This window comes from Neisseria sp. HMSC065C04 (genome assembly GCF_001815375.1).
In the GTDB taxonomy this organism is placed as follows: domain Bacteria; phylum Pseudomonadota; class Gammaproteobacteria; order Burkholderiales; family Neisseriaceae; genus Neisseria; species Neisseria flavescens_D.
Genome location: NZ_KV820422.1, coordinates 421,190 through 461,925 on the forward strand (window position 1 = coordinate 421,190; position 40,736 = coordinate 461,925).

Consider the following 40,736-nt stretch of genomic DNA (forward strand, 5'->3'; position numbering starts at 1 on the left):
AGGCCGTCTGAAATTTTTCAGACGGCCTTTTTTGATGTCCCAATCTTTATCGTTTCAAAGCCAAAGTCAATACGCCTGCCGTTACCAAGCCTAAGCCTATCCACTCCTGCGTGCTTGGGCGTTCATCTAAGAAAACGACGGCCATCAGGGCGACCAAGACCAGGCTGAATTTGTCGACGGGGGCGACTTGCGAGGCGTTGCCCAATTGCAGGGCTTTGAAGTAGGCCAGCCAAGATGCGCCGGTAGCGAGGCCGGATAGGATGAGGAATGTCCAGTTGCGGCCGGTAAAGCCGTTTACGCCCTGCCATTTGCCGGTGTAGGTTAAAAACAATACCAAAGCGGCGAGGATGACCAAGGTGCGGATAAAGGTGGCAAAATCGGAATCTATTCCTTGTAAACCCATTTTGGCGAAGATGGCGGTCAATGAGGCGAAGCCTGCCGATGCCAATGCCCAAAACAGCCATGCGTTGCTGCCCATGTTTTTTCCTTTTGTTTTGAATTGTTGACAATATGAATCCGCTTGTTGATGAAATATCGAAATTTTCACTGCGGTTTATTCTTGGAAAACGTTATAATAGAATGAATATTCTTTTTCTTCCAGCCGTCTCTTGAGATTGTTTCAGACGGCCTTCCCTCACTCAATAAAGGAAAATCATGAGCTTCAAAACCGATGCTGAAATTGCCCAGTCTTCCACCATGCGCCCGATTGGTGAAATTGCCGCCAAGCTGGGTTTGAACGTTGACAACATCGAGCCCTATGGCCATTACAAAGCCAAAATCAATCCTGCCGAAGCATTCAAGCTGCCGCAAAAACAAGGCCGTCTGATTTTGGTTACCGCCATTAATCCGACTCCTGCGGGTGAGGGTAAAACCACCGTAACCATCGGTTTGGCGGATGCATTGCGCCATATCGGCAAAGATTCTGTTATCGCCCTGCGCGAGCCTTCTTTGGGTCCGGTGTTCGGCGTCAAAGGCGGCGCGGCAGGGGGCGGCTATGCCCAAGTTTTGCCGATGGAAGACATCAACCTGCACTTTACCGGCGACTTCCACGCCATCGGCGCGGCGAATAACTTGCTCGCCGCCATGCTCGACAACCATATCTACCAAGGCAACGAGTTGAACATCGATCCGAAACGCGTGCTGTGGCGTCGTGTGGTCGATATGAACGACCGTCAGTTGCGCAACATCATCGACGGCATGGGCAAACCTGTTGACGGCGTGATGCGTCCCGACGGTTTTGACATTACCGTTGCGTCCGAAGTGATGGCGGTATTCTGTCTTGCCAAAGACATCAGCGATTTGAAAGAGCGCTTGGGCAACATCCTTGTCGCCTATGCCAAAGACGGCAGCCCCGTTTACGCCAAAGATTTGAAAGCGAATGGCGCGATGGCGGCATTGCTCAAAGATGCGATTAAGCCTAACTTGGTGCAAACCATCGAAGGTACGCCTGCCTTTGTACACGGCGGCCCGTTTGCCAACATCGCCCACGGCTGCAACTCTGTAACGGCTACCCGTTTGGCGAAACACCTTGCCGATTATGCCGTAACCGAAGCAGGCTTCGGCGCGGATTTGGGTGCGGAAAAATTCTGCGACATCAAATGCCGTCTGGCTGATTTGAAACCTGATGCGGCTGTCGTCGTCGCCACTGTCCGCGCGTTGAAATACAACGGCGGCGTAGAACGTGCCAACCTCGGCGAAGAAAACCTCGACGCTTTGTCAAAAGGCCTGCCTAATCTCTTGAAACACATTTCCAACCTGAAAAACGTATTCGGCCTGCCTGTGGTGGTTGCCATCAACCGCTTCGTGTCCGACTCCGATGCCGAGTTGGCCATGATTGAAAAAGCCTGTGCGGAACAAGGCGTCGAAGTTTCCCTGACCGAAGTATGGGGCAAAGGCGGCGCGGGCGGCGCGGATTTGGCGCACAAAGTCGTCAACGCCATCGAAAATCAACCGAATAACTTCGGCTTCGCCTACGATGTCGAATTGAGCATCAAAGACAAAATCCGTGCGATTGCCCAAAAAGTGTACGGCGCGGAAGATGTTGATTTCAGCGCAGAGGCTTCTGCCGAAATCGCTTCACTGGAAAAACTGGGCTTGGACAAAATGCCGATCTGCATGGCGAAAACCCAATACTCTTTGAGCGACAACGCCAAACTGTTGGGCTGCCCCGAAGGTTTCCGCATTACCGTACGCGGTATCACTGTTTCCGCCGGCGCAGGCTTTATTGTTGCGTTGTGCGGCAATATGATGAAAATGCCGGGTCTGCCGAAAGTTCCGGCTGCTGAGAAAATCGATGTGGACGCAGACGGCGTGATTCACGGCTTGTTCTGATTTGGATTGATCTTGAAATAGACAAAGGCCGTCTGAAACTTAGGTTTCAGACGGCCTTTTATGATTTAAGTGAATTTTAACTGACTTTTTAAGAAATTGAAGAAATTGTCTATCATGTCGAACATGGTATTGCGGTCTTCGCCAAACAATGAAATGCTGCGGTCTTTGCTGATTCTGTCATAGGCGGCAAAAATGGTTTTCAGCTCTTCAGTGGTCAAGCGCAGTTGCTTTTCGTACAAGATGCGGCTTAAGAGCGTTACTTCCGTCGCGTTCAAATCAGGGAAGAGATGACTGATCCACAACTCCATGGTGTATTGGACGGATCTGTTGATTTTGTCTCTTTTTTTGCTTTCTTGAGCTTGATGTATCCTGTAAAACAACAAAGGTTCGGGCAGATTGGCAAAGGTTTTGCCATGTAGGGCGCATTGCACCCACATATGGAAATCGGGCGCGGTTTCCGTCGCGGTGTAGTTTATCCCGAGGTTTTTAATGCTGTCGTGCCGCCACATGGTGGTGGGGTTGAACATATTTTGAGCGGCCCTGGAGAAAAAGGCTTTAATGTCTTTGTCGAGCAGGGGCAGATCGCTTAAAACGGGTTCTCTTCCGGTTTGGTCGTCGAAAAAGAGGGTGGCTTGGCTGCCGACAATATCGATTTCGGGATGGCTGTCTAAAAACTGAATTTGTTTTTCAAAACGATCCAGGGTGCAAATATCGTCCGCGTCCATCCGTGCCACATATTCGACCTCTACGTCTTTGAGCATATCCATGGCAAATTGGCAGGCAAACGGCTCGCCCTTGTTTTCCGGAAGGTGGAAAACCTGCAAACGTGAATCTTTAGCTGCGTAAGCCTCGAGGATTTCGCCGGTTTTGTCTGTTGAAGCATCGTTGATGGCGATGACGAAAAAGTCACGGAATGTTTGATTCAATACCGAATCCAAACATTCGGACAAATAAGCCTCGGCACAATAGGCCGGCAAAATAACGGCGAGTTTCATGTTTGCTTTCGATGTGTTTTGATGTGTAGTCGGTGGAAGATTTTACTATAAATTTTCCAAAAGCTAAGGCCGTCTGAAACCTTATTGCCAAGTTTTCAGACGACCTTAGTGTGAATCCGATCTACGGATTATTTAACGATTTGGTTCAATTCGCCTTTGGCGTATTTGGTTGCCATTTTTTCCAAAGAAATCGGTTTGATTTTGTCGGCTTGGCCTTCGCAACCGAATGCGAGGTAGCGGTCAAGACAGATTTGTTTCATGGCTTCGACGGTTTTGCTCAAGTATTTGCGCGGGTCGAATTCGGACGGGTTTTCTGCCATGAAGCGGCGGATGGCACCGGTAGAGGCGAGGCGCAAGTCGGTATCGATGTTGACTTTGCGCACGCCGTGTTTGATGCCTTCAACGATTTCTTCAACCGGTACGCCGTAGGTTTCACCGATTTTGCCGCCGTGTTCGTTGATGACTTTCAGCCATTCTTGCGGAACGGAGCTGGAGCCGTGCATCACGATGTGGGTGTTGGGCAGGGCCTGGTGGATTTCTTTGATGCGGTCGATACGCAATACGTCGCCTGTGGGCGGACGGGTAAATTTGTACGCACCGTGGCTGGTACCGACGGCAATAGCCAATGCATCCACGCCGGTATCTTTAACGAAACGTACGGCATCTTCAACGCTGGTCAGCATTTGGTCGTGGGAAAGTTTGCCCACTGCGCCTACGCCGTCCTCTTCGCCGGCTTCGCCGGTTTCGAGGTTGCCCAATACGCCGATTTCACCTTCAACAGACACGCCGCAAGCGTGGGAGAAGTTGACAACGGTACGGGTGGCGTTGACGTTGTATTCGTAAGAAGAAGGGGTTTTGCCGTCTTCCATCAGCGAGCCGTCCATCATCACGGAGGAGAAGCCCAGTTGGATGGAGCGTTGGCACACATCAGGAGATGCGCCGTGGTCTTGGTGCATCACGACAGGGATGTGCGGGAATTCTTCGACTGCGGCCAAAATCAGATGGCGCAGGAATGGGGCACCTGCGTATTTGCGTGCGCCTGCGGATGCTTGAACGATAACGGGGGCGTTGACTTGGTCGGCCGCCTCCATGATGGCGCGCATCTGTTCGAGGTTATTAACGTTGAATGCGGGCAGACCGTAGCTGTTTTCGGCAGCATGGTCCAATAATTGGCGCATGGATACGAGTGCCATGAGAAGCTCCTGAAGTAGTGAAGGGTAAATTTATCCGATAAATTATAATGTTTTTTGCTATGAAAAACTACAAGCTGCTACATTGTTTTTATATATTAACGAACAGGGTCTCGGTTTATAATGGCGTAGTATTGAAAACGGGTGTGTAAAATGGATAGGATTTCGGTGGCTGAGTGTGATAAGCCTTTGTTTCAGACGGCCTTGACGGTGCAGGTGGGCGATGTGAACTATGGTGGCCATCTGGCGAACGATGCGGTGTTGCGTTTGTGCCATGAAGTGCGGATGCGTTGGCTGGCGAAGCTGGGTTGGAGTGAAATGGATGCTGGAGGGGCAGGCCTGATTATGGCGGATGCGGCGGTGCAGTATTTGGCGCAAGGTCATCATGGCGATGAGCTGTCGGTAGAAATGGGGGCGGCAGGCGTGGCCGGAGTGGACTTTTCTTTGCTGTACCGTATCCGCAGGATTTCAGACGGCCTTGTGCTGGCGAAAGTGCAGACAGGCATGGTGTGTTTCGATTATGGTAAGCAGCGTGTCTGTCGTTTGCCTTCGGCATTGAAAACGGTATTGGAGGCCGTCTGAAATGGCGGAATCAAACCATTTTGCGCTTCATCTTGAACGCTATCTGAAAACTTTGCTGCAACAAGGCAAGTCGGAGCATACCGTTTCCGCTTATCGGCGCGATTTGAGTGAGTTGATGCGCCTGTTGCCCGATAATCTTGAAAACAGCCTACCGACGCGCCGTGATTTTGTGGCGGTATTGAAAAAGCTGTCGCAAAAGGGCTTAAGCGAAAGTAGCTTGGCGCGGAAATTGTCGGTGTGGCGGCAGTATTGCAGTTGGCTGGTGCAGATAGAAGTCATGGAAAGCGACCCGACATTTAATATGAAAGCGCCGCGCCTGCCCGAACGCCTGCCCAAAGCACTGCCGCAAGAGCCTTTAAACCATATTCTTGACCATGCGCCGGTTGATGACGAGTTGGACGTACGCGATAAGGCCATGTTTGAATTGATGTATGGCAGCGGTTTGCGCCTGAGCGAGATACAAGGGTTGAATCTGGACGGTATCGTCTTGGACGAAGGCTGGGTCAGTGTGAATGGTAAAGGCGGCAAGCAGCGGCAAGTGCCTTTGGTGGCTAAAAGCATTGCGGCATTGCGCGATTATTTGGTGGTGCGTATTGCCAAAGAGGGTGAACAGGCCTTGTTCACCAATAAGAACGGCGGCAGGCTGGGGCAACGTCAAATCCAAAAACGCCTGCAGGCGTGGGCAGTGCGCGTGGGCAGTGCCAGCCATATCTCGCCGCACATGATGCGCCACAGCTATGCAACCCATCTTTTGCAGGCATCGGGCAATATCCGCGCCGTGCAGGAATTGTTGGGACACAGCAACCTTTCCGCTACGCAAGTTTATACCAAGCTGGACTTTGACCATTTGGCGCGCGTTTATGATGAGGCGCACCCAAGGGCGAAACGGAAAAAATGATTTTGTTTGAATCAGGCCGTCTGAAAGAATGTTTTCAGACGGCCTAATGTTTTATGGATAAAAAATACAGATGATTTGAAACCATTTGAATTTTTATCGGTCTGATGAGGTTTCGATATTGGTTTAATGTGCGGATAGCATAAACGCCGGAAGAATAGGCTGTTTTGTCTTACCGCTTATCTTTTAAAACGACCTTTTGTTTGATAATATTAGTAATGAGAGCTAATATCATATTATGATATGCAGCCTTTAAAACAGCAGGTCTATAAACTTTCTCTATAAGCATTAATGCTTATTTTGACTGTAAAACGACTTGCAAACGGGAATTGTTGCTATTAACATAACGGAATTATGGATAAAAAACGAATTTTAACTCCAGCCGTCGTGACTTCCGTTGCGTTGATTCACGTCGGCTTGGTTGCACTTTTATGGCACGCGCACAAACCGCCTCCTGTCGAAATGGCGAATATTGAATTTGTCGATTTAGGCGATTTCGGCGGTGGCGACGGTAGTCCTGAGGGCGAAGGCGCACCTGCCGCCCCCGAGCCTACCCCAGAACAACCGAAACCTAAGCCGAAACCGAAACCTAAGCCTGTCGAGCCGCCCAAACCTGTTATCAAACCTGTGGTAACGAAAAAAGAAAAAGCGGATATCGTACAGCAAAAGGAAAAACCGAAACCTATCGAGAAACCTAAGCCCGAGCCTAAGCCGGAACCCAAACCTGAGCCGAAGCCCGAGCCAAAACCTGAACCAAAACCAGAGCCAAAACCTGAACCAAAACCAGAGCCGAAGGCAGAACCTAAACCGTCTCCTAAAGCATCTGAATACTCAGGCAGTAAAACCGGGCCGAATACTGCTGAAAACGGTAAAGGCAACGGCGAAGGCAAAGCCTTGAACGGAGAAGGTAAAGGTAACGGCGGCGGTACGAAAGGTACTGGCAGCGGTCGTGGTGAAGGCAGCGGATCCGGCAGCGGCGGTGCGAAAGGCGAACATGGTTCCGGCACCGGCGGTAGCGGAGGTGGCAGCGGTACAGGTGCCGGCAGCAGTAAAGGCAATCCTGCAAAAGGAACCTGCCATATTCCGAGACCTCCGTATCCTTCACTGTCCACTGAAAATGGTGAAGAGGGCTTGGTTGTTTTGAAAGTCTTGGTTGGTCCCGGCGGTAAAGTGGATTCAATTAGTGTGAATAAATCAAGTGGTTATAGTCGTCTGGATAATGCAGCGCGTAAAGCCGTTAAAGATGGTAGCTGTCATGCAAGTGTTTGGACTGAATTTAAAGTACCTGTCAAATTCACGCTTGAATAAGTATCTAGGACTAAGCCGATTGATTGGAAAATATATGCTGTTGGGAAATATTTTTAAATGACCCGATAGAAATTTTAATTTTATTTTTAACTTGGAAAAATTATGGATTTAAGTTTAGTTTTTAAATCAGGTGATGTGGTACTGATTGGTGTATTTGTCCTGATGTTGTTGATGAGTGTGGTGACTTGGAGTGTCATTGTGATTCGCTGCATCAAATACCGCAAAGCGAAAAAAGGCAATGCTCAGGTAAAAGAGTTGATGTTGAATGCGTTTACGCTGGCCGATGCTGTACAGAAAGCCAAAGCGGTAGAAGCACCAATGAGCAATGTTGCCGATGAGTCTCTGCGCGCATACCAAAACTACCGTCAAACGACAAGCAAATCGCTGATTGACGAATTGCCTTTGAACGAATACTTGGTTGTTCACATCCGCAACAGCATGTCCCAAACCATGCGCCAGTTTGACTATGGTATGACTGCTTTGGCCTCTATCGGCGCAACTGCTCCGTTTATCGGCCTGCTGGGTACTGTTTGGGGTATTTACCATGCCCTGATCGGCATCAGCGAAAGCGGTCAAATGAGCATTGCCGCGGTAGCCGGTCCGATTGGCGAGGCTTTGGTATCGACTGCCGTCGGTCTGTTTGTAGCGATTCCGGCCGTATTGGCGTACAACTTCCTCAACCGCGGTACAAAAACCATCGCGCAAGATATGGACGCATTTGCACATGACCTGCATGTCCGCCTGCTGAACCAAAAGGATTAAACCATGGCTTTCGGATCAATGAATTCCGGCGATGATGCGCCGATGTCGGATATCAACGTTACGCCTTTGGTGGACGTGATGCTGGTGTTGCTGATTGTATTTATGATTACCATGCCGGTGCTGACCCACTCGATTCCTTTGGAGTTGCCGACTGCTTCGGAAAAAGCGGCAAAAGAGGATAAGCAGCAGCCTAAAGATCCTTTGCGTTTGAGCATTGATGCCAGTGGTGCTTATGTCGTTGGCGGCGATTCGGATAACAAAGTGGATTTGGCAACGGTAACTGCCAAGCTGAAAGAAGCCAAAGCGAAAAACGAAGATGTGATTGTGGCGATTGCGGCGGATAAAGCGGTTGAATACGATTATGTCAACCAAGCTTTGCAAGCGGCGCGCGAAGCCGGTATCAGCAAAATCGGTTTTGTAACGGAAACCAAAGCGCAGTAATCTTTTGAACACAGTCAAGGCCGTCTGAAATTTGAGTAAAGTTTCAGACGGCCTTTTGTTGTATTTGGTAACTATATGTCCAGGCTGTATAATTAGCGGATTAAATTGAATAATGACAATACAGGAACCACTATGACAGAAACCATCGAACGCGACAGTATGCAATACGATGTCGTGATTGTCGGCGCAGGCCCGTCGGGTTTGTCTGCCGCCATCAAACTCAAGCAGCTTGCCGAAAAGAATGGACGCGCGATCAGCGTTTGCGTGGTGGAGAAGGGTTCGGAGACCGGTGCGCACTCGCTTGCAGGCGCCATCATTGATCCGATTTCTTTGAATGAACTGATTCCTGATTGGAAAGAAAAAGGCGCGCCGCTGAAACGTACAGTGACGAAGGACAGGGTTTTGTTCCTGACCGAGAAAAAAGCCTTCAACCTGCCGGTTACCCCGAATTTCGACAACCATGCGAACTATATTGCCAGCTTGGGCGAAGTCGTGCGCTGGCTGGCGGAGCAGGCGGAAAATTTGGGCGTGGAAATCTATCCGGGCTTTGCCGCCGCCGAAGTGTTGTATCACGAAGACGGTTCGGTCAAAGGCATTGCGACCGGTAATATGGGTGTGGGCAAAGACGGCGAGCCGACCGATTCATTCCAGCCCGGCATGGAGCTTTGGGCACAGCAAACCCTGTTTGCCGAGGGCTGCCGCGGTTCGCTTTCCAAGCAAATCATCGAACGTTTCCAACTCGACCAAAACAGCGAGCCTCAAACTTACGGCTTAGGCATTAAAGAAATTTGGGAAGTGCCGTCTGAAAAACATCAGCCCGGTTTGGTCATGCACAGCGCAGGCTGGCCACTAGACAGCAAAACCTACGGTGGCTCGTTTATTTATCACTTTGACGAAAACAAAGTCGCTGTCGGCTTTGTGGTCGGTTTGGATTATCAAAACCCTTATCTGTCGCCGTTTGAAGAGTTTCAACGTTTCAAAACCCATCCTGAAATCCGCAAAACCTTTGAAGGCGGCCGCCGTATCGCGTATGGCGCGCGTTCGCTGATTGAAGGTGGTTTGCAAAGCCTGCCGAAGCTATCGTTTAAAGGCGGCGTTTTAATCGGCGATGCCGCAGGTTTCCTGAATATGCCGCGCATCAAAGGCATCCATACGGCCATGAAATCCGCCATGCTCGCCGCAGAAGCCGTGTTCCCCTTGTTGGAAAACCTCGAAGAAGTGGAAAGCTTCGACAGCGGCAAAGAAGCGGCGGATTATCAGCAACGCTTTGAACAAAGCTGGCTGTATCAAGAGCTTTACGCCGCGCGCAATGTCCGTCCGTCATTTAAATGGGGCGTTTACCTCGGCTCAATCTATACCGGCATCGACCAAATGATTTTCAGAGGCAAAGCCCCGTGGACTTTGAAACATCACGGCAAAGACAACGAGCAGCTCAAAAAAGCCGCCGAATGCAAGCCGATTGATTATCCGAAGCCCGACGGTGTGTTGACCTTCGACCGTTTGAGCAGCGTTTTCCTTGCCAACCTTGCGCACGAAGAAAACCAGCCCGACCATTTGGTGCTGAAAAATCCGCAGGTCATGATAGACGTAAACTACAAAGAATACGCCTCGCCCGAAACCCGCTATTGTCCGGCCGGCGTATATGAAATCGTCGAAGAAAACGGCAGTCCGCGCCTGCAAATCAACGCCGCCAACTGCGTACACTGCAAAACGTGCGACATCAAAGACCCGACGCAAAACATCACTTGGATTTGTCCCGAAGGCGCAAGCGGGCCGAATTACGGCGGAATGTAATTGACTGTTTGAAGTCAAAACCTAAAGACCGTCTGAAAAATTTCAGACGGCCTCTATCCTATTATTTCATCAATGGACGCATTATGAACACACGCATTTGGCAGGCAGGCCGATTTGAAATCGCCTTGGACAAACCGAAAATCATGGGCATCGTCAATCTGACCCCCGATTCATTATCCGATGGCGGCACCTATTCGCAAAATGTCTCAACAGCATTGGCACATGCCGAGCAGCTGCTGAAAGACGGCGCGGATATTCTCGATATCGGCGGCGAATCTACCCGCCCGGGTGCGGATGATGTTTCTCTCGAAGAAGAATGGGCCAGAGTGCAGCCGGTTTTGGCGGAAGTGGCCAAGTGGAATGTTCCCGTCAGCTTGGACACGCGCCACACGGCAATCATGGAAAAAGCCTTGGCGCAAGGCGGCGTCGATATTATCAACGATGTTGCCGCATTGAGTGATGAAGGCGCAGTCGCATTATTGGCTCAACAGCCGACGACAGGCGTGTGTCTCATGCACATGCAGGGTTTGCCCAAAACCATGCAGCTTAATCCGCAATATCAAGATGTCGTCGAAGAAATCGCGCGTTATTTAAAAGCACGCGCGGCAGAATGCGTTCAAGCAGGCATTGACCCTGAACGCATCACGCTCGACCCCGGCTTCGGTTTCGGCAAAAACCTGCAACACAACATTACCCTGATACAACATTTGCCTGAGTTGATGGAAGCAACCGGATTCCCCCTTCTGATCGGCATATCGCGCAAAAGCATGATTGGCGAGCTGACAGGCGAACAAGATGCCGCCAAACGCGTACACGGCAGCGTGGCAGCCGCTTTGGCCACAGTCGCCCGAGGCGCGCAAATCATCCGTGTTCACGATGTCAAAGCAACATTGGACGCTTTGAAAGTTTGGGAAGCATTGGGCGTATCGGCATAATGCCCGAATAGAAAATCAACAGGCCGTCTGAAACATTTGCTCGGCATCTTGAACAAGCAACAAGTTATGCTATAATCCGCTTCTACTCTTGACGGGTCTGTAGCTCAGGGGTTAGAGCAGGGGACTCATAATCCCTTGGTCGTGGGTTCGAAACCCACCGGACCCACCAAATATTAAAAATGCCCGAAGCTTTTGGCTTCGGGCATTTTTGTATTTATTGGTTTGCGAAAGATTGGAATATAATGTCGGCAATAGCAATTGGTCATGTCGTCCAATATGTTTTTTAGGGAAAATTCTTTTTTAAAAAGAAGGAGTAGTTTGGTGGAGTTATTGCCTTATTTTCTGTTTTGTTTAGTATTTTTGTATTTTATTGCAATTATCATTAATCTAGTAATGCTATATAAAATATTAAAATCAGAAGGGATGGATATAGGGTTTTTTGAATATCTATTTACTCATAGAAGTATGGAATTAAAATTTTACAAGATACTGTTTGGAATACAAAAAATATCCAATAAATTTTATCTGAAAATATTAAGAATAAATTTTACGGTTGCTATGATTATTCTTATTTTATGTTTTTCTATTGTCTTATGTTCAACATATTTAGCATAAAAATTAACCTATCGAATGAAAGTCAGCTATTTAAGCTGTAGAGTGTTTTATAAAAAAATGCCGTCTGCAAATCTTTATTTCAGACGGCATTTTTTATTTTTTAAGTAATACCATTTCAGTATGGCTGGATTGTTTTCAGACGGCCTGAAGATTTAGTCGGCCGTTCCGCGTATTTCGTTGATCGGGATGCGTGGTGTATAAAGTATGTCGTAAGTCGGCTTGTCCAGCAGATCTTGCAGTGAGTATTGATCTAGGTGGTTGAAGAAGGCTTTGATGGCGCCGGTAATGATACCGGTCAATCGGCAGGAAGGGGTGATGAGGCATTCGTTGTTGTCGCCCATGCATTCGACAACCTGCATCGGCTCAAGATGGCGCACTACTGCACCGATATTGATGTTTTCAGGATTGTCTGCCAAGCGCAAACCGCCGCCTTTGCCGCGCACGCTAACCAGAAAACCGCCTTTGACTAATGAGGTAACCACTTTCATCAAATGGCTTTTGGAAATATTGTAAGTCTCGGCAATGGTGCCGATATTGACGAGGGTGTCATCGTTGATGGCGGTATAAACCAATACGCGCAATCCGTAATCGGTATGTTGGGTCAGATACATGGCTGGCTCTTTAGATATTTTTATTATATGTCAAAAGCGTAGTGCTTGAAGAGGGGCTGTTTGACTTTATGTGGGATTGGGTTTCATAATATCTGAAACATTTGAATTAATCCAGTTTGACAAACTGTTACCATTATAACGAACTTATGAAGCCCTTGAAACGCCATCCTGCCTTAATAGAACTTTCCCGCGAACATCATGGCTCGCTGTCGTTGTGCGTCCGTCTCCTGCGTACGCCCGATCAAAGCCATCAGGCGGAGCTGGAGCCTCATTTTATTGAGCTGGAGCCACATTTTTTGGAAGAGGAAACCATGTTTGCGCCGTATTGGGATAAAATTGACCCTGCGTTGCGGCAGCGTTTTGAAGGCGATCATGCCAAATTGCGCGCGATGATGGCGCATCCTGAATATATGAATGAATCATGGAATAAGGAGTTTGCTGTTACTTTGCGCGATCATGCGCGCTTTGAGGAGCGCGAGCTTTTCCCTACGATTGAACCTTTTTTGCCTTTGCCTGAAAATGTGTAACAGGGAAAGGAGTCGATGGCCGTCTGAAAAGTTTCAGACGGCCTCTGTTGCTGTTTTATGATGATATAAAAATTGAAGGAACCACCATGACCGATTTGTTCAAACACCCGGTTTGGGCAATGGCCTTCCGCCCGTTTTATTCGTTGGCGGCTTTGTATGGCGCATTGTCTATACTGCTTTGGGGCTTCGGCTTTCAGGGTACGCCTGAGTTGTCGGGTTTTTATTGGCATGCCCATGAAATGATTTGGGGCTATGCCGGATTGGTTGTCATTGCATTCTTATTGACGGCCGTGGCGACTTGGACAGGCCAGCCGCCGACACGCGGTAAGGCGTTGGCCGGTTTGACCGCATTTTGGCTGCTTGCGCGTTTGTGTGCGTTTATTCCCGGCTGGGGTGCGACGGCAAGCGGTATATTCGGTACGATCTTTTTCTGGTATGGCGCGGTGTGTATGGCTTTGCCGGTAATCCGTTCTCAAAACAAGCGCAACTATGTTGCCGTGTTCGCTATTTTTGTTTTGGGCGGCACCCATTTCGCCTTCCATCTGAAAGTGCAGCCGTTTGATGCCATTGCGCTGATGACCGGTTTGCAATCCGGTTTGATTATGGTGGCCGGATTTATCGGTTTGATCGGTATGCGGATTATCTCGTTCTTTACGTCCAAACGCCTGAACGTGCCGCAAATCCCCAGCCCTCAATGGGTGGCGCACGCTTCACTTTGGCTGCCTATGCTGACCGCCATGCTGATGGCGCATAACATTTTGCCGGGACTGGCCGCGTTGTTTGCTCTGGCTGCCGGTGTGATTTTTACCGTGCAGGTGTACCGCTGGTGGTATAAAGCCGTGCTGAAAGAGCCTATGCTTTGGATTTTGTTTGCCGGCTATCTGTTTACAGGCTTGGGCTTGATTGCGGTCGGTCTTTCCTATTGGATTTCAAGTTTCCTGAATTTGGGCGTACACCTTATCGGCGTTGGCGGTATCGGCGTGCTGACTTTGGGCATGATGGCGCGAACCGCGCTTGGACATACCGGCAACTCCATTTATCCGCCGCCTAAAGTGGTTCCTGTTGCCTTTTGGTTGATGATAGCCGCAACGGTTGTCCGTGTTTTGGCAACCTTTGTGAGCGGTACAGCATATACGCACAGTATCCGTTGCTCCGCCGCTTTGTTTGCCGCTTCTTTGTTGTTGTACGCATGGAAATATATTCCTTGGTTGATCCGTCCGCGTTCGGATGGTCGTCCGGGTTAACGGTTTGGCGAAATGAGAAGGCCGTCTGAAAAGTTTCAGACGGCCTTTATTATTGATAATAAAAAAAGCCTTTCAGAATATGAAAGGCTTTTATTGAAACTGTGGCCTCGCCAACAGGAATCGAACCTGTATTTTACGCTTAGGAGGCATACGTTCTATCCGTTGAACTATGGCGAGGCGGTAAAGGAGGGGATTTTAAACCTTTCCGGCAAAAAAAGACAATAAGCCGGCGGCAATCAAAGGGCCGACCGGAATGCCGCCGACAAAGGCAACGCCGATGACCGTGCCGATTAATAATCCGGTTACCAAAACAGGCTGTTCGCTCATCAATGGAACGCCGCGTCCGGCAAGCCAGGCAACCAAAATGCCGATAAGGACGGCGGCAATCATTTTGAAATTGATAAACTCGGAAACCGGCGGAATCTGGATTTTACCGGAAACCAGCGGGCTCAATACACCGATGGTCAGCAGGATGATGCCCAGATGCAAACCGTGTTTTTCCACCAAGGGAAGATATTGCGACAAGGCCGTCTGCTGCATGAGCAGCAATACAGCTGCCGAAATCGTAATCGAGTTGTTGTTGCTGACAACGCCCAAAAAAATCAGCGTAACCAGAAACAAAGGGACAAAGCTGAAATTCATCGGATTAAGATACTCTGGCCAAGGATTCTTTTGCCAGTTGGATCATGGCTTCTTTGACTTCGCTGTCAGGCAACACGTTCAATGAAGCGATGGCTTTGTCGACAGCTTTTTTCGCTTCGGAAATCGAATATGGCAAAGCGTCGGAATTAACGACATAGTCGTGGATTTTTTCAAAATAGCTGCGGTCAGCATTTTCCAAAGCATGGCGCACATCGTTTGCAGCCTGCTCGGAGCCGTTTCGCATCAGGTAAATCAATGGCAGGGTAGGTTTGCCTTCTGCCAAATCGTCGCCGACGTTTTTGCCGATTTCTTCGGTTTCGCCAGAATAGTCCAATACATCGTCAATGATTTGGAAAGCCGTGCCGACGTACATGCCGTAGTCTTTTAAGGCCTGTTCGTGTTCAGGGGAAGCCTTGCCTAAAATTGCGCCGACTTGTGCGGCCGCTTCAAACAGTTTTGCTGTTTTGTATTGGATAACTTGGACGTATTGCTCTTCGGTAATATCCGTATTGCCGATGTTCATCAGCTGCATGACTTCGCCTTCGGCGATGATGTTGGTCGCATCTGCCATCACTTCCAAGATACGCATGCTGCCAGAACCAACCATCAGTTGGAAGGCGCGTGTATAGAGGAAGTCGCCGACCAAAACAGCAGCCGCGTTGCCGAAGAGGTTGTTTGCGGTTTTACGGCCGCGGCGCAAATCGCTTTCATCGACGACATCGTCGTGCAGGAGGGTGGAGGTGTGGATGAATTCCACCATCGCTGCCAGCGAATACAGTTTTTCATCGTCATGCCCGACTGCTTTGCCTGCCAAAATGGTAATAATCGGACGCAGGCGCTTACCGCCCGCGCTGATGATGTATGTGCCGATTTGCGAAATCAGCGCGACATCGGATTGAACAGCTTGATTGATGACCGCATTAACTTTGGCAAGGTCATCGGGCAGGTGGCGTTGGAAGTAAGGCAGGTTTTCGAGCATAAAACATTCTCTGTTGATAAAACGGAGCGGTGGCTCCAATGAATCTGTTTAAACCCGTACATTCGGTCGGGGTAATAATGTTGCATAAAGATATCAGCAATCCAGCGCGTGATTATATCAGTTAAAAAGCATGCAACATATCTTTCAGACGGCCTTTTCACTTGTAAATAAAATAAATTTTGACAAAACAGGCAAATAGAAATAGAATAGCTCGTTTCGCACATGGTGTGCGGAATGTTAACCTAATTCTCATGGAGTTGAGTATGTACGCGGTCGTAAAAACCGGCGGTAAACAATACAAAGTTTCCGTTGGCGAAAAATTGAAAGTAGAACAGATACCAGCCGAACTCGACAGCCAAATCGAACTGACTGAAGTTTTGATGATTGCTGACGGCGAATCTGTAAAAGTAGGCGCACCTTTTATCGAAGGCGCGAAAGTAACAGCTAAAGTCGTTGCTCATGGTCGTGGCGAGAAAGTACGCATTTTCAAAATGCGTCGTCGCAAACACTACCAAAAACGCCAAGGCCATCGCCAAAATTTCACCCAAATCGAAATCGTGGCAATCGCCTAATTTCAAGTAAGTTCAGGAGTATTACAAATGGCAAGTAAAAAAGCAGGCGGTAGCACCCGCAACGGTCGCGATTCAGAAGCCAAACGCTTGGGCGTTAAAGCCTACGGCAACGAGCTGATTCCGGCAGGCTCTATCATCGTTCGTCAACGTGGTACTAAATTCCACGCAGGTGACAACGTAGGCATGGGCAAAGACCACACTTTGTTTGCTAAAGTCGACGGTTACGTTGAATTCAAAACTAAAGGCGCGCTGAACCGTAAAACCGTCAGCATCCGTCCTTACACCGGTTCTGAAGAATAATCGTTTTACGATTGAAAGCCGCATTCCTTTTCGGAATGCGGTTTTTGTTTATTTGACTGTTTGTCCGTTTGATAAAATCCGTATGTCTTGAAGCTTGATTTATATTAAGGCCAAAGTAAAAACGCGCTTACAATCGATGGCCTTTGTTTTATTCTATCGACTATTTCTATATAATCTATCAAATGCCTTTGATTTACCCTCATGTAGCTAAACACAGTAAACTTAAGGCCGTCTGAAAAAATCCGTATCAGTTGAATACAAGGAATTCCTCCCATGAGCTTACACAGTGATATTCTCGTCGTCGGCGCAGGCCCTGCCGGATTAAGTTTTGCCGCAGAGTTGGCCGGAAGCGGTTTGAACATAACCCTGATTGAAAGAAGTCCTTTAGAAGTGTTGCAAAATCCGCCGTATGATGGCCGTGAAATCGCATTGACGCACTTGTCGCGTGAAATCATGCAGCGATTGGGTATGTGGGATTTGATTCCAAAAGACGAAATTTATCCTTTGCGCGATGCCAAAGTGTTGAACGGCCATTCCGATTACCAGCTCCACTTCCCGCAACCGACTCAGGCGCGCGGCGAGCCTGCGGACTGCTTGGGCTATTTGATTTCCAATCATAACATCCGCAAAGCCGCTTATGAAGTTGTGTCCAAATTGGACAACGTCAAAATTCTGACCGGAACCAATGTTAAAGAAGTCAAAACTTTTGACGATGAGGCGCAAGTTATTTTGGAAAGCGGCGAAGTATTGACCGGCCGTCTGTTGTTGGCCGCCGATAGCCGCTTCTCGCAAACGCGCCGTCAATTAGGCATTTCTTCCGATATGCACGATTACAGCCGCACCATGTTTGTGTGCCGCATGAAGCATACTCTATCCAACCTGCATACCGCATATGAATGCTTCCACTACGGTCGCACCATTGCGTTGCTGCCTTTGGAAGAGCATTTGACCAATACAGTGATTACGGTGGACAGCGATAAGGCCGAAACGATTAAAAACATGTCACCGGAAGAATTGGCGGCCAGCGTGAAAGAGCAACTCAAAGGCCGTTTGGGCGATATGGAATTGGTCAGCACCATTCACAATTATCCTTTGGTCGGTATGATTGCCCAACGTTTCTATGGCAAACGCAGTGCGTTGATCGGCGATGCCGCAGTCGGTATGCATCCGGTTACTGCGCACGGTTTCAACTTGGGTTTGGCAAGTGCCGATCTTTTGGCTAAATTGGTTCTCGAAGCCGAGCAACGCGGTCAGGATATTGGTGCGAAGAGCCTACTGGAAAAATACAGCACTAAGCATATGCTCCACGCCCATCCGATTTACCACGGCACCAATATGCTGCTGAAACTCTTTACCAATGAAACTGCTCCGGCGAAACTGCTGCGCGGTTTGGTATTGCGTGCAAGTAATAACTTCCCGCCGCTGAAAAAACTGATTACCAAACAATTGACCGGTTAATCATTTGAAAACATAAAAGGCCGTCTGAACGATTAAAGTTTCAGACGGCCTTGTTTTTTTATCTATTGTTTATTTGGCTAAAACCGATTCGGGCATTTCTTGACGGACATTTAAGGAAGTCAGTTTTTTGGTCAAGATGCTCAATACGATGCCGTAGGCAGGCAGGAAGAAGAGGGTGCAAATGGCGAGTTTGAACAGATAATCGACAAATGCGATGCCCTGCCAGTTTGCCGCCATAAATTCATCGTTGCTCGCATAAAAGGCAACGGCGAAAAACACCAGCGTGTCCAAAGCATTGCCGACAACGGTGGAAGCGGTGGGGGCAATCCACCATGATTTCAGACGGCGTAATCTGTTGAACACGAAAATATCGAGGATTTGCCCGAGCGCATAGGCGGAAAAGCTGGCCAATGCGATACGGCCGACGAAGGTGTTAAATTCGGCCAAAGATGCCCAGCCTGTCCAGTTGCCGTCATGAAAGAGGACGGAGAAGACGTAAGAGAGCAGCAGGGCGGGGAACATTACCCAAAAAATAATCCGTCTCGCCAACGGCGCACCAAAAATGCGCACGGTCAGGTCGGTAGCGAGGAAGATAAAGGGAAAGGAAAATGCGCCCCAAGTGGTAAAGATACCGAAAATTTGAAAGGGGAACTGCACCAGATAGTTGCTGGCGGCAATAATAAAAATATGGAAAAGCACCAGCCAGAAGAGCGCTTTCTTCTGCTGTGCGGCGGTAAATTCGTACATGGAAATCTTTCGGAAGTTTTTCAGACGGCATGAAGCCTTGCGAGACTGTGCAATAGAGAAATTCTTGCCATGAAAAGGGCGTTAGGCCGTCTGAACAGGGTTATTGTGCATCGTGCTCAAACAAGCGTTTGCGTGCCAAAGCTTCAAACTCTGTGCCTGCTTTGCCGTAGTTGGCAAACGGATGAATGGCGATGCCGCCGCGGGGTGTGAATTCGCCGAATACTTCGATGTATTTCGGATCCATCAGGGCGATAAGGTCTTTCATGATGATGTTGACGCAGTCTTCATGGAAGTCGCCGTGGTTGCGGAAGCTGAAGAGATAGAGTTTCAGGGATTTGCTTTCCACCATTTTGATATGGGGGATGTAGCGGATGTAGATGGTGGCAAAGTCGGGCTGGCCGGTCATCGGGCAGAGGCTGGTGAACTCGGGGCAGACGAATTTGACGAAATAGTCGTTGTCGGGATGTTTGTTGTCGAACGCTTCCAAAATTTCAGGCGCGTATTCGCTCGGATATTGGGTTTTCTGGTTGCCCAAAAGGGAGATGCCTTGCAGCTCTTCGTTGTTGCGGGACATGAGGTTTCCTTAGTTTTTTAATGTGGGAGGTTTTCGAACCACGGGGTGCGGATTGTAATATAAATTGCATGGCTTGTGCGGATTTTATAGCGATGAATCAGCAGGATAGGTTTCAGGCAGCGTGTTTTGTATTTTATGAAACCTGTTTTCCGCTTTACAATAGCAGCCAATCAACAGGCCGTCTGAAAGTTTTGTATGTCTTTAGCTCAACCCAAACGTATTCTGATCATCAAATTGCGCCATCATGGCGATGTACTTTTGAGCACGCCGGTGGTCGATGCGCTGAAAACCCGTTTCCCCGATTGCGAAATCGATATGCTGGTATACGCCGGTACGGAGCAGCTGATTGCCGATAATCCGCAGATTGCGCAGATTTTTACCATTGATCGAAATTGGAAGAAGCTGGGCGTATTCAAGCAGTTGGCGTGTGAGAAAAACCTTTTGTCTAAGCTGAAGGCACGCGATTACGACTGGGCTTTCAATCTGTCCGATCAATGGCGCGCGGCGGTAATTGCCAAACTGTGCGCCCGTTGCAGCGTGGGTTTGGACTGCATCAAGCGCGACGGTTTTTGGTGGCGTTTCTGTCATGATTTTATCAACCATGAGCTGGACACTAGCCATCATATCGTTGAAAACCAATTGAATATCCTTGCGCCGCTTATCCAGCCGGAAGACGTGGCCGATGCGAAGGTACGCCTTTGGGTAGCACAAGATGCAAGGGAAAGCATGCAGCAGAAATTGCGTGAGCAGGGGTGGAGCGGTGAAGATTATGTGTTACTGCACCCGGGTGCGCGTTGGCATTTCAAATGTTGGGAAGACGGCAAAAACGCTGCCATCGTACAGCTTCTGCTCAACAGCGGACAGAATGTCGTATTGACTGCTTCTCCCGACACTGTCGAGCAATACATGCTTCAGGAAATTATAGGCCGTCTGAATATTCCGGAAGGCAGAAAAGTATATGTGTTGTCCGGATGCTTGAGCCTGCGTGAATTGGCGGCGGCCATTGAGGGCGCCAAGCTGTTTGTCGGTGTCGATTCCGCACCGATGCACATCGCCGCTGCTTTGGATAAACCGCAAATCGCTTTGTTTGGCGCGTCATGGGTGGATAAATGGCGTCCGTATTCTGAGCAGGCCGAAGTCATTTATGCCGGCGATTATGCCGAACTGCCACATCCTGACAGTATCGACACCAACGATCCGACACGTTTGTTGAAAGCGATTCCGTTGCAGGATGTGTGGGATAGAATTTCTGCCAAATTGGAAGCGTTGGAGGCTTAAAACCGTTTACCACGATCCGTTAAACGTTTTAGCTTTGCGCCAAAATGCCCATTTGGAACGGCGGCCGATTTCCAGCGTGCCGCCGTTTTCACCGTCTGTGGCAATGCACACGGTTTTCAGACGGCCTGAAGCGAGTGCGTCCCATAAAGGCACAAACCAACGGGTTTCCCAGCTTTCCAAAATATCTTTGTATGCCCAAACATCGCCTGTCTGTAAGGTGGAAACCAAGTCGTCCAAAAAGATAAGGCCGTCTGAAACCGTGTTGCCTGTTTCTTGAAGCATCTCAAACCAAGCCTTCAAATCGTATGGTGCATTGATTTTGGGCGTATCTGAAAAACGCGCCCATGCGCTGTCTGAGGCGACAATATCCGCAGACTGTGTACCGTCCGCATCATTCCACAGCCACAAACCGTTGATTTCCGGCAATCCTTGTTGTTCACGCGCTTGGTTAATCGGATGCGTATGGAGAAACATTTGGATTTCCGTCTGTATGGCCAACCAAGACACCGCATCTTTGCCGTGCGCCTGACCGTCCATTTCCGGCCGTCCGCACACATCCAAAACACATTCCGCTCCCCAATCTTCCGTTGTCGGCATACTGAGCAGCCACATGCTTTCGCAAAGCGGCTCGAATTGCCAATCTTTATCTTGATAAAACGCCGACAAATCCGCACATAACCGTTGCGCCTCCTCTTTTTGGATGCCGATGAACTCGCCGCTGATAATGTTGACATGGTGCATGCCCATTTGTTGCCAAACCGGAGAGGCAAAAGCGGCTGTGCGTTTTTGGCTTGTGTGGCGTAAACGTTGCACTTGGGTAATAAGGCTGCCGTTCCACAAATGGCGTCCGTAAAATTCAGACGGCCTGAGTGTTTCTTTGCGTAATATGCCGTAACGCAAAAGACGGTTAAAAGCAGGTAAGGAAAGCGCAGGCACGGATTCGTCGGCAAAACGGTTGAGCGAGGGGAGGGCGAGGGTCAGCTTCATAAGCGCAAATAGATAGGAAAACCGTTATTTTACGCGACAAACGATACGTTTCGGAACCTTGCCATTACGCCCTGAAAAAGAGCCGTTCAGACGGCCGGTTTGGAAAAAATGGGCTGTCATGCTAGAATATGTGGCGTAAATTTCAGAAAAACAGGGTGTAAATCAACACAATAGCCCTGATAATAACGTCAATCTCAAATACGACCTCATTCATTCCGAATGAAAACCTGATTTTCAGATCGGAAAAAAGACTCAAAGTCCTTTATCCCCAAAACTGTTTAAACCAGCAGGCGGTCGCGGCAGGCCGGATGTGCCGGCATTCTGCAAACCTAAAAAAACAGACCGCCCCATTAAGGATAACGCGTGATTAAAAACAAATATTCCACTCGATTCAAAGCAACCCTCTTAGCGTTTCTGCTGCCGGCTTCAGGCATCATGACCGCATACGCCATTACCGACCCTCAACCAGCACAAACCGATTTCAAAGTCGAGCGTATTTCCGAAGAGCTGCCTGCCGTTTATGTGGAAACCAATACCTATCAATCCAGCTATTGGGTGCAAGAAGTCGTCCAAGCCGGCGACTCTTTGGCAGACGTTTTGACGCGCATGGGTGTCAACCAAGAAGACATCAAGCAAATCATGGCGAAAAACAATGCCAACCTCGACATGAAAAACCTGCGGACCAATCAATCCGTCAACATCCGCATTGATTCTTCAGGCCAAGTGACCGACGTTCAATTCTTTACCGATGAAGAATTGGAACGCAACTTGGTGGCTTTGGAAAAAGTTAAGGGCAAATGGCGCATCTCCAATGCCGAAATCGACATGAAAACCATGCCGACCCTGCGCTCCGTACAAATTCGCACTTCCGCTATCGGCGATATGCTCCGTGCCGAAATTCCTTCCGAAGTGTATATCCAGCTCAAAGAAATCTTTGCCGACTCGTTCAATATGAGCGACTTGGGCGAAGGCGATATCGTACGTCTTTTGTACAACAGCATGTATTTCCGCGGCCAGCAAATGGCGGTCGGCGATATTTTGGCGGCTGAAGTGGTTAAAGACGGCAAAACCTACCAAGCCTATTATTACAGCCAAGGCAAAGGCGACGAAGAAAGCGGTAGCTACTACGACCAAAACGGTAAGTCCCTGCAACAAAAAGAAGGCTTTAATACCGAGCCTGTTGCATATACGCGCATTTCCTCCCCGTTCGGCTACCGTGTCCACCCGGTTCTGCATACCGTCCGTATGCACACCGGTATCGACTATGCCGCGCCGACCGGTACGCCGATTAAGGCCGCTGCCGACGGTGAAGTGATTTTTAAAGGTTGGAAAGGCGGCTACGGTAATACCGTGATGATTCGCCATGCCAACGGTGTGGAAACCCTGTACGGCCACATGAGCGCGTTCAGCCCTGCCGATGGCAGAGTCCGCGCCGGCGAAGTGATTGGTTTTGTCGGTACAACCGGCCGTTCTACCGGTCCGCACCTGCACTACGAAGCACGCGTCAACGGCCAGCCGGTTAACCCGACTACCGTTGCCCTGCCGACGCCGAAATTGACTCCGACCAATATGGCCGCGTTCCGCAAACAGCAAAAAGATGCCAGCACGATGTTGTCTACCATCCGCTCTTTGCCGGTTTCCGTAGCGCAGCTGGATTAATAAGATAAAGGCCGTCTGAATAAGGTTTCTTTCAGACGGCCTTTCCTATTAAAATCGATACCTCAACGCCCACGTTTACTCAGAGAAAGCTTATGTCTGCTCATCAGCCCATTATCCAATCCCTGCTTGATACCGACCTGTACAAATTCACCATGCTGCAAGTCGTGTTGCACCAATTCCCGCAAACCCACAGCCTCTACGAATTCCGCTGCCGCAACAAAGAGATGGTGTATCCGCTGGCCGATATTCAAGAAGACTTGGAACGCGAACTCGATTCCCTGTGCCAGCTGCGCTTTACCCATGACGAACTCGACTATCTGCGCAGCCTGCGCTTTATCAAAAGCGACTTTGTCGATTATCTCGAACTTTTCCAACTCCAACGCCGCTTTGTCCAAGTCAGCCCCGACGATCAAGGCCGTCTGAACATCCGCATCGAAGGCCCGATGATACAGGCGATGTTCTTCGAGATTTTCATTCTTGCCATCGTCAACGAACTCTATTTCCGCCGCTTGGAAACGCCTGCCGTCATCGAAGAGGGCGAGCGCCGTTTGCAGGCCAAAGCGCAACAGCTGAAAGAAATCGCGGCCACTCAAAATCCGAATGATCCGCCGTTCCTTATTTCCGATTTCGGCACGCGCCGCCGCTACACCCTTGCATGGCAGGAACACGTTATCCGCACCTTGCTGGAAGCCGCTCCCGATATCGTGCGCGGTACCAGCAATGTTTATCTGGCCAAAAAACTCGGCATCACACCAATCGGCACCATGGCGCACGAGTTCCTCCAAGCCTTTCAAGCCTTGGACGTACGTTTGCGTAATTTCCAAAAAGCCGCGCTGGAAAGCTGGGTACACGAATACCGCGGCGACCTCGGTATCGCCCTGACCGACGTAGTCGGCATGGATGCCTTCTTGCGCGACTTCGACCTTTACTTCGCCAAACTCTTCGACGGCCTGCGCCACGACAGCGGCGATCCTTATGTTTGGGGCGACAAAGCCTACGAGCATTACAAAAAACTCAAAATCGACAGCCGCACCAAAATGCTGACCTTTTCAGACGGCCTCGATATTGAGCGTTCATGGGCGTTGCACCAATACTTCAAAGACCGTTTCAAAACCAGTTTCGGTATCGGTACCAATCTGACCAACGACTTGGGACACACGCCTTTAAACATTGTCTTGAAGCTCGTAGAGTGTAACGGACAATCCGTCGCCAAGCTCTCCGACTCCCCGGGCAAAACCATGACCACCAACAACACCTTCCTCGCTTACCTGCGCCAAGTGTTTGACGTACCGGAGCCGGAAGAGAAAGCCTAAAAACAAAGGCCGTCTGAAATATTCAGACGGCCTTTTTAATTAATCCATATCGCTTTCAGGTAATTCTGCCGAACCCATGCGGCGCAGGATGATATTGGTTTTGTTGTGCATCCGTTTGCTCTTAGGGTGGTCTGCGTAAAACAGAGGAGCCGGAACGCGTGCCGTGAGTTTAGCGGCTTGTTGGCGGGTGAGGGCGGAGGCAGGGTTCTTGTAGAAATACTGGGATGCCGCTTCCGCGCCGAATACGCCGTAGTGCCATTCGATTGAGTTCAGATACAGCTCGAAAATTCGGTCTTTGTCGGTAACCGCTTCCATCATCGCCGTAATCGCCGCTTCTTCACCTTTGCGGATGTAGCTGCGGCTTTCGTTGAGAAACAGGTTTTTCGCCAGTTGCTGGCTGATGGTCGAACCGCCGGCTTTGACTTCGCCGCTTTGCTTATTGCGTTTCATAGCGTATTTGATGCCGTTCCAGTCAAAGCCGCTGTGTTCGGCAAAGTTGGCATCTTCGGAAGCAATCAGGGCTTTTTTGAGGTTGACGGAAATTTGGTCGTAAGGCACCCAGCGGTAATCCAGCTCGACATCGCGGCTTTCTCTTGCAAACTGGCTCATGCGCATGGACATGAAGGCAGTTTTGCTGGGCGCGACGGCGCGGTAGGTAATGATGTTGCCGTACACATAAGCGTTGAAGAAAATGAAGATGCCGATGGGCAGGGCAATCAGCCATTTGATGATGCGGAACATGGTTACAGGGCTTTCATGTATTCGATAACAGGGCGGATATCGGGCGTAAATTCGCGCCAAATATGGTAAGAAGCGGCAGCCTGACCGACCAGCATGCCCAGGCCGTCTGAAACTTCGGCCGCGCCGCTGCTTTGGGCAAAGTTCAAAAACGCCTGCGCCGCGTCGCCGTAAACCATATCGTAGGCAAGGCGGCAGTTGCGGAAAATTTCAGGGCTAACGGCAGGGAGCTGACCGCTCAAGCCGCCGGACGTGCCGTTGATGATGATATCAAAACCGCCGTTCAAATCCGCCATCGGGACAGCTTCAATTCCGAAAAGCCGCGCCAATTCCTCGGCTTTGGCGTGGGTGCGGTTGGCAATGACGATACGGGCAGGGCGGTGTTCTTTCAAAACAGGAATCACGCCGCGCACCGCGCCACCTGCACCCAAAAGCAAAATGGTTTTGCCTTCGATGGCAATATTTTTGACCTGCGTGATGTCGTTGGCCAAACCGATACCGTCGGTATTGTCGCCGCGTATTCTGCCGTCTTCCAACCACACCAGCGTATTGACCGCTCCGGCAGCCAAAGCGCGGTCGGAATGTTCGTCCGCCAGCGCAAAAGCTTCCTGCTTGAACGGGACAGTTACATTCGCACCCTGCCCGCCCTCGGCGTGAAACGCCGCAACAGCCTCGGCAAAACCGCCGATTTCGGCACAAATGCGCTCATATTCAATGGCCGTGCCTTCTTGCAGTGCAAACTGCTGATGGATTTGCGGCGATTTACTGTGTGCAACGGGATTGCCGAAAACGGCGTAACGCGGAGTGTTGTTTATCATTTTATATTCCAAAAGAGAAGAAACCATTTTATAACGGCAGGGTTAGAGATGGAAACGTTGAATCTGGATTTTGATTGTAACTTTGTCAAATAAATTTATGCACTTGTAAAAAAAAGTAGTTTTTTCTACAATATATGCATATTTTATTTGTATAAATAAAGGAGTATAAAATGAAAAAAAAGATTTTCTCTGTAGTTTTAGTATTTGGTTACATAGCCCAAGCGGTTGCATCAGATTGGGTAAAAATAGGCTATGGCGATGATTTTGTTACTTTTGGTGATGTTTCTAGCCGTACTAGAGACAGGGCTTGGTTTGAAACCAGGTATACTAAACCTCAAAAACTTTCTAATGGTAAATTTTATATGAGTGAGAAGCAACTATTCGAGTTTTCATGTAGTGATAAGTCTTATCGCACTTTGACTATGGTTTGGTATTCTAGATCAGGTATGCAAGTAGATTCGGATACTTTATCTCATACTAGAGAGTACATCATTCCAGATACAAGAGGAGAAGTTATGTATGATTTCGTTTGTTTCCATTCTCCTCGATGATATTTTTCCAAATCAATAAAACATCTATGCCGTCCCAGCATTTTTGGAGCGGCATATTTTTAATCACAAAGGGATACAAATGGCAACACGTACTCATTACGATAATTTAAAAATATCGCGTAATGCAACGACACAGGAAATCAAAAAGGCTTATCGGCGATTGGCACAAAAATATCATCCAGACCGTAATGGCAATTCGGCTGAAAGCCAGCGTATCATGAAAATCATTAATCAAGCATATGCTGTATTGTCAGACCCTGAAAGTCGTCGGGCTTATGATAGAAGATTAATGGAGCAGGAGCGAGCAGAGCGAGAAGCAGAGCAGGCGAAACAACGACAGCAAGCGCACGAAAGACAACAAGGGCAAGAGGAACGGCAACGGACCAAAGAAGAATATTGGAGGCAGGAAGGCTATCGACAACAAAAAGAAGAGGAAATGTATCGTCGGCAGAGGGCAGAGGAGATGTGTCGTCAGCAAACTGCTGCTCAGGAAGCAAAAGTAGAACAGGATAAGGAAAAGGAAGAGAATAGTAATATTTTAACGTGGATTGTTGTATTTCTTGTTTTTATCACTGTATTTTTTATTTCTACAAGTACAAACTCGCTAGATACAAGTGGATATGAGGCTCCAAGTTCGGCAACTCCAGCAAGTGTAGAAAATGTTCCTTCATGGGTTAGTGAAACTGATGGATCCAATGATTCAGGATTGGGATCAAATATGGCAAGCTCTCCTGAATCCATGCAGGTAGAAATTGAGAATTTGAGGGCGCAACTGGAGGCTGCTAAAGCTGCTTCTGAGGTGGCTGCGGAGCAGCAACGTCAAGAGCAGGAAATATACGCTCAGAACAAAATTGCTCAATGTAGGCAAATTGCACGCAATATCGGTTATTACGAAACATTGGCTTCACTCTGTGAGTTTACACCGAAGCGTAGCAATAATGATATTTCGGCTCAATGGAGTGCTGAAGGATGTGGTAATTATATGGACATCAATGAAGCAACGAAGGAAACAGAAAAATCAGCACGCAATTTGGAAGATAAGATTAATCAAATTGATGGAAGCGAATCATATGACAATTTCTGTAAGGGACAGTGGCGATTTTGGAAAGAAATTGATGATGGGAAAAGGTAGTTTTGAGAGATTGATGTAATGTAAAATTGTTGACAATCAAACAGTCTGAAACTATATTTCATTGCGTAAAAACGGGTGCCCTGATGTATTTCAGACGGCCTTACCGTGATAGAATAACAAATTAAACCCAATCCCTCAGGAGCTGAAGATGTCCATCAAAGACGCTGTAAAACTGATTGAAGAAAGCGAAGCCCGCTTCGTAGATTTGCGCTTTACCGATACCAAAGGCAAGCAGCACCACTTTACCATCCCCGCCCGCATCGTCCTCGACGATCCCGAAGAATGGTTCGAAAACGGTCAAGCGTTTGACGGTTCGTCCATCGGCGGTTGGAAAGGTATTCAGGCTTCAGATATGCAGTTGCGTCCCGATGCGTCTACAGCCTTCGTCGATCCTTTCTACGACGATACCACCGTTGTCTTTACCTGTGATGTCATTGACCCGGCCGACGGCCAAGGCTATGACCGCGACCCTCGTTCTATCGCACGCCGCGCCGAAGCCTATTTGAAATCTTCCGGTATCGGCGACACCGCCTATTTCGGCCCAGAGCCTGAATTCTTCGTCTTCGACGGCGTAGAATTTGAAACCGATATGCACAAAACCCGTTACGAAATCACTTCCGAAAGCGGCGCATGGTCAAGCGGCCTGCATTTGGACGGTCAAAATACCGGCCACCGTCCGACCGTCAAAGGCGGTTACGCACCTGTTGCGCCGATTGACTGCGGCCAAGACCTGCGTTCTGCCATGGTCAATGTTTTAGAAGAACTCGGCATCGAAGTGGAAGTCCATCACGCCGAAGTCGGTACCGGCAGCCAAATGGAAATCGGTACCCGTTTCGCTACTTTGGTTAAACGCGCCGACCAAACCCAAGACATGAAATACGTAATTCAAAACGTTGCCCACAACTTCGGCAAAACCGCCACCTTCATGCCTAAACCGATTATGGGCGACAACGGCAGCGGTATGCACGTTCACCAATCCATTTGGAAAGACGGTCAAAACCTGTTCTCAGGCGATGGCTATGCCGGTTTGTCCGATACCGCCCTTTATTACATCGGCGGCATCATCAAACACGCCAAAGCCCTGAACGCGATTACCAATCCGTCCACCAACTCCTACAAACGCCTCGTGCCGCACTTTGAAGCACCGACCAAACTGGCATATTCCGCCAAAAACCGTTCCGCTTCCATCCGTATTCCGTCCGTGAACAGCAGCAAAGCACGCCGCATCGAAGCGCGTTTCCCCGACCCGACCGCCAACCCATACTTGGCATTTGCCGCTTTGTTGATGGCCGGTTTGGACGGTATTCAAAACAAAATCCATCCGGGCGACCCTGCCGATAAAAACCTGTACGACCTGCCTCCGGAAGAAGATGCATTGGTGCCAACCGTTTGCGCTTCTTTGGAAGAAGCACTGGCCGCCCTTAAAGCCGACCACGAATTCCTCCTGCGCGGTGGCGTGTTCAGCAAAGACTGGATCGACAGCTACATCGCCTTTAAAGAGGAAGATGTCCGCCGCATCCGCATGGCGCCGCATCCGCTGGAATTTGAAATGTATTACAGCCTGTAAAACAGCTGAAACATTTTAAATAGGAAATCAAAGGCCGTCTGAAACTGGATTTGAAGTTTCAGACGGCCTTTAGGCTTGAAATAAATGGGGTGCTCGAATTGGGTATGATAGCGAGAAGCAATGAATCATGCTGTTTGAAAACCTTTATGGAATCGGTACTGCGTGTTAAATTTCAGCATGACAGGCCTTTTATTAAAGATATTCGCCATTACTTTATAGTGAACCAGTCTTCAAATTGAATCCGCAAGGTAAGGGCATTACTTGGAAAGAGCTGAAAGAGTCTTTCGATTCGGATAAGACAGAAGACGATTAAAGCCTCGGGCCGTCTGAAAGGATATTTTCTGTTTTCAGACGGCATGTTTGATAAGGAAAACCATGTTTGCAAATTTTGATTTAGGCGTATTTCTGCTGGCAGTATTGCCCGTGTTGTTGGCCATTACCGTGCGCGAAGTGGCGCGCGGTTATACGGCGCGGTATTGGGGCGACCATACCGGCGAGCAGCTTGGGCGTTTGACCCTCAATCCGCTGCCGCACATCGACCCTGTCGGTACGATTGTCGTGCCGCTGGTGTGTCTGATGATTGGCAGTTTTCTGTTCGGCTGGGCGCGTCCTATGCCCATCGATTCGCGCAATTTCCGCGATCCGCGCCGCGCGTGGCGTTGGGTGTCGATTTCAGGTCCGATTGCCAATCTGATTTTGGCGTTCTTTTGGGGTTTTGTCGTCGTACTTGCCGCGTATGTGCCTGAGTCTTATCAAGCGCCGTTGGTGCAGATGGCAGGTTACGGCGTGATGGTGAACTCGATTTGGGTCGCATTCAGCCTGATTCCGATTTTGCCTTGGGACGGCGGTATTTTTCTCGATACCTTCCTTAACGCCAAGCAGTCCATGCAGTTCCGTAAAATCGAGCCATACGGCACATGGATTATCCTGATCCTGTTGTTTACCGGCCTGCTGGCCAAACTGATTTGGCCGATTATTGCCATGATTCAGGACGCTGTGCAGATGGTTGTCATGTTGTTTATTTAAATGTTTTGGCTGAAAAGGCCGTCTGAAACCCAGTTTCAGACGGCCTTTTTCATTGTGCAACATGTAAATACGATTGGAAAAATTGCTTAAAAATTGTACAATTTCAGCCCTTTTAATTTGGCGCACACATTATGCACATCGGCGGCTATTTCATTGACAACCCCATCGCACTCGCCCCCATGGCAGGCATTACGGACAAACCGTTCCGCCGGATTTGCCGCGAGTTTGGCGCAGGGTGGGCAGTGTGCGAAATGCTGACCAGCGACCCGACGCTTAGAAATACCAAAAAGACTCTGCGCCGCAGCGATTTTGAAGGCGAGGGCGGAGTGGTGGCCGTGCAGATTGCCGGCAGCGATCCGCAGCAGATGGCGGAAGCCGCGCGGTATAACGTCGGCTTAGGCGCGCAGGTGATTGATATAAACATGGGCTGCCCGGCCAAAAAAGTCTGCAATGTGCAGGCAGGCAGCGCATTGATGCAAAACGAGCCTTTGGTTGCCGAAATCTTGGCAGCCGTTGTCAACGCGGTGGATGTACCCGTTACCCTCAAAACCCGTTTGGGCTGGCACGACGAACATCAAAACTTGCCGACCATCGCCAAAATCGCCGAAGAATCAGGCATCGCAGCCCTTGCCATCCATGGTCGCACACGCACGCAGATGTACAAAGGCGAAGCGCGTTACGAACTGATTGCCGAAACCAAAGGCCGTCTGAACATCCCCGTTTGGGTCAACGGCGATATCACTTCGCCGCAAAAAGCCGCCGCCGTCCTAAAACAAACCGCCGCCGACGGCATCATGATAGGGCGCGGCGCACAAGGCAGGCCGTGGCTCTTCCGTGATTTGAAACATTACGCCGAACACGGCGTTTTGCCGCCGGCCTTGAGCTTGGCAGAATGCAACGCCACCATTTTGAACCACATCCGCGCCATGCATGAATTTTATGGCGAAGTCGCCGGTGTGCGCATCGCCCGCAAACACATAGGCTGGTACATCGACGAAATGCCCGACGGCGAGCAGACACGCCGGGACATCAACCGCTTGGACAGCGCAGCGGCACAATACGATACCCTTGCCGCCTATCTTGAGGCGCTTTCGGAGAAAATCGACCGCTGGGTATGCCACTATCGGGAAGGCTAAAGGGTTTCAGACGGCCTCATCATTTAAAAACAAATCTAAAGAAAGACAATCACGATGAATCAAACGACGACTGACATTGCGCAATGTATTGAACAAAACTTACGACAATATTTCAAAGACTTAGATGGTACGGAACCTTGCGGCGTGTATGATATGGTGTTGCATCAAGTGGAAAAGCCGATGCTTGCCTGCGTAATGGAGCAATGCGGCGGCAACCAGTCTAAAGCGGCGGTCATTTTGGGTTTGAACCGCAATACCCTGCGTAAAAAATTACAACAGCACGGTATGCTGTAATGCGGCAGGGCAACCCGTCCTGACGGTCGAAGGAGAAATAACAATGCAAAATCCGAATAAATTAAATATCCATTTCATCCTGCACGAGGCATTTGAAGTGCCGGGCGCATATTTGAAATGGGCGCAATGGCGCGGGCATAACATCAGTGCAACCAAAGTGTACGAAAGGGAAGCCCTGCCTGACAATGTGGACGATATAGATTTTTTGATTGTGATGGGCGGGCCGCAATCGCCTGATGAAGACAGGCAGGCATTCCCGTATTACGACCCCCAATCCGAGCTGCGCCTGATGCGTCAGTCGATGGCGGCGGATAAATATATTGTCGGCGTGTGTTTGGGTGCGCAGCTTTTATCCGTTGCCTACGGCGCGCGCCACACGCGCAGCCCTGAGCGTGAAATCGGCATTTATCCGATTGAGCTGACGGCGGAAGGTTTGGCGGATGCCCATGTTTCCCTGTTGGGCAAGACCCTGAATACCGGCCATTGGCACGGCGATATGCCCGGTTTGACGGATGAGGCGGTTGTGTTGGCAACCAGCAAAGGCTGTCCGCGCCAGATTATCCGTTTTGCGCCCAAACATTATGCCTTCCAGGCTCATTTGGAGTTTGACCGCGAAGCCGTCGGGCTGCTGATTGCGGCGGACGGGCGCGAAAATGTAGCCGAACAAAGCCAAGTCCAAACTTATGTCCAACATCCGGATAAAATCGAAGCGGCAGATTTCAGTGAAATGAATGCCAAACTCTTCGACTTTTTGGATTCGCTGACTCAGACAAAATAAAAAAAGCCAACCTTCCAGGCCGTCTGAATAATAAATATAGAGAAGAAACGATTAACCCTTTTTAAAAGGTCGGACCATGTTCTATCAAATACTTGCCCTGCTGATTTGGGGCAGCTCTTTTATCGCTGCCAAGTATTCTTACGAAATGATCGACCCGACGCTGATGGTTGAGGCGCGGCTGTTGATTGCCGCGTTGATGGTGCTGCCGTCGTGCCGCCGTCATTTGGGTAGGATTCCGCGGAGCGAGTGGAAGCCCTTGTTGTGGATTTCCTTTGTCAATTACGTTGTCGTTTTGATGCTCCAGTTTATCGGTTTGAAATACACATCTGCCGCCAGCGCGATTACCATGGTCGGGCTGGAGCCTTTGCTGGTGGTCTTTGTCGGTCATTTCTTCTTCAACGACAAAGCCAAACTGTACCACTGGATTTGCGGCGCGGTGGCGTTTGCCGGCGTGGGCATGATGGTCATGGGCGGTGCAGAAGAGGGCGGTACGATTGACTGGTTCGGCTGTCTGTTGATTTTGCTTGCGGGATTGGGTTTTGCAGGCGTGATACGTCCGAGCCAGCAAATGATTGCCCGTATCGGTGCGCCCGCATTTACCGCAGCTTCCATGGCGGTGGCGGCGGTGTTGTGTCTACCGTTTTCGCTGGTGTTGGCAGACAGCTATCAAATCAACTGGTCATGGGGCGGTACGCTGTCGATTTTATATATGGGAATCGGCTGCAGTTGGCTGGCCTATCTGTTGTGGAACAAAGGCATGAATAAAGTCCCTGCCAACGTCTCCGGCCTGCTGATTTCGCTTGAGCCTGTCATCGGCGTTATCATGGCGGTGTTGATTTTGGGCGAACATTTAAGCAGTATGGCCGCGCTGGGCATTACCGTCGTTATTTCGTCCACTTTTGTCGCCGGTGTGTTGGCGCGTATCGGCAGTAAACACAAAAAGGCCGTCTGAAAACAGTTTCAGACGGCCTGAAGTAGCCGTACTTTTTCAATCAAACATTTTGGGAAAATTTCTATGAAACGTATCATCTCCCTGCTTTTGCTTGCCAGCCCTATCTTGGCGTCGGTTGCACCCGATAATGACAAAGCCGCCGTACAGGCCGTTATTGCCAAACATTACAACCGACCGCTTGCCGCGCACAAATGCCAGCTTACCGAGCCGCCGAAAGACGGACAGGCACCATCTAACAACATCATGTATTGCATGAAACCCGTTGCCGACCATACCGTAACACGCAACGGCAAAGCCGCGCGCTATGTGTTGTACACAGGTTTTGCCTACGATATGGAACAAAAAATAAAACAGGACGCCCATGCTTCTCCCGGCCTGGCAGAATTGTTTGTTTTGGAAAAAACAGACGGCAAGTGGGCAATCAAACAGCACGGAAGAGATGAAATCGGCGCATGGGGGGATGTGCCGGAGAATAAGGCGTGGAAGTTTGTTCAGATGGGCGCGCAAAACTGGGGCTACACTGTCGAGTCAAGTTATACAGGCCAAGGCGACACAACAACTTCGCAAAACTTCCTGTTTACCGATGATAGCAACCGCATCCGTAAAAGCTTTATTATCAGCGGTAACGATAACGGCGCATATTTTGGCGATTGCGATGAATTGAAAGGGCGTGAAAAACGAGACTGCAAAGACAGATATACCAGCCTGGAAGCCAAAATTGCTTTTGATAAAAGCCGTCCTGCCGTATCCGGCGTATGGGCGTTGACTGCAAAACTCAGCGGCGTATCAGGAAAGAAAAATTATAAAAATCAGAAATATATTTTTCCTTATAACGGTAAAACCCACGTTGCCCCCAAAAATTATCCCTTAGGCGGACAATAGTTCCCCCGAAAAACGCTTTGATCAAATCATTACTACCTCAAGTCAAAACCCGTGAAAGACACTCATAAACTCTGGGCCGTCCTCATCATTACCGGCATCATCGGCGGCATGGTCGGCATTGTATTAACCGAAATCATGCATACGATTCAACATCTTGCCTATGGTTACGGTTCAGACGGCCTATACGTTTCATTCCGAGAGGGCGTAGCGCAGGCAAGTCCTGCGCGGCGTATCGTGGTCGTGGCCTGTTGCGGCGTGGTGGTCGGCTTGGGGTGGTGGTTGCTCAAACGCTACGGCAGGCCGCAACCGGGTATCAAAGCCGTGGTTAAAAATCCGCTCGCCGGTTTTCCGTTTTTGGAAACCGTCAGCCATGCCCTGTTGCAAATCATCACCGTCGGGCTTGGCTCGCCGCTCGGCCGCGAAGTTGCGCCGCGCGAAATGACCGCCGCTTTCGCTTCAGTCGGTGTCAACCGTTTCGGGCTGAGCGAAGATGACGCAAGGCTGGTCATTGCTTGCGCTTCAGGTGCAGGTTTGGCAGCCGTGTATAACGTGCCGCTCGCCTCCACACTTTTCATCCTCGAAGCCATGCTGGGCGTATGGACGCAGCAAGCCGTCGCTGCCGCATTGCTGACTTCCGTCATTGCCACCGCCGTCGCACGCATCGGCTTGGGCGACGTACAGCAATATCATCCGGCCAACCTTTCCATCAACACCTCATTACTTTGGTTTTCCGCCATCATCGGCCCGATACTGGGCGCAACCGCCGTCTTTTTCCAGCGCACCGCCCAAAAATTCCCCTTCATCAAGCGCGACAACATCAAAATCATTCCCTTGGCCGTCTGCATGTTTGCACTCATCGGCGCGATTGCTGTTTGGTTTCCCGAAATTTTGGGCAACGGCAAAGCAGGCAACCAACTGACCTTTGGCGGCATAACCGACTGGCAACACAGCCTTGAGCTGACCGCCGTTAAATGGCTGGTCGTCTTGATGGCGCTGGCGGCAGGTGCATACGGCGGCCTGATTACCCCGTCCATGATGCTCGGCAGCACCATCGCCTTTGCCGCCGCAGCCGCGTGGAATACTTTCTTTCCTGCCATGTCGTCCGAAAGCGCGGCCGTTGTCGGCGCCGCCGTTTTCCTCGGCGTTTCCCTCAAAATGCCCCTGACGGCCATCGTCTTTGTTTTAGAACTCACCTACGCCCCCGTTGCCTTGCTCATGCCCTTATGCGCAGGCATGGCAGGCGCAGTATGCGTGGCGAAGAAAATGGGATTTAAATAGTCAAAAACATCAGGCCGTCTGAAACCAAGTTTCAGACGGCCTTTTACAATAAAATTGTCAACAATATCTATAAAAACCTACTGCCAAAAAGGCGAAAATAGCGGATAATACCGCCCTGAAAATTCATCCCATATCGATTAAACCTTCAACAAAGGAAATCTCATGTCTTCCATCAAACGCGCCCTGATCAGCCTATCCGACAAGACAGGCGCAGTCGAATTTGCCCAAACCCTGACCAAGCTCGGTGTAGAAATCCTTTCTACCGGTGGTACAGCAAAGCTCTTGGCTGATGCAGGCGTTCCCGTTATCGAAGTTGCCGACTATACCGGTTTTCCCGAAATGCTCGACGGCCGCGTGAAAACCCTGCATCCGAAAATCCACGGCGGCATCCTCGGCCGTCGTGATTTAGACGAACACGTCGCCAAGATGGAAGAACACGGCATCGGCAATATCGATTTAGTGTGCGTCAACCTTTACCCCTTCGCCGCCACCATCGCCAAACCAAACTGCACACTGGAAGACGCGATTGAAAACATTGACATCGGCGGCCCGACCATGGTGCGCTCTGCCGCGAAAAACTGGAAACACGTCGCCATCGTTACCGATACCGCCGATTTCCCGGCCATCGCAGCCGAACTCGAAGCCAACAACGGCGCCTTGAGCGACAAAACCCGCTTCAACCTTTCACGCAAAGCATTCAGCCATACCGCCCAATACGACGGCATGATTTCCAACTACCTGACCTCGCTTTCAGACGACGTCTTGAGCGGCCAGCCCCAAATCGGCGAATTCCCCAGCCAGTTCAATCAAAGCTGGATTAAAGTGCAAGACATGCGCTACGGCGAAAATCCGCACCAACGCGCCGCGTTCTACCGCGATATTTACCCCGCCGCAGGCAGCCTTTCCGCCTACAAACAACTGCAAGGCAAAGAATTGTCGTACAACAACATCGCCGATGCCGATGCCGCCTGGGAAGCCGTCAAATCCTTCGACGCGCCCGCCTGCGTGATTGTGAAACACGCCAACCCGTGCGGCGTTGCCGTTGCAGCCGATACATTGACCGCCTACAAACTCGCCTACGCTACCGACACCACCAGCGCATTCGGCGGCATCATCGCCTTCAACCGCGAAGTGGACGGCGAAACCGTCAAACAAATTACCGACAACCAATTTATGGAAGTCCTCATGGCGCCGAAGTTCACCGCCGAAGCCCTCGAAATCGCCACCGCCAAGAAAAACGTGCGCGTATTGGAAGTGCCGCTTGAGGCAGGCGCGAACCGCTTTGAACTCAAACGCGTCGGCGGCGGACTGTTGGTACAAACCCCCGACATCCACCGCATCAACCGCGCCGATTTGAAAGTCGTCTCCAAACGCCAACCGACCGAGCAAGAATGGAACGATTTGCTGTTTGTCTGGAACGTCGCCAAATACGTCAAATCCAACGCCATCGTCTTCGGCAAAGGCGGTCAAACCTACGGCATCGGCGCAGGCCAAATGAGCCGCGTGGACAGCACCCGCATCGCCGCCCGCAAAGCGCAGGACGCAGGCTTAGACTTAAACGGCGCCTGTGCCGCTTCCGATGCCTTCTTCCCATTCCGCGATGGCGTAGATGTCATTGCCGAGCAGGGCATCAAAGCCATCATCCATCCCGCAGGCTCCATGCGCGACCAAGAAGTCTTCGACGCAGCGGACGAACACGGTATTGCGATGGTAGTAACGGGTATTCGCCATTTCCGCCACTGATAAGCTGATATAAAATAAAGGCCGTCTGAAAACCGATTTCAGACGGCCTTTTTCAATACATTAAATCAAGACAAAGCAACAAAGCCATATCCATTCCGATTCATAGGGTAACAAAACGTCCCAAGTCTAAAACCAACCCACTCAGAGAAAAAAACATGAAACACATCCTCCTCATCCTGACCCTCGCCACACTCCCCGCCTGCGCCTCCAGCCATACCGGCGGCTACGGCTATGCCGGCAACAACGGCGCATCCGCAGGCGTAACCCAAACATTCCGTTGGTAAGGCCGTCTGAAATACAGCATGGTTTTACACCATAGAAAACAGACCGATTCCAAACGTAAAGGCAAGTTTTACACTTGCCTTTTTTATACTATTTAGCGGCTCAATAACGCATAAATTCGCATCATTAAGCCTTCATTTAAATGTTAGAAAACGTTAAAGGCCGTCTGAAAACAGACTGTATAAACCCATTACATGATTCAAATCAACCTTCAATACAAATCTCATTAATTCTCTAAATAAAAGCTGACATCTAAATCTATCACTAAAATAACTATCCTATTTGTATAATATTTAACAATCATTTTTATTTAAAAATAACAATAAAAATTAAATACTTAAAATAAGCGTTTAAAAAAGCAACAAGTGAATCTAACCGGCATGACCGTTGAGGCTGAAAAAATAACACTTTATCGGAAGATTTGATTTATAAAACCAAACGCATATAAAATTTGCATCAGGATTCCGAATGCATTGAAAGAAGCTGACAAAAAGTGACTGGTTAAGAAACAAGCTGACAAAAAACGGCACATCGTTTCCCAAACTTCACAAGCTTCTAGAAATGTATCAGCATAAAATCCCATAAAACAGGAATTTAGCTGAAATTCGGCCAAGTGGAGACTTTTGGCACGGGAATTGCATACAAGAGATTACGACGTAAAACCGCATAAAGGGGAAACTCTGAAGTGCGGCATATGTATGGGCAGGCGGTTTATAGCCGAGCAAACGTCCCAAAAGAAATCAAACCCCTTACAGGAAAATCGATATGAATAAAGTCTTTAAAGTCATTTGGAACAACGCGACCCAGACATGGACCGCGGTTTCCGAAATCAGCCATGCACACGGCAAAAAATCCGCTTCTGACAAGCGTAAAGCCGTAGCTGCTGCAGTTGCGGCGGCAGGTGCCTTGATGGCTTCCGGCGCTGCTCAAGCAGGTGTAGATACAACTCTTAGTACCATTACCATTAAATCTGATGCTCCAGGTAATGTAGCAGGTACTAATCAAGGTGATAGCAATATCAATATCGGTACTGGCGCAAATACCTACAGACTGGAAAATGGCAAAGTATCACACGATTCTGTGGCTATTGGTACTAATGCGACTGGTACTGGCGATAAAGCAGTAGCTATCGGTAAAGGCGCAAATGCAACTAAAGAAAATGGTATTGCAATTGGTTTTAGTGCAACTAATCAGTCTATTGATTCTGTTGCAATCGGTAGAGAGGCAACATCTAGCAAAGATATGGATGTAGCTATTGGTAAGCAAGCTCAAGCTACCGGTGGTGAGTCTCTTGCTTTTGGTTCTCAATCAAAAGCGTCTGGTCAAGCTACTGTTGCCGTAGGTAAAGAATCTAATGCTTCTGGCTCTTCTGCAGTTGCTGCTGGTTATCAGTCTGCTGCAGCTGGCGATAATGCTGTAGCTGTTGGTAAAAATACGACTGCAGGCGCTACCAATGCGATTGCTGTTGGTTTGCGTGCTACTGCTACCGGTACTCGAGCTATTGCAACAGGTGCTGGTTCTACAGCAAGTGGCGAGCAATCTCTCGCAACAGGTTTTACAGCTAAAGCATTGGGTAATAACTCTGTCGCTCATGGTAATGCCGCAGTTGCTAACCAAGCTGCTGACGTTGCCGTAGGTTTTGAAGCAAAAGCTGATGGTACCTCTACTGGTGCTGATGGTGATGGTGTTGTAGGTACTAATAATGCTGGTTCGGCTATGGCAATCGGTACCAATGCTCAAGCAACCGGTATCGTAGCAACTGCTATCGGCCAACGTTCTCAAGCCCTGGCAAACGGTGCGGTAGCATTGGGTGGCGACGCTCAAGCTAAACAAGGTTCTGCTGTAGCAATCGGTCGCGGTTCCGTAGCCGACGGTATTTCTGCTTCTGCATTCGGTCCTGCTTCTCAAGCAACAGGTAAATACTCAGTAGCTTTGGGTGTACAAAGTCAAGCCACTTCAGAACAAGCCATTGCATTGGGTCGCCTCTCTCAAGCCAACGGCAAGTTTGCAACTGCTTTGGGTAACAACGCTCAAGCAACAGCCCAAAACACTCTGGCTTTGGGTACAGAAGCTAAATCTACTATCGAAAACAGCGTAGCCCTGGGCAACGGCTCTACAACCAATGCATTCGTACCTACCTCTTCTGCAACAGTCGGCGGCTACACTTACGGTGGCTTCGCAGGCGCAACCAGCGGCTTGGGTAACGGCGCAGTATTGTCTGTAGGTTCTGCAGGTAACGAACGTCAAATCCAAAACGTTGCCGCAGGTCGTATCTCTTCAACTTCTACCGATGCAATCAACGGCTCTCAATTGTACGCTGTTGCAAACCGCATCGAAAACCTGAATCCGTTTGTATTCTCAGGCCATAATGGTAGCGGTAGCTCACCAGCTGAAGGTACATACAAATACGATCCTAAATCAAATGCCAATAACACTCTGAAACTGATCGCCGGTAACGGTTTGACAATGACCTCAAACGGCACTAACGAATACACCCTGAGCGTAATTGGTGGTGGTTCTACTGGTGCTTCCGGTGCAACTGGTGCGGCTGGCCCTAAAGGCGATACTGGTGCAACTGGTGCTAAAGGCGAAAAAGGTGATACCGGTCCTGCAGGTCCTAAAGGCGATACCGGCGATACCGGTGCAAAAGGCGGCAGCATCACTGGTGAAGTTGTAGATAATAAAGACGGTACCCATACAATCACTATTACTGATCTTGAGACCGGTACAGTTACTACTACTATCGTAAAAGATGGTAAGAATGGTAAAGACGGTAAAGACGGCGCTACTGGTGCAGCCGGCGCTAAAGGCGACAAAGGT

General features: G+C 49.5%; 39 protein-coding genes, 2 tRNA genes, 1 pseudogene and 1 riboswitch. Of the genes and pseudogenes, 30 read left to right on the forward strand and 12 right to left on the reverse strand.

The genetic code is table 11. The annotated features are described in order from the left end of the window. Window positions 1–46: 46 nt before the first annotated feature. Window positions 47–478: an EamA family transporter gene (locus HMPREF3022_RS10935; RefSeq protein WP_003761693.1), complete on the reverse strand. Its 432-nt coding sequence runs from the start codon at window positions 476–478 to the stop codon at window positions 47–49. Between the two features lie 176 nt (window positions 479–654). Here HMPREF3022_RS10935 and HMPREF3022_RS10940 point away from each other — a divergent pair, with 176 nt between their 5' ends. After that, entirely contained in the window at window positions 655–2,331 is a 1,677-nt protein-coding gene (locus HMPREF3022_RS10940; RefSeq protein WP_070765659.1) for a formate--tetrahydrofolate ligase, read from the forward strand. 65 nt (window positions 2,332–2,396) lie between these two features. Here HMPREF3022_RS10940 and HMPREF3022_RS10945 read toward each other — a convergent pair whose 3' ends face one another. Further along, window positions 2,397–3,326 carry a glycosyltransferase family 2 protein gene (locus tag HMPREF3022_RS10945; protein WP_070765660.1) on the reverse strand — a complete coding sequence of 310 codons (930 nt, stop codon included), beginning with the start codon at window positions 3,324–3,326 and terminating at the stop codon, window positions 2,397–2,399. A gap of 128 nt (window positions 3,327–3,454) precedes the next feature. Then, complete coding sequence (fba, locus tag HMPREF3022_RS10950; protein WP_003686828.1) at window positions 3,455–4,519, reverse strand: class II fructose-bisphosphate aldolase; 1,065 nt, start codon at window positions 4,517–4,519, stop codon at window positions 3,455–3,457. Window positions 4,520–4,669: 150 nt separating this feature from the next. On the opposite strand from fba, the gene HMPREF3022_RS10955 reads away from it, so the two are divergent. From HMPREF3022_RS10955 to HMPREF3022_RS10990, 8 genes are all read left to right on the forward strand, one after another. Further along, on the forward strand, window positions 4,670–5,098 hold the full coding sequence (locus tag HMPREF3022_RS10955; protein WP_049332325.1) for an acyl-CoA thioesterase: 429 nt from the start codon (window positions 4,670–4,672) through the stop codon (window positions 5,096–5,098). A 1-nt stretch (window position 5,099) separates the two neighbouring features. Then, window positions 5,100–5,996, forward strand: a complete 897-nt coding sequence (locus HMPREF3022_RS10960) for a tyrosine recombinase XerC (RefSeq protein WP_049332322.1) — start codon at window positions 5,100–5,102, stop codon at window positions 5,994–5,996. Between the two features lie 351 nt (window positions 5,997–6,347). Further along, complete coding sequence (locus tag HMPREF3022_RS10965; protein WP_049332321.1) at window positions 6,348–7,301, forward strand: energy transducer TonB; 954 nt, start codon at window positions 6,348–6,350, stop codon at window positions 7,299–7,301. A 102-nt stretch (window positions 7,302–7,403) separates the two neighbouring features. Then, window positions 7,404–8,063 carry a MotA/TolQ/ExbB proton channel family protein gene (locus HMPREF3022_RS10970; protein ID WP_049332314.1) on the forward strand — a complete coding sequence of 220 codons (660 nt, stop codon included), beginning with the start codon at window positions 7,404–7,406 and terminating at the stop codon, window positions 8,061–8,063. 3 nt (window positions 8,064–8,066) lie between these two features. Further along, window positions 8,067–8,504: an ExbD/TolR family protein gene (locus tag HMPREF3022_RS10975; protein ID WP_036492000.1), complete on the forward strand. Its 438-nt coding sequence runs from the start codon at window positions 8,067–8,069 to the stop codon at window positions 8,502–8,504. Window positions 8,505–8,636: 132 nt separating this feature from the next. Beyond that, entirely contained in the window at window positions 8,637–10,298 is a 1,662-nt protein-coding gene (locus HMPREF3022_RS10980; RefSeq protein ID WP_070765661.1) for an electron transfer flavoprotein-ubiquinone oxidoreductase, read from the forward strand. A gap of 83 nt (window positions 10,299–10,381) precedes the next feature. Then, complete coding sequence (gene folP, locus HMPREF3022_RS10985; protein ID WP_070765662.1) at window positions 10,382–11,233, forward strand: dihydropteroate synthase; 852 nt, start codon at window positions 10,382–10,384, stop codon at window positions 11,231–11,233. A 93-nt stretch (window positions 11,234–11,326) separates the two neighbouring features. Then, a tRNA-Ile gene (locus HMPREF3022_RS10990) sits at window positions 11,327–11,402 on the forward strand. A gap of 598 nt (window positions 11,403–12,000) precedes the next feature. On the opposite strand, the gene HMPREF3022_RS11000 is transcribed toward HMPREF3022_RS10990, so the two are convergent. Continuing rightward, window positions 12,001–12,459 carry an RrF2 family transcriptional regulator gene (locus tag HMPREF3022_RS11000; protein ID WP_004518811.1) on the reverse strand — a complete coding sequence of 153 codons (459 nt, stop codon included), beginning with the start codon at window positions 12,457–12,459 and terminating at the stop codon, window positions 12,001–12,003. A gap of 146 nt (window positions 12,460–12,605) precedes the next feature. On the opposite strand from HMPREF3022_RS11000, the gene HMPREF3022_RS11005 reads away from it, so the two are divergent. Then, window positions 12,606–12,986 carry a hemerythrin domain-containing protein gene (locus HMPREF3022_RS11005; protein WP_070765663.1) on the forward strand — a complete coding sequence of 127 codons (381 nt, stop codon included), beginning with the start codon at window positions 12,606–12,608 and terminating at the stop codon, window positions 12,984–12,986. A gap of 86 nt (window positions 12,987–13,072) precedes the next feature. Then, the gene (locus HMPREF3022_RS11010) at window positions 13,073–14,230 is read left to right on the forward strand and encodes an NnrS family protein (RefSeq protein ID WP_070765664.1); all 1,158 of its coding nucleotides are present in this window, start codon (window positions 13,073–13,075) and stop codon (window positions 14,228–14,230) included. A 102-nt stretch (window positions 14,231–14,332) separates the two neighbouring features. Here the strand turns inward: HMPREF3022_RS11010 and HMPREF3022_RS11015 are convergent. The 3 genes from HMPREF3022_RS11015 to ispB form a co-directional block, all read right to left on the reverse strand. Continuing rightward, window positions 14,333–14,407: transfer RNA gene (locus HMPREF3022_RS11015), tRNA-Arg, on the reverse strand. 18 nt (window positions 14,408–14,425) lie between these two features. Next, window positions 14,426–14,872, reverse strand: a complete 447-nt coding sequence (locus tag HMPREF3022_RS11020) for a DUF441 domain-containing protein (protein WP_004518807.1) — start codon at window positions 14,870–14,872, stop codon at window positions 14,426–14,428. Window positions 14,873–14,876: 4 nt separating this feature from the next. Continuing rightward, complete coding sequence (gene ispB, locus HMPREF3022_RS11025; protein ID WP_070765665.1) at window positions 14,877–15,851, reverse strand: octaprenyl diphosphate synthase; 975 nt, start codon at window positions 15,849–15,851, stop codon at window positions 14,877–14,879. 263 nt (window positions 15,852–16,114) lie between these two features. On the opposite strand from ispB, the gene rplU reads away from it, so the two are divergent. From rplU to ubiM, 3 genes are all read left to right on the forward strand, one after another. After that, a complete protein-coding gene (gene rplU, locus HMPREF3022_RS11030) occupies window positions 16,115–16,423 on the forward strand; it encodes a 50S ribosomal protein L21 (RefSeq protein ID WP_002216394.1) in 309 nt (102 codons plus the stop codon). Window positions 16,424–16,450: 27 nt separating this feature from the next. Further along, window positions 16,451–16,723, forward strand: coding sequence for a 50S ribosomal protein L27 (gene rpmA, locus HMPREF3022_RS11035; RefSeq protein ID WP_002212328.1), 273 nt, complete (start codon window positions 16,451–16,453; stop codon window positions 16,721–16,723). 273 nt (window positions 16,724–16,996) lie between these two features. Further along, window positions 16,997–18,181 (forward strand): 5-demethoxyubiquinol-8 5-hydroxylase UbiM, encoded by a 1,185-nt coding sequence (ubiM, locus tag HMPREF3022_RS11040; protein ID WP_070765666.1) that lies wholly within the window; start codon window positions 16,997–16,999, stop codon window positions 18,179–18,181. A gap of 69 nt (window positions 18,182–18,250) precedes the next feature. Here ubiM and HMPREF3022_RS11045 read toward each other — a convergent pair whose 3' ends face one another. Next, window positions 18,251–18,928, reverse strand: coding sequence for a 7-cyano-7-deazaguanine/7-aminomethyl-7-deazaguanine transporter (locus HMPREF3022_RS11045; protein WP_003748425.1), 678 nt, complete (start codon window positions 18,926–18,928; stop codon window positions 18,251–18,253). Between the two features lie 100 nt (window positions 18,929–19,028). After that, window positions 19,029–19,502 carry a preQ(1) synthase gene (gene queF / locus HMPREF3022_RS11050; protein ID WP_003748427.1) on the reverse strand — a complete coding sequence of 158 codons (474 nt, stop codon included), beginning with the start codon at window positions 19,500–19,502 and terminating at the stop codon, window positions 19,029–19,031. 3 nt (window positions 19,503–19,505) lie between these two features. Next, window positions 19,506–19,550: riboswitch (PreQ1 riboswitch) on the reverse strand. Between the two features lie 147 nt (window positions 19,551–19,697). Here queF and rfaQ point away from each other — a divergent pair. Continuing rightward, window positions 19,698–20,780: a putative lipopolysaccharide heptosyltransferase III gene (gene rfaQ / locus HMPREF3022_RS11055; RefSeq protein ID WP_070765667.1), complete on the forward strand. Its 1,083-nt coding sequence runs from the start codon at window positions 19,698–19,700 to the stop codon at window positions 20,778–20,780. A 6-nt stretch (window positions 20,781–20,786) separates the two neighbouring features. Here the strand turns inward: rfaQ and HMPREF3022_RS11060 are convergent, their stop codons facing one another. Continuing rightward, window positions 20,787–21,767, reverse strand: a complete 981-nt coding sequence (locus HMPREF3022_RS11060) for a hypothetical protein (protein WP_070765668.1) — start codon at window positions 21,765–21,767, stop codon at window positions 20,787–20,789. Window positions 21,768–22,130: 363 nt separating this feature from the next. Between HMPREF3022_RS11060 and HMPREF3022_RS11065 the strand changes: the two genes are divergently transcribed. Both HMPREF3022_RS11065 and pncB read left to right on the forward strand, forming a co-directional pair. Continuing rightward, window positions 22,131–23,426: a M23 family metallopeptidase gene (locus tag HMPREF3022_RS11065; RefSeq protein ID WP_070765669.1), complete on the forward strand. Its 1,296-nt coding sequence runs from the start codon at window positions 22,131–22,133 to the stop codon at window positions 23,424–23,426. 92 nt (window positions 23,427–23,518) lie between these two features. Continuing rightward, on the forward strand, window positions 23,519–24,739 hold the full coding sequence (gene pncB / locus HMPREF3022_RS11070) for a nicotinate phosphoribosyltransferase (protein ID WP_049332299.1): 1,221 nt from the start codon (window positions 23,519–23,521) through the stop codon (window positions 24,737–24,739). Between the two features lie 39 nt (window positions 24,740–24,778). Here the strand turns inward: pncB and mtgA are convergent, their stop codons facing one another. Both mtgA and aroE read right to left on the reverse strand, forming a co-directional pair. Next, entirely contained in the window at window positions 24,779–25,480 is a 702-nt protein-coding gene (gene mtgA / locus HMPREF3022_RS11075) for a monofunctional biosynthetic peptidoglycan transglycosylase (protein WP_070765670.1), read from the reverse strand. A 2-nt stretch (window positions 25,481–25,482) separates the two neighbouring features. Further along, complete coding sequence (gene aroE / locus HMPREF3022_RS11080; RefSeq protein WP_141756531.1) at window positions 25,483–26,292, reverse strand: shikimate dehydrogenase; 810 nt, start codon at window positions 26,290–26,292, stop codon at window positions 25,483–25,485. Between the two features lie 173 nt (window positions 26,293–26,465). On the opposite strand from aroE, the gene HMPREF3022_RS11085 reads away from it, so the two are divergent. The 13 genes and pseudogenes from HMPREF3022_RS11085 to HMPREF3022_RS11140 all read left to right on the forward strand — a co-directional run. After that, window positions 26,466–26,846 (forward strand): surface-adhesin E family protein, encoded by a 381-nt coding sequence (locus HMPREF3022_RS11085; RefSeq protein WP_070765671.1) that lies wholly within the window; start codon window positions 26,466–26,468, stop codon window positions 26,844–26,846. Between the two features lie 79 nt (window positions 26,847–26,925). Beyond that, window positions 26,926–27,978: a J domain-containing protein gene (locus HMPREF3022_RS11090; RefSeq protein WP_070765672.1), complete on the forward strand. Its 1,053-nt coding sequence runs from the start codon at window positions 26,926–26,928 to the stop codon at window positions 27,976–27,978. A 148-nt stretch (window positions 27,979–28,126) separates the two neighbouring features. Then, window positions 28,127–29,545 carry a type I glutamate--ammonia ligase gene (glnA, locus tag HMPREF3022_RS11095; protein WP_070608563.1) on the forward strand — a complete coding sequence of 473 codons (1,419 nt, stop codon included), beginning with the start codon at window positions 28,127–28,129 and terminating at the stop codon, window positions 29,543–29,545. A gap of 375 nt (window positions 29,546–29,920) precedes the next feature. After that, window positions 29,921–30,571: a site-2 protease family protein gene (locus HMPREF3022_RS11100; RefSeq protein WP_070765673.1), complete on the forward strand. Its 651-nt coding sequence runs from the start codon at window positions 29,921–29,923 to the stop codon at window positions 30,569–30,571. A 131-nt stretch (window positions 30,572–30,702) separates the two neighbouring features. Beyond that, window positions 30,703–31,707, forward strand: coding sequence for a tRNA dihydrouridine synthase DusB (gene dusB / locus HMPREF3022_RS11105; protein ID WP_070765674.1), 1,005 nt, complete (start codon window positions 30,703–30,705; stop codon window positions 31,705–31,707). Between the two features lie 54 nt (window positions 31,708–31,761). Continuing rightward, on the forward strand, window positions 31,762–32,001 hold the full coding sequence (locus HMPREF3022_RS11110; protein WP_003684241.1) for a Fis family transcriptional regulator: 240 nt from the start codon (window positions 31,762–31,764) through the stop codon (window positions 31,999–32,001). 43 nt (window positions 32,002–32,044) lie between these two features. Continuing rightward, window positions 32,045–32,779 carry a glutamine amidotransferase-related protein gene (locus HMPREF3022_RS11115; RefSeq protein WP_070765675.1) on the forward strand — a complete coding sequence of 245 codons (735 nt, stop codon included), beginning with the start codon at window positions 32,045–32,047 and terminating at the stop codon, window positions 32,777–32,779. Window positions 32,780–32,855: 76 nt separating this feature from the next. Continuing rightward, window positions 32,856–33,731, forward strand: coding sequence for a DMT family transporter (locus HMPREF3022_RS11120; RefSeq protein WP_070765676.1), 876 nt, complete (start codon window positions 32,856–32,858; stop codon window positions 33,729–33,731). 63 nt (window positions 33,732–33,794) lie between these two features. After that, window positions 33,795–34,613 (forward strand): hypothetical protein, encoded by an 819-nt coding sequence (locus HMPREF3022_RS11125; RefSeq protein WP_070765677.1) that lies wholly within the window; start codon window positions 33,795–33,797, stop codon window positions 34,611–34,613. A 108-nt stretch (window positions 34,614–34,721) separates the two neighbouring features. Continuing rightward, window positions 34,722–35,891, forward strand: a complete 1,170-nt coding sequence (locus HMPREF3022_RS11130) for a chloride channel protein (protein ID WP_070765687.1) — start codon at window positions 34,722–34,724, stop codon at window positions 35,889–35,891. Between the two features lie 162 nt (window positions 35,892–36,053). After that, the gene (gene purH / locus HMPREF3022_RS11135; protein ID WP_070765678.1) at window positions 36,054–37,634 is read left to right on the forward strand and encodes a bifunctional phosphoribosylaminoimidazolecarboxamide formyltransferase/IMP cyclohydrolase; all 1,581 of its coding nucleotides are present in this window, start codon (window positions 36,054–36,056) and stop codon (window positions 37,632–37,634) included. A 155-nt stretch (window positions 37,635–37,789) separates the two neighbouring features. Beyond that, window positions 37,790–37,918 carry a hypothetical protein gene (locus HMPREF3022_RS11940; RefSeq protein ID WP_283119079.1) on the forward strand — a complete coding sequence of 43 codons (129 nt, stop codon included), beginning with the start codon at window positions 37,790–37,792 and terminating at the stop codon, window positions 37,916–37,918. A 1,240-nt stretch (window positions 37,919–39,158) separates the two neighbouring features. Then, a pseudogene (locus HMPREF3022_RS11140) lies at window positions 39,159–40,736 on the forward strand (hypothetical protein); the annotation flags it as partial.

Bases quoted from the DNA above. Each gene is read 5' to 3' on its own strand.
- HMPREF3022_RS10945 (WP_070765660.1), bottom strand. From the start codon at position 3,326: ATGAAACTCGCCGTTATTTTGCCGGCCTATTGTGCCGAGGCTTATTTG.
- HMPREF3022_RS11000 (WP_004518811.1), bottom strand. From the start codon at position 12,459: ATGTATCTGACCCAACATACCGATTACGGATTGCGCGTATTGGTTTAT.
- HMPREF3022_RS11090 (WP_070765672.1), top strand. From the start codon at position 26,926: ATGGCAACACGTACTCATTACGATAATTTAAAAATATCGCGTAATGCA.
- HMPREF3022_RS11130 (WP_070765687.1), top strand. From the start codon at position 34,722: ATGGTCGGCATTGTATTAACCGAAATCATGCATACGATTCAACATCTT.
- fba (WP_003686828.1), bottom strand. From the start codon at position 4,519: ATGGCACTCGTATCCATGCGCCAATTATTGGACCATGCTGCCGAAAAC.
- purH (WP_070765678.1), top strand. From the start codon at position 36,054: ATGTCTTCCATCAAACGCGCCCTGATCAGCCTATCCGACAAGACAGGC.
- HMPREF3022_RS11120 (WP_070765676.1), top strand. From the start codon at position 32,856: ATGTTCTATCAAATACTTGCCCTGCTGATTTGGGGCAGCTCTTTTATC.
- HMPREF3022_RS10965 (WP_049332321.1), top strand. From the start codon at position 6,348: ATGGATAAAAAACGAATTTTAACTCCAGCCGTCGTGACTTCCGTTGCG.
- mtgA (WP_070765670.1), bottom strand. From the start codon at position 25,480: ATGTTCCGCATCATCAAATGGCTGATTGCCCTGCCCATCGGCATCTTC.
- HMPREF3022_RS10960 (WP_049332322.1), top strand. From the start codon at position 5,100: ATGGCGGAATCAAACCATTTTGCGCTTCATCTTGAACGCTATCTGAAA.
- queF (WP_003748427.1), bottom strand. From the start codon at position 19,502: ATGTCCCGCAACAACGAAGAGCTGCAAGGCATCTCCCTTTTGGGCAAC.
- HMPREF3022_RS11085 (WP_070765671.1), top strand. From the start codon at position 26,466: ATGAAAAAAAAGATTTTCTCTGTAGTTTTAGTATTTGGTTACATAGCC.
- pncB (WP_049332299.1), top strand. From the start codon at position 23,519: ATGTCTGCTCATCAGCCCATTATCCAATCCCTGCTTGATACCGACCTG.
- rpmA (WP_002212328.1), top strand. From the start codon at position 16,451: ATGGCAAGTAAAAAAGCAGGCGGTAGCACCCGCAACGGTCGCGATTCA.
- HMPREF3022_RS11010 (WP_070765664.1), top strand. From the start codon at position 13,073: ATGACCGATTTGTTCAAACACCCGGTTTGGGCAATGGCCTTCCGCCCG.
- rplU (WP_002216394.1), top strand. From the start codon at position 16,115: ATGTACGCGGTCGTAAAAACCGGCGGTAAACAATACAAAGTTTCCGTT.
- HMPREF3022_RS11125 (WP_070765677.1), top strand. From the start codon at position 33,795: ATGAAACGTATCATCTCCCTGCTTTTGCTTGCCAGCCCTATCTTGGCG.
- HMPREF3022_RS11020 (WP_004518807.1), bottom strand. From the start codon at position 14,872: ATGAATTTCAGCTTTGTCCCTTTGTTTCTGGTTACGCTGATTTTTTTG.
- ispB (WP_070765665.1), bottom strand. From the start codon at position 15,851: ATGCTCGAAAACCTGCCTTACTTCCAACGCCACCTGCCCGATGACCTT.
- folP (WP_070765662.1), top strand. From the start codon at position 10,382: ATGAACACACGCATTTGGCAGGCAGGCCGATTTGAAATCGCCTTGGAC.
- dusB (WP_070765674.1), top strand. From the start codon at position 30,703: ATGCACATCGGCGGCTATTTCATTGACAACCCCATCGCACTCGCCCCC.
- rfaQ (WP_070765667.1), top strand. From the start codon at position 19,698: ATGTCTTTAGCTCAACCCAAACGTATTCTGATCATCAAATTGCGCCAT.
- HMPREF3022_RS10955 (WP_049332325.1), top strand. From the start codon at position 4,670: ATGGATAGGATTTCGGTGGCTGAGTGTGATAAGCCTTTGTTTCAGACG.
- ubiM (WP_070765666.1), top strand. From the start codon at position 16,997: ATGAGCTTACACAGTGATATTCTCGTCGTCGGCGCAGGCCCTGCCGGA.
- HMPREF3022_RS11110 (WP_003684241.1), top strand. From the start codon at position 31,762: ATGAATCAAACGACGACTGACATTGCGCAATGTATTGAACAAAACTTA.
- HMPREF3022_RS10975 (WP_036492000.1), top strand. From the start codon at position 8,067: ATGGCTTTCGGATCAATGAATTCCGGCGATGATGCGCCGATGTCGGAT.
- glnA (WP_070608563.1), top strand. From the start codon at position 28,127: ATGTCCATCAAAGACGCTGTAAAACTGATTGAAGAAAGCGAAGCCCGC.
- HMPREF3022_RS11060 (WP_070765668.1), bottom strand. From the start codon at position 21,767: ATGAAGCTGACCCTCGCCCTCCCCTCGCTCAACCGTTTTGCCGACGAA.
- HMPREF3022_RS11940 (WP_283119079.1), top strand. From the start codon at position 37,790: ATGAAACACATCCTCCTCATCCTGACCCTCGCCACACTCCCCGCCTGC.
- HMPREF3022_RS10980 (WP_070765661.1), top strand. From the start codon at position 8,637: ATGACAGAAACCATCGAACGCGACAGTATGCAATACGATGTCGTGATT.
- HMPREF3022_RS11100 (WP_070765673.1), top strand. From the start codon at position 29,921: ATGTTTGCAAATTTTGATTTAGGCGTATTTCTGCTGGCAGTATTGCCC.
- HMPREF3022_RS11005 (WP_070765663.1), top strand. From the start codon at position 12,606: ATGAAGCCCTTGAAACGCCATCCTGCCTTAATAGAACTTTCCCGCGAA.
- HMPREF3022_RS10940 (WP_070765659.1), top strand. From the start codon at position 655: ATGAGCTTCAAAACCGATGCTGAAATTGCCCAGTCTTCCACCATGCGC.
- HMPREF3022_RS10935 (WP_003761693.1), bottom strand. From the start codon at position 478: ATGGGCAGCAACGCATGGCTGTTTTGGGCATTGGCATCGGCAGGCTTC.
- HMPREF3022_RS10970 (WP_049332314.1), top strand. From the start codon at position 7,404: ATGGATTTAAGTTTAGTTTTTAAATCAGGTGATGTGGTACTGATTGGT.
- HMPREF3022_RS11115 (WP_070765675.1), top strand. From the start codon at position 32,045: ATGCAAAATCCGAATAAATTAAATATCCATTTCATCCTGCACGAGGCA.
- HMPREF3022_RS11045 (WP_003748425.1), bottom strand. From the start codon at position 18,928: ATGTACGAATTTACCGCCGCACAGCAGAAGAAAGCGCTCTTCTGGCTG.